Below are 44,614 nucleotides of genomic sequence, written 5' to 3' on the forward strand. Positions count from 1 at the left end.
AATCGTACAGTACGTTATGAGTGTCTAAATCAATATTTATTTCGAGATCTGAGCGAGGTGCAGGACTATACAACTGACTGGCAGTACTTTTATAATCATGAACGACCTCATATGTCAGTAAATGGTTATCCACCTATTTTTAAACAATAACAAGGCTTTAGATTTTCTACCCATTAATTCAATTAAAAATGGGGGTATTACCAATAGACATAGGATGAATTAAACCCTAACGCAACGAATTCAGTTTTTTCTGACGTATAAAATCTTAATGAACTGACACTCTGATTTGCATCTTGTATATTTTTATTCGTGTTAATGAGCCTTCCATCTTGCTTTCCGACAACAAAAATCTCTTTCTCATCTTCAGTTGCAACATCCCACTGATAATCAATTTGATGACTATATTCAGTCTCAGCTTGAGGCAAACTGTATTGGACGCTTGCCACCCGTTCCCCACCCTCAAAACAATGCTGTCCTGCTTTCGCCTCAAATTTAGCTGAAGTACTCACAAAAACACCTTTTGAATTAATTTTGATTTGTGAACCACCTGCCGTTAGCACAATTTCTTTTGGACTGGTAATTTCCACCCGATCTTCCGTAGAAATCAGCTTGATTTTCTGGCGTGCAATTGCATCTATAGCACCATCTTGTGCCTGAATTTCGACTTTACCCTTGGCTGCAAAAGCACGTATACCTTGCTCCGCTGCAAATAAACTGATTTTATCGCGTGCATGTGTAATCACAGATTTTTGGGTAGAAACATTAATACTGCCTGCGGCACTTTGATGAATATGTTGATCTGCAGAAAGGTGTAAATCTTGCTGAGTTGAAACTGCAATTGAGTTGGGCGCACAAAGAATCATAACCGCCTGCTTAAAACTTGCCGCTTTAGTTTGATCTTCTAGTTCAATTTGATTTAAAAATTCTTTGAGATGCTCCAGTGTTTCCAAAGGATCTGTTTGCTGATTTTGTGCCAACTCACTTAAGCCTTTGCTTGCCGCTAAACTGGACTCCAATTGCCTTTTGGCAGGACTCGCATCTAAATGATACGCTTGTGCCTGTGCTTGTGGATGAGTTGAAAGCAGTAAGCCTGCACCTGCACGCACAGCTCCCCACCGATCAGTTCTTAATTCAAAGCCTTCGCCGCGCCCAATTGAATCCTCCTGCCGCATTGGATGGCTCAAATATCCTAAATTCAACTGACTCGCAGCATGACTACTCTGCAATTGCGCACTGAATTGTTTGGTGGTGTCATTGAAGCGAAGTTGGTTAAACCCTGCACCACGTATTTCTTGTGAACGAATCCCGCTCAAGTATTTGGTATCGGGTAGAGTTCCAACTGTATCGAATTGTGTCTGTTGTCGTTCTGCCTCATGTAAACGTCCAACCACAAAAGGACGATCAATATTGCCATCAAAGAAATCCACCACCACAATTTCACCAATACGTGGGTGAAATCTTGCACCATAACCCTCACCTGCCCACGGTGTGAGTACATCCACCCACGCCGAATCGCTCTCATTGTCGTTGGCACCCGCACCACCATCATGCAAGTGGTCATCACTTCGGGTAAATAAAAACCGAACTTTAATACGCCCCCACGCATCTACATGCACGGTTTCATCCTCAGGTCCAACCACTTTAGCGCGCTGTGGATAAGCCACGGGACGATGCAGTAATGGATTAAACTCTGGAACGAGCGCAATATGTCGTCGAATCAAATTCAATTGACAAAATTGTTGAGGATCACCCTCCAACGGTAACTGAAATGTCCACTGACTTTGTTGCAGCAGACTCAAAAAATGCTGTTGTAATTCAGGTGCTAAATTGTTTTGGTTATAAAACTGTTTGGACAGTATTAAAAACTCTCGTTCAGTTTGGGGATGTTGATCAATTTCAGCATGCCCGTGTAATTCAAACCAATACCCCACTTGCGCATCACGTAAATTACTTTGCGCGGAAAAATATTTTGCCTGCAAATCATAATACTGAGCCAATTGTTGTCCCAATTGTTCTAATTGTTCGGTACTTGCAGCTGTCACCTGATCTTGCCCAGTTAAGTCTTGCATCCACGCAGGACTCACGCACCACGCCTGTTCTAAACTTAAAGCTTCACTATTTTGTGTGCTACTTTGTAAGGGCGATGTGAACTGTACTGAATTTTGGTCCTGTGCCAAAAGATCGGGTTGCCAGCGTTGTAACTGTACTTCAGTGGGTTGCAGGTTACGCTGTGCCATCCAAGTGTAAATGCTATCCCGCTGCTCGATTGCACTTGTACGCTGAAATGCCACTCGTCTACGTTTTAAGGGCTGATAATGACTATTCTGCTCAATCAGTCTTAATTTTTGTGTATCCATAGGCGTTAAAAAATGCTCAACCCAAGGTTGTTTTTCATCCACCAACCAATTGATGCCTTCGCTACGCCACAAACGGGTTAAAAACTCATAATCGCTTTCGTTGGATTGTATGATGAGAGGTCGAACTGCATAACGCTGACTGAGACCACTTAAATCTAAACTTAAACTTGCAGCAAATAATGCACTGCGGTCTTGCCATTCTTTAAACAGAATTTCACTCACCTCCACCACAGTTTTATTCATAAATACCCGACTGTTGCGGCGTTTATGCCACAAAGCCGTTGCATCCTGAATCTGCAATTTATAGAGACTGAGCGTGCCATCACTTTGCCCTTGCGCTGCTGCAGTAATAATGCCGCTATGTCGAAATAATTCGCCTTGATCGGTGAGTTGATCTACAGCCACCCGACTGCCAATAAATTGTTTCAACGGCAAATTTGCATGCGGTGAGAGGCATAAGACATCCATCTGCAAACCTTGGTTGATGGCATGCTGACCATAAACGCACTGCAAAAAGACCTGATGATTTAAGGCTGAATTAGAAAACTGGATATGAATTGTGCGGTGTTGAGGGCTTAAGCCAAATTTTTCTAATACAGCAAAGAGTGAACTTTGCATTGTTATTATCGTTGCTATTTTTATAGTGGCGCTATTCTAATCAGCAACTTGGCAATTATCTAGAGCGTAAAATGGATAAAGCGATAAACGGAATTTGCAGTTAAGACCATCTCCATCGCCAATTTTGATAATCCTCAATCCCTCTATTGATGAAAAATCAACAAACATGACACATTGCGTTACTCTGCAGTCAAGACAATCTTCAATCGCTATGCTACAACTGAGTTATGCCGTCAAAAAAGGAGAGGTGAAGAAATTTATTGTTTTTTATCAAAACCTTTTTTTATTTTTATTTCGTCATCTCAGCTTTCTACATAAAAGGGTCATCATTAAGCTTTAGCATAATAAAAGCATGCAAATGCCTTACATATATAACTGCTATTCGGGAGCGAACATGAATAACAGCCAAAATTATGTCAAACAAATTAAAAATGCTAAACGTGGAGGATATACGCCTACCATCGCCAAAGACATCAACAAACATAAGATTCAAAAAGCCATTCGCCTAATTGAACAATGGAGAACGCTCGCAAATGAACTCAAACCACAAATGCAACTTGATATGGCCTTTACCTTAGAAGAATGTGCACAGGATTTAGATCGTATCTTAAGAAATAAATAATCGCTTTTTCACACCTCATTTCAGGTTGTTTTCTTCAATGAGCCCACCCGCTGGGCTCATTTCCTACAAAATCTTCTGTGTGATTTCCTCGTTTGTAACGCGCCAAAACCCTGCATACAAAATCTGCAAAAAATCTATGCCATGCATTAAACGGTTACTTTTTGGCTTGCGCACACGTAAAAATTCTGTAAAATTCTCTACACAACGCCGGCATAGCTCAGTTGGTAGAGCAACTGACTTGTAATCAGTAGGTCCACAGTTCGAATCCGTGTGCCGGCACCATATTAAACCTCATAAATTAAAAATTTATGAGGTTTTTTGTTTTTATAAACGTATATTTTTATCTTCCTCATGCTGCTCGAATCTCCAATTTATTTAGGGCTTCGATGTATCTGCAAAACTTCAATTGCAATACAAGATTGTGACTTTTCACTTGTTAAATGTATTTTATGATTTAGAATGCTGTACACATATTTCAGATCGTATTTTTATATTGATGGTCTATTTTGTTGATGTTTCATCCTTATAAACTGACATTTAAAAATATTTTTGTGAATTAAAATAAAAATTTAAAATTATAAGTCTTAGAAAATTTAGTATAAAAAACAATGCTTCTCTAAAGTTTTCTAGTTTAAGGAATACCTCATGGCTCAAAGCTTTGCAACGCATCATTCCATGACCAATCATGGTGGAATCATCCTTGCCAATCAAATGCGTGTTTCTCAAATGGGAAATTTATTTTTAGTGGCGGGTGATGGACATTTCTGCCCTAAGTGCCAGCGTTGGTCCACAATTATAAAAAGTCACGATCATATTCTTTTTGATGACAAAGCCGTGGGTTATGTCGGGGATCAATTGACGTGTGGCGCAAAAATTTTACCGAAACAGTTTCATGTGGTGGGTGGGATTTAAAGCCAATTATGAACATCCAAACACCGAAAAACTTCATTATCTAGCAGCTGATTACGATAGATTAAGCTTTTTCCGCACTCACCTGCACATATTTAATCCAGCCATCCGCATAGAGCTTGGCACATAAACGTGCGGTCATGGCAATTTTAAACCAGTCTGTATCTCGCGTTTGTACTCGATGCTTGAGATGCTGATTCACATAGTCAGCAAAACCCGCCAAAACCTGTGCCGACAAATCTTCCACCTGAATCTGTTTAAATTCAAACTGTGCCAAGACCGCTCGAAGCTGACTTTCGGACATTAGATCTTTAAAATTGACATCGGCAGATTTTAATAAGGCACGATATTGCAGCTGTTTGAACGCATGCGTTGGCGCTTGTTCTGCCCAAATTAAATAATGAAAGCCCAAACGTCCATTTGAATTCAAAACCGCACTGACCTGACTTAAAAATGAATTCAAATGACTGTGATATGCTGCATCGATACAGAACACCACATCAAAACGTGGTTGTGGAAAAAGTGCTTTTAAATTTAAAAATGAAGCAGCGTGAATTTTAATATTTGAATTTAAATGTTGTCGAATCGACTGCACATGATGATCTTGTAGCTCAACAGCTTCAAGTCGTTGTATTTGATAGTGTTCCAACCAATATTTAAGACTGGCACCTTGCCCACAGCCTAAATCCAGTACAACATCTTTTGAATTTAAATGCACTGCTGCGGCCAAATGCGCTGCTAAATTTTGACATGCAGCGGGATAATCAGATCCCACTGCATCTGACCAATAACCTAAATTGCTCCACGGCAGTGCGGAAGTATCTCCCAAATATGCCGCTTGAATGGCATATTTATGTTTTGGAAAATGCTGTCGTATCGCCTGTTGCCATTTCATACTGACTCAGTCTAATTCAAAAAAGAGGGGCTGTTGATAATTCATCTATGTTTGCGACAACGCATATTTTTTAGCTGATATAAGGCATGAGGCAGGAAATTTAGTCATTCTAAATGACTGACTCATAACGCAATAGCAGCAAAAAATATGCTTGTCCTGAAAGGCTGTGGCTAAAACTTTCTCAGATTGCGTTATGAAACTTGGCAATAGTCTCGCTATTCCCTGCGTTTCATGCCTGATCTGCTCAGTTTTAGCCTACAGCACAAACCATTTATGAAATATCAACAGACCCTAAACTTAATAACCTAATTGCGGCGCAACCTCAACTTGTGGTTTTAAATCAATAAACGGTAATGGTGCACCAAAAATTTCTGCAATATGCATAGCGGAAGTCACTGCAGATTCTAAAATTGGTAAACCATCGCACGACCATGAACCGCAGAAGAACACTTTACGATTGTCTTGGTGATGGCGCTGCTGCAACTCTTTGTTTAATGCCACTGTCTTTGAATCCACCACAGCGCGGGTTAAAGTTACCGTTGAAATGATCTTTTTCGGATCAATTGGTGTAACTGGACGCCATGTTTGGAACACTGGCGATTTACCGACCAAAGTTGGTTCGATCGAGTTAAGCCATACCGTAAATTGCTGACGAGTAAATTTACGATCCATCATATAACTTAAAACAGACCAATCTTTACGTTTTGGCGGCATCACCGTTTGATCAGTGTGAATCACCAAATCACCCTGCTCGAATTTGAACTGTTTAAGCAATTCAATATCTTCTGCAAATTGTTGATTGTCCAAGAAGTCTTGGACTTTAGTGGTTGGCGTTGCAATCACCACACGGTCAAATGTTTGCGACTGACCCTCAGAATTTTCAACAATTACACCATCTTCTTGTTGATGAACACGAGTAATCGCTGCACCACTTTGAATATTAATACCTTCAATCAACTTATCAACCAATGCAGGCGTGCCACCTTGTAAACGCAATAATGCATCACCATCAGTCAATTGGCGTAAAAATACCAACAATGGTTTTGCTGGCCATTCACCAATGGTTTTAGGGTCACAAGTACAAATGGTGTAAAGCACTGGCATCACTGCACCATGCCAAAACACTTCTTCAATTTCGTTACGGTTGATAAATTCCGCAAGGGTAATGTCTTGGTTTTTAGATTTGAAAAATTTAGCGATGGCTGTTTTTAACTGCAACATGCCTTTTACCAAACGCCAGCCGTATTGTTGTATGCCTTTACGGTTGTTAATGATTGGGAAATTACCAATACGGGTACGGCTTGTGGTCAGCCAAGTTTCGGTACGATCTTCAAATAACCAACTGCACGCCATATAAGTACGCACAGGATAAGTTTTAATGCCTAAATGTGTGGCCAAGCTGAGGGTGTTTTTCCACAAATGTGGGTTCATGACCCGTAACGGCGCATCAATTAAACCATCCTCAAATTCGATGCTATGACTGTCCATTCCACGACCAGGCAGCGCCTCAAAAATTGTAATGTTATGCCCTGCATCTTTAAGAATTCTTGCGGTAGCCAGTCCAGCCATACCACTACCGATCACTGCGATATCCAAACCGATCATCCATCTTTTTACATACTTTATGAAATTATGAACCATGCCTAAGGAAAATGAGCTATTAAAAACTACCAGATTGTGTACTTTTCACAGAGAAACAACACAAAGTACATTGGCAATATGATTACATTTTTTAACAATCAGAAAGTGCTTAAATAAGCCTTAGAATTTATTCATATTATTTCTTTAATACTATAAATAGTGTTCTAAACCATGTAGATAAATTCACCAATTTTATAATTTTCGTTTTACAAATAAATCTCTAAACGCTATGATACCAAGCACAAAAATGATAACTACATCACAGATAATTATCATAAAGAATATGATCAATCCGCTAAAACTAGAAATTTGACAGCGCCAGAACAACAAAAGCCTCGGTCGGGACATCGACATGAGGCTTTTTTCTTGGCTAAGATTTTTTTAAAGCTTAACCTGCTTGATGTTGAATCGGAATTTCACCAAACTTGCCTTGATTAAAATCTTCAAAAGCTTGAATGATTTCCTGCTTGGTATTCATGACAAATGGACCATAGCCTTGAATAGGTTCATTTAATGGCTTGCCTGTCAGCACTAAAAATTGCGTATCTTGCAGTGCTTCAAGCTGAATTAACGCTTCGCCATCTTGAGCAAATAACACCACTGAGTGATCTTGCACAAGTTGACTGCCATTGACCCGCACTTCACCTGCCAACACCACCAATAAAGTATTGTGATCTACCGGCACATGCAGCGCTTGGGTCTGTGCAGCTTTCAATTGTCCATCCCAAACATTGACAGGGCTAAAGGTGCTGGCAGGCCCAGATTGCTCTGCGTACTGACCTGCAATAATGCGTAAATGCCCCGCCTGATTTTCAAACTCAATTTTCGGAATATTTTGAGATTCAATGGCTTGATAACGTGGCGATGTCATTTTGTCTGCGGCAGGCAAATTCACCCAAAGCTGCACCATTTCAAACAATCCGCCTTGTGCTGCATAGTCTTTGGAGTGAAATTCCTCATGCACCACACCCGCACCTGCTGTCATCCACTGCACATCGCCTGTTTTGATGGTGCCACCACCACCTGCCGAATCTTTATGCGTCACTTCGCCCCGATAGGCAAGCGTCACCGTTTCAAAACCGCGATGTGGATGCGAACCAACACCATGTTGTGCGGTAGTCGCATCAAAATGATACGGCGCTGCATAATCCAAGAGTAAAAATGGACTGATCGCCTGCCCTAAACGGTCATAAGAAAATAGATTTTTGACTGGAAAACCATCGCCCACCCAATGCATGTTTTGGTTGCGATATAAACCGATTATTTTTTTCATGTGTTACACCTATTGCTAGGAGAATAGATGTTTTGATCTTAATCGCTCATCGCACCACAACCTAGTGCAAATTTGGCATACAGCATTGCAAGAATGGAATAATCTTGCTGAAACTTATACATGGTTAAACAAATCATGAGCATAAAAAATCCAGAAGCGAGGTTCTGGATTTTTAAAATTGAGTGCGATGATTCGGTTAGATTTTACCAACTAAATCAATAGATGGTGCTAGGGTTGCATCGCCTTCTTTCCACTTGGCAGGGCAAACTTCGCCAGGATGCACATGTACATATTGCGCTGCTTTCACTTTACGCAACAATTCTTGCGCGTCACGACCAATACCACCTGCATTGATTTCTACAATTTGGATTTTACCTTCAGGGTCAATCACGAAAGTACCACGATCTGCCAAACCTTCTGCTTCAATCAGCACTTCAAAGTTTTTAGACAATGTCCAAGTTGGGTCGCCAATCATTGGATATTGAATCTTTTTAATTTCTTCTGAGGTGTCGTGCCATGCTTTATGGGTAAAGTGTGTGTCTGTAGATACTGAGTAAATTTCCACACCCATTTTTTGGAATTCAGCATATTGATCGGCTAAATCGGCAAGTTCAGTTGGGCAAACAAAGGTGAAATCTGCAGGGTAGAAAAACACCACTGACCATTTACCAATAAAGTCTTGCTCAGATACGTCAATAAATTGACCATTGTGGTAAGCGGTTGCGTTAAATGCTTTGACTTGGGTATTGATTAAACTCATGGATGACTCCTCAATTCGTTTCGGGGATTGCTTATCTTGTGTAGCTAGAATACGAAAATCGAAAGAATCGGTAAAACAGTGTTTTTTTATAAAAATAATCGGATTTATGAATTATAAATCCTATCATAGTTTGAAATTTAATCGAGAAAATAGATATTTGCTAAATATCTGCATAAAAAACCCTTTGTCGAAACAAAGGGTTTGGATGATGATTTTCCATTTTGAATCAAATGGCTGTCTCTAGGGTGTCTCAAAACGGCAAATCATCATCTAAATCTGCAGGTGCGGTTGCAGGCGCAGCTTGTGGCTTCGGTGCAAAACCACTTGGGTTATTGTTGGCATAGCCACCACCCTGATTTTGGTTAAAACCGCCTTGATTTTGATTCGCATAACCTGTGGCTGGAGCTTGGTTCTGATTGCCATAACCGCCTTGGTTATTGTTAAAACGTGGTTGAGCAAAGCCACCATCTTGCTGGTCAGATTGTCCACGGTTAGCAGAGTCGAGCATTTGCATTTGATCGCCACGAATTTCAGTGGTGTAACGCTCTTGACCATTTTGGTCTGTCCACTGACGCGTACGCAATGAACCTTCAATATATACTTTAGAACCTTTGCGTAAATATTGCTGTGCAATCTCGCCTAAACGGTTATGTAAAACAATGCGATGCCACTCTGTTTGCTCTTTACGCTCACCTGTGTTTTTGTCTGTCCAGACATCACTGGTTGCGATAGAAAATTGAGTGAGAGAACCCCCATTTGGGAAAGTTTTTGTTTCAGGATCACGACCTAAAGTACCCACTAAGATGACTTTATTTACACCACGCATTAGATGTTTTCTTCCTATTTGTTTCTATTATTTACTTTATAAGAGTTATGCTTAAATGGCTACCTCTTTCCCAAACAAGTGCGTTAATTGTTGTCGCGCAGCATCATCAATATGCTGTTTATCAACCTTTACATACGCCACTTGTTGGTCAGACATCACCACGACCTCTTCAATACCACGAATTGCCAAAAGTTGAGAAGTCCATTCATCTGTTTCTCGGTTCTCAGGCAAACGCAACACCAAAGACGAAAGATAGCGCGGCTGCGCCAATCCAAAACTAACGAATAGCCAAATTATAGCAATCGCGGTCAAAATACTCCAACCGATTGCGGTGTGGTTGAGCATCAATAATTGTCCGCCAATCATCCCACCAAAGAATGCACCCAAAAACTGACTGCTGGCATTTACACCCATCGCGGTGGCTTTAGATTGAATTGGTGCAGCCTTTGACAACCACGAAGGTAATAAGGCTTCCATAACGTTAAAGGCAATAAAGAATAAACCCAAACCCAATAAAAGGATGTATTTCGATTCAAACCCGAAAATCAGCACCAACAGCCCTAAAATAATACCTGCAATCGCGGTCAGGAAAATGCCACGCATTTTGCGATATTTTTCTGCCAAAACAATGCTTGGAAATGCCACGAACAGACTGACCAACAACAATGGCAAATACACCCAACCATGATGCTGCAAAGGAATATCGGCAAATTGGATTAATTGCGAAGGCACATAAATAAACATGGCAGTCAGCAATAAATGTAGGGTAAATACCGATACATGCAGACGGTTTAAATCGCCCATTTTCAGGACTTGCTTTAACTGAGTGATATAGCCTTGCTGAAAATTACGATGATGACGCGTGACTTTAGGCACCAATAACAACATGAGAATCGCTGCTAGTCCCATCACTGTGGTGACCCAAAATAACCCTGAAATACCAACCCAGCCCGTAAGCCATGGCCCTAAACTAAAGGCCACCACAAAGGACATACCGATACTCATCCCCATCACCGCCATGGCTTTCATGCGGTTTTCTTCGCGGGTCACATCGGCCAGTAATGCCATCACCACGGCAGATACTGCGCCACCACCTGCAATGGCACGACCAATAATCACGCCATAAATGGTGTCAGACATGGCTGCAATTGCACCACCCAAAGCAAACAGTAATAAGCCAAAAACCACCAATGGCTTACGGCTATAACGGTCTGCAATTAAGCTAAACGGAATTTGTAAAATGGCTTGGGTGAGTCCATAAACACCAACGGCAAGACCAATCAGTGCAGGAGTTGAGTATTGATATGACTGCCCTGCTACTGAAAATACAGGAATAATCATGAACAGACCCAACATGCGCAATGCAAAAATACTGCTTAAAGCAAAGGTCGAGCGGCGTTCTAAGGCATTCATCATATCAATCGACTAAAACTAAATAATTTTGAATTTGCAGATATCCTACAACATTCAGCTTAAGGATGCTGATTTTTCCCGATGTTTATTCAACAGACCCTACTTTTTCAATAAAAAAGGGCGCAACGTTGTGCACCCAAATTTATATTTTATACAGTCTTCATCACCGTATTGCTCTGTGATTTCGCGGCAATACAGCAACGGGCATCACCATAGCATTAACCCGCTTTTGCCTGACGTTTTTTAAATTGAATAGATGCAATCACCGCCCAAACAATAAAGGCAACACCAATTAAACCTGTCACCACTTCTGGCACATGCAAGCCTGTACCGCTGGCAATCATAATAAAGGCCAACGCACCAATCGCATAGTGCGCACCGTGTTCAAGGTAAATATAGGCATCCAACGTGCCTTTTTCGACTAAATAAATCGTCATCGAACGCACGAAAATTGCACCAATCGCCAAGCCTAACATGATGATCACCACATCAGAGGTGATTGCAAATGCACCAATGACACCATCAAAACTGAACGAGGCATCTAGCACTTCCAGATATAAAAAGCCCCCAATACCCGCTTTCACCACGCCTGTCGGTACGCCATTTTCGTCATGACGCACAGCATTGCCCTGTTCATCGACCTCTGGTTCACCGCCCAACATGTGACTCAGCACTTGTACGCCAATATAAATCACGATGCCCCAAATACCCGCCATCGTCACCACAAGGCGCTTATCTTCCACCACATTGGCCGCCATGATTAACAAAGTCACTAAGGCCAAAAATACCGACATGGCAGGCACGCTTGCCAGATTGCTCAAACGACGCTCAAACCATCTAAACCAGTGCGTGTCTTTTTCATCATCCAAGAAAAAGTTTAGGAAAACCATCAACAAGAATGCGCCACCAAAAGCAGCAATTTCAGGGTGATGTGCCATCAGTTTAGCCGAATATTGCTTCGGATCATTCAATGCCAGTTGCACCACTTCCATCATGCCCATATCGGCAGTGACCGCCACAATGACCACAGGGAAAATTAAACGCATACCAAAAACTGCAATGATAATCCCCACGGTTAAAAACAGCATTTTCCAGAAATGATCCCAACCGCGCAGCACTGACGCATTCACCACCGCGTTATCAAACGACAACGACACTTCCATAATCGCCAAAATTGCGGTAATGGTTAGTGCGGTAAGCATGGTTTGCACACCTGCTTCTGGGCCATGGGTATAGCCCCAGTATGCAGATAGCGCAAGACACACAATCGAAAATACGATTGAGAAACCAAAATGTTTCATCATGAGAAACGACCTATCACTATATTTTGATCTGAACTTTTCATCTGCCGAATCTGTACCATCAACGCAAAGTACAGTTTTGATTAAGCTTTAACAGATACAAAAATTCTGAAAATTGAATTGCCCGAATTTTAAATCGGACAAAAACTGAGAATGTAAAATTTTATGCTGCAATTATGACGCTTTTTCCTCAACTTCGGCAAAATTCTTCGTATGATTTTTGGTTTCCCGATCAGATACCGTGAAAACCGTGTTTTTCATTCCCAAACTGCTATAGTGAAATGCAACGACATATTAGGAATTTAGGATGCGCTTTTCTCAAGACGCTTGGCAACGTAACCTTGCCCTTTATCACAAGACGCTCGCTTTACCATTTAATCAGGAGTTGGCACAAGGCACCTTAAGTAAAGCTGCTTTTGCACATTATGTGATTCAAGATTCACATTACTTAATTGCCTACGGGCGTGCACTGGCAGTCTGTGCGGCTAAAGCTTTTGATGCAGATGATATTATTCAGTTCGCAGATGCCGCCAAAATCGCAATTGTGGTGGAACGTACCTTACATGACAGCTTTATGCAGGAGTTTGATATTTCCAAACAGGAATTTGAAAGTACTCCGCTGACCCTTGCCTGTCATCACTACACTTCTTATTTAGTCGCAACCGCATGGTCAGAAAGCTATCCTGTGGTATTGGCATCACTACTGCCATGTTTCTGGATTTATGCCGAAGTTGGTAAAGATATCGTCAATAATTCTGCACCGAATAATCCGTATCAGGCATGGGTCGATACCTATTCGGGCGAGGAATTCCACACCGCAGTCAATAATGTGATTCAAACCATAGACCGTGTTGCTGCGCGCTGTGATGCCGATACCCTTGAAAAAATGCACCACGCCTACACCAAAGCTGCAGAACTGGAATGGTTATTCTGGGATAGCGCCTATCATCAACGTCAGTGGCCGGGTTTAGATCAAGCTTAACGGCCGCCCTCACGCACCGTATGGCAATCGCTCCATACATACAGTGCGACAGCTCATGACCGATAAAGCATGAAAAATAACACTTGAACAATTTTCATGCGCTATCATATATAGGTTTTTCATTTGCAAAATATCGAGAAGTTTTTATGAGCCAAAGTCATATCCGTATTCGAGGTGCACGTACCCATAACCTAAAAAACGTGAACCTTGATATTCCACGCGATAAATTTGTGGTAATTACGGGTTTATCTGGTTCAGGAAAATCTTCACTGGCGTTTGATACCCTTTATGCCGAAGGACAGCGTCGTTATGTCGAATCGCTTTCTGCATACGCACGCCAGTTTTTATCGCAAATGGAAAAACCTGAAGTCGACTCGATTGAAGGTCTAAGTCCCGCAATTGCCATTGAACAGAAATCGACCAGCCATAACCCGCGTTCAACCGTGGGTACCATTACCGAAATTTACGACTATTTGCGTTTACTGTATGCACGTGTCGGCACACCTTACTGTCCTGAACATGATTTACCAATGGTGGCGCAAACTGTTTCAGAAATGGTCGATGCTGTAAAAGCACTGGAAGAAGGCACTGCCTTAATGCTACTCGCGCCTGTGATTCGTGAGCGTAAAGGCGAATATGTGCATCTGTTTGAACAGCTACAAAGTCAGGGTTTTGTACGCGCCCGAGTTGATGGCGAAGTCATGGACATTGACCCACCACCAGAACTCGATAAAAAGAAAAAACATACCATTGAAGTGGTGGTAGACCGTTTTAAAGTCCGAGATGATTTGGGCAACCGTATTGCCGAAAGCTTTGAAACTGCACTGCGTTTAGGTGGCGATTTAGCCATTTTATCGTGGATGAATGCGGAACAACCTGATCGTATTTTTTCGGCCAAGCACTCTTGCCCGCAATGTGACCGTGCCGTGGCAGAACTTGAACCGCGCCTGTTCTCATTTAACAACCCTTTTGGCGCTTGTCCAACTTGTGATGGTTTGGGGACACGTAGCCATTTCAGTGCGGAAAAATTGATTCCAAACCCTGAACTGTCGATTAGTCAGGGCGCAATTCGCGGCTGGGACAGACAGCGTCCGTATTATTACAGCATGCTGGAAAAAGTCGCGGCACATTATGAACTCTCACTCGATACGGCATGGAATCAGCTGGACAGCGTGACACAAAAGAAATTCCTGTATGGCACAGGTAAAGACAAAATTGACCTGAGCTATACTGATGAACGTGGACGCCACCATAAACGTGTGATTGCGTTTGAAGGCGTGTTACCGCATTTAGAACGTCGTTACCGTGAAACCGAAAGTAATTATGTACGTGATGATTTGGCGCAGTATTTATCTAATGCTGCCTGTGATGCCTGCGGTGGTTCACGTTTAAATGAAATCTCTCGTAATGTCCGCGTGAAAGACAAAACCATTGCTCAAATTACCCAAATGTCGATTGGCGATGCCGAAGACTACTATCAAGGCTTAAATCTTGAAGGGGCCAAAGGTGAAGTCGCAGATAAAATCTTTAAAGAAATTCGTGAACGTCTGCACTTTTTAGTGTCGGTGGGTTTGAATTATTTAAGTCTGTCACGCTCCGCCGAAACTCTTTCAGGCGGTGAAGCACAACGTATCCGCTTGGCATCTCAAATTGGTGCGGGGCTTATGGGCGTGATGTATGTGCTAGATGAACCTTCAATTGGCTTGCACCAGCGTGACAATGATCGCCTGTTGGAAACCCTGATTCGTTTACGTGACTTGGGTAACACGGTGTTAGTGGTAGAACACGATGAAGATGCGATTCGCGCTGCCGACCATATTATTGATATTGGCCCAGGTGCAGGTGTGCATGGTGGACATATTATTGCCGAAGGCACCTATGCAGAACTGGCCGAACATGCAGACTCCCTAACAGGGCAGTATTTATCGGGCAAATTAAAAATTGAAGTGCCGAAAACGCGCACCCAACCGCCACATCCCGAACAACAAATTAAGCTAATGGGCGCAGCAGGACATAACCTGAAAAAAGTGGATCTCACTTTGCCTTTAGGGGTAATGACTTGTGTCACAGGCGTGTCGGGTTCAGGAAAATCCACCCTAATTAACCGTACTTTGTTGCCTTTGGCTGCAACACAATTAAATGGCGCAACTACATTAACCGCAGAAAAATTCGACTCGATTGATGGTTTGCAATATTTAGATAAAGTGGTGGATATTGACCAAAGCCCGATTGGGCGAACGCCACGCTCGAACCCCGCGACCTATACAGGCTTGTTCACTCCAATTCGTGAGCTGTTTGCGCAAACCCCTGAAGCTAAAGCACGTGGCTATGCAGCAGGACGCTTCTCCTTTAACGTTAAAGGTGGACGCTGCGAAGCTTGTGAGGGTGATGGCATGATTAAAGTTGCCATGCACTTCTTGCCAGATATGTACGTGCCTTGCGATGCCTGTCATGGTAAACGCTATAACCGCGAAACTTTGGAAGTCAGTTATAAAGGTCGCAATATTTCTGATGTTTTGGAAATGACCGTTGAAGATGCCATGCATTTCTTTGATGCCATTCCTGTGATTCATCGTCGGTTGGAAACGTTAAATCAGGTTGGCTTGGGTTATATCCGCCTTGGTCAATCAGCTACAACTTTATCTGGCGGTGAAGCACAGCGCGTAAAACTGGCGCGTGAACTGGCCAAACGAGATACAGGCAAAACCCTGTATGTACTGGATGAACCGACCACTGGTTTGCACTTCCATGACATTGCCAAATTGCTCGACATCCTGCATGAGCTACGCAACAAGGGTAATACCATTGTGGTGATTGAACACAACCTAGATGTGATTAAAACTGCAGACTGGATTGTCGATTTAGGCCCTGAAGGTGGTGCAGGCGGTGGACAAATCATTGCCGAAGGCACACCTGAAACTGTCGCAAAATCTAAAATTTCACATACCGCAAAATTCTTAAAACCGATGTTAAAAGGCTAAAATAGATTATTTCAGTTTTTAAGCCCATTCAAGTTTAAATACAGATTCAGCACAAACTTGTGCTGAATCTTTCACTCTAGGCTTTTTATCACTTCGGAAATGCTCGTGGATCAATTACTGTGACTTAGTCACCAGCAACGGCATTGCGCCCACGTGCTTTGGCTCTAAATAAGTGTTTATCGGCTTTTTCCAACAATCTGCTCCATGACGCAGCACCCACCGCCACGCCAGCACTGACCGACACTTGAATATAATCATTCAGTTCTGGAATAAAAATTTCTTGATTCACAATATGGCAGCGCAATTTATCTGCCAAATACAGCGCCTCAGTAAATTCTATTTGCTCAATCAAAACCAAAAACTCATCGCCACCATAACGCACCACCAAGTCTGAGGCACGGACATGCGCTTTGAGAGTATCGGCAATACATTTTAAAGCTTGGTCACCTACCACATGCCCGAAGGTATCGTTAATGTGTTTGAATTTATCCACATCCATAATAATCAGACCAGTTTTGCTCAATTTTTCAGGTCGATGTTCTAAATATTTGATGTATTCCTCAAGCGGCAAACGGTTGGAAACACCAGTTAAGGCATCGGTATTGGCAATATTACGCAGCTGAAATTCTAAAATATCACGCTGCTCTAGGCGTTGTTTTAATTTTTGAATGGCCTCTAAGAGCGTTACCTTGTCTGGATTTTGCGTACCTTGAGCTTCATCTTCATAAGCTGCTAAGCGTAAAATTTGGCTGCGTGCCTGAATTAAAGGAATAAAGACCTTTGAGCGCGCATAGACCATGGTGAAAATAGCAGCCAATAACGAAATAATTGACGCTACTAGGGTTAAAATGAAAATACGCTGAGCTTGATGATAATCTTTGTGCGCAACCTGCAAACTGTGCGCTAATATAAATGACTGCAAACTGACCACAGTGTTGAATTTATCCACAATTTTTTGGGTGAGTTCAGTACCTGTCAATGAATAGGGTTGCCCATCAATACTTTGCTGAATCAATTGATTGACGATAGGAATTCCCTCATCCAAAAACTCCTTTTTTAATTGATTATGCAAAATATTATATTCAGGAATTTTATGTGCTTCAGGCAAAATGGTATGGATTAAATCCCACAAATAATAAGCTTGGCGTTGGGTTTGCAAAGAGCTCGCCAAATTGGTTTCAGGAATTTTTTCAGCAAACGTTACCGCGGCAATAATATTGGATGCCACCCTTCCCGCTTGATCACGCAAATCTGAAAGAACAAAAATCACACTATAATAGGTCGATACCGATGAGTCTTTTGCCACTGAATCGAGCATGACGTGTTTCAGCACATGCTGAGAACTGTCCCATGCCGCAAACATTTTTTGAATCGCATGATCCATCTGTTGAGAGCTACGCAAATGCTGTGGAGTTTCTGCATATTCATCGACCGCCTGACGCCCTTGTTCTAAAGCGGTCTTTAATTGATGCGATAAATGATGCGCATGGATAATAAAACCTTCTTTTCTTAAAATATTGATGGTCTGTTCTACTTGTTGATCCACGCCAGCACGGTACGCTTTCAGTTCTTGTAAATTTTGCTGAAATTCAGCTGCTGAACTCGACATGACTTTATTCGCAGGCGCTCGTTCACGCGAAATACTATTGGTCAGTTCAGCCACTTTGCCTAATACGGAAATTTCAATTAAAGCACGTTTTGTTTTTTGATAACTCTGATAACTATTCACCATCAGAGGAACGCAAATAAAAAGCAATGACACGATAATAATGATCATCGAGATCAACAGTCGCTGACTGATATGCTCTGTGCGCAATTTCATCATCATGCTAAGTTTCACCTACGTCATTATAACTGTGCAAAATCGTGGACTTGATCACTTAATCGGCGACTATATTACATGAGCAATCTTTAAATTACTTACAAAAAAGATAATTAATTCACTTATATTTTGAATTATTTAGTTTTTATCACCAAATCATAATAGCTAAATTGGATCTGATATTTTAAACCTGTCTAACTAGAGCATCTTATTCAAGAAAACGTCCAAAACCATACCCTGTGCCGATTTTCTTAAAACAACAAATACAAAAAATAATGTTTCAGCATGCAGAAAATATTTTACAGATGCAACATTTGGGTGCATAATGCACCTCATTAGGGCGAGTTTAGTTTTTCCTCAGCAGTAAACTAAATTTACCCGCAAATTTTGGCGAAAAATCCCAGTTTTTGAAAGAAAACTGGGATTTTTTTATGGGTTTTGATCATATCACACCCTCAAACTGCACCATATCAGTGCAATTTTCGCAAAACCATTTGCGTTTTCACATGCAAAAAAAAACCCAACCTTGGGGAAAGTTGGGCAGATAAAAAGCAAACAATTATGGAGAATCAGATCGCACTACTGGATGAACCAAGCTTAGGATTTGATGGTTAAATTATGAGATAAGTCACATAATTTACAAACCCGACTTAAGTAGTAGGACTTCATGGTGGAATTATGAAATAAATCACAGTTTATGTAAAGCCTAGTCAACCAGTCTGATTTATTTTTATACAAATATTAAAATTTAATGTGACTAAACTCACATTAATTCAAATATTCCACTCAAATTCAGTCTAAACAAGCCTTCTTTATTGCTTGTTTTTTACCCAAATATCATGATTTCACCCTAAAACAGGTGAATTTTTCCGTTATTCTTCACATTCCAAGAATTATTATTAAAGATAATTTCAATAAAAATGATCGATTAATCCAATTAATGCTTTGCTTATTATTTCTACTTTTGTTGCAAAAACGAACATATCGACTTGTTATCCATACAGTTTTTAGGTTGACAGCAAAAATTTTATTTGAATATTTTTTAAACAACAAAGTCAATTGGACTTAATTCTTAAATAAAGTCCTTTTAGTTCATTGACTTAATAATTTGTTACACTAAAATGATCAATGTTTCATCCATTTTTAACAAAACTGGTAACTATCATGAAAAAACTCGGTTTAGCCACTGCATTATTATTAGCCATGACCGGTGCTCAAGCGTACCAATTCGAAGTTCAAGGTCAATCTGAATACATCGACAATACAGTAAATGATAAGAATTTCACTGGTGCTGTTCAAGGTACTTACTACTTCAAAAATGTTGATGCGACTAAAGGTCCATTGGCTGAAGCTGCGTTCTTAAACCAAGCGTCTAACTTCTCTTTAGCATACAACTATGGTGAATACGATGTAGATGCTGACGAAGCAGATTTCGTATCTCATGTTTATGGTGCTAAAGCTGAAGCGTATATTCCAACTCAATTGGTTCCTGTTTATGCAAGTGCAGCATATAGCCACACCATCACAGATGGTAAAGGCGGTCAAGATAATGACAATGGCGACCGTTATGCCTTAGAACTTGGTGCAGTAGTAGCGCCTAACTTCTTAGTTGCTGTAGGTTATACAAGCGTTGCAGACCAAACTTCTTATGATGCTTTCAACATCCTTTCTAATGGTGTTGCTAAAGCAGCACTTGAGTCAGGCACAATCAATCAAGATCAAGATGCAATCACTGCACGTACAAAATACGTAGGTGCAATTGACGGCACCAATATGGCTGTTGGTTTTGAAGCAGGTCTAGTTTACGGTGAAAGCACTGCTTATAACTTAAAAACTGATCTTTATTTAACACCAGCACTTAGCGTTGGTGCGTCATACATGGAGTCAAGCTACAACGATTCTCCAAATAAAGCTTGGGGCGCGAACGTAAACTACTTCATCACTCCTGCGGTTTCAGTAGGTGCAAGCTATGTAAATGCAAACTTCGAAGCAGCTAAAGCAGCAGAAGAAGACGCTGATGTACTTGACACTCAAACTGTTGGTGTAAACGCTAAATTCCGTTTCTAATTTCACATTAGATACCGAAGTTAAAAAAGACGCTCATCTGAGCGTCTTTTTTTATGCCTGAAATATGTCATGAAAAATTTGCACGCTGTTTTACTCGGCCGAATCATCATGGTGATGATGTGGTAAGTGGCGAATGTACTGCAATGCGATTAAACGTGACACGATCAATGCCAAATACATCACGCCACAGAACATTTGCAACATGGCAATCACCCGTGCTTCTGGGCTGATCGGTATAAGATCAGATAAGCCTGTCGCAGACTGCAAACTAAAACTTAAAAATAGTAAATCTAGCCAACTTTGCAAACCTACAGCATTTGGGTTCTGAAAACTTTGCGGAATCAGAATCTGGCAAATGCTATATAAAAAGGCAAAACCCCAAGCGATTAAGGTAAACACCGCTGCAGCAGCAAACAGCTCATCTTTAGTTAAATAACGATCATGGAACATATAACGCAATAAGCCATAGGCTGCACTAAAATAGGCTGCAGCTTCACAAGCATGACTCATCACCAGAATAAGAGGATGCCGCACACCTAGTAAAATAAAGAATGAAAAGAATAAAGCCGCATACACAAAACTTAGACCCAAAACACTCAACATTGGCGTTTGTCGAATCACTTTAGCAATGAGCAGCAACACCAATACCCCCACCATCCAAGTGATGACTTTGTAGGGCATGTTGTGATGTGAAAAGAGTGAAAGTAGCAAAATCACAAACTGCAAAAACAACAGCCATGCCGAAGGCAAGACCTGAAACCTTTTCCAGACATTGTCTAATATGTACATATATCTGCTACCTATTCTTTTTATATTGCATCCAACATAGCAGCTTATTTAGTCATGTAATGCAATCACTCTGTATCAAAATTGCATATCTCAATAACCGTATCCATAAATGCTCAAGATATTGATCGGTATGCTTACCCAAGCCAACAGGCAGACATAAAAAAAGTCCCATGACTGGGACTTTTTTTCAGGGGTTTCAGACCTTAGTGGTCAGATGCACCTGAGATACCAATACCAGTTTGTGAGCGTACGAACTGTGCATCAAATGCTTTACGTTCAGCTTGTGCTTGCGCAGAGTTGTCAGTGATAGAGAACAACCAGCAGCAGAAGAATGAAAGTGGCATTGCAAAGATCGCAGGACCATTGAATGGGTTGATTGGTGTGTCAGAAATTTGCAGCGTATCTACCCAAACTGCTTTAGACAATACAATCAAGGTTACTGCTGAAACTAAGCCTGCTACCCCACCAATCACTGCACCACGAGTCGTTAAGCCTTTCCAGAACATAGATAGTACAAGTACTGGGAAGTTTGCACATGCTGCTACAGAGAATGCTAAACCGACCATGAACGCAACGTTTTGTTTCTCGAAAAGAATACCCAAGATCATTGCGAAGATTGCTAAGCCTAAAGTTGCAATTTTAGACATGCGAAGTTCAGATTCAGGTGTCGTTTGACCTTTCTTGAATACGTTAGCATACAAGTCGTGAGAGATTGCTGAAGCGCCAGACAATGTCAAACCAGCAACTACCGCAAGAATTGTTGCGAATGCTACTGCTGAAATGAAGCCCATGAACAAGTCACCGCCAACCGCATCAGCCAAGTGCACCGCAGCCATGTTGTTACCACCAACAAGTTCTAACTTGCCAGTAACTGCCATTTTCGCAACATCAAGGAATTGTGGGTTGTTTGATACATAAAGGATCGCACCAAAACCAATGATGAAGGTTAATAGGTAGAAGTAACCAATGAAACCGGTTGCTACAACTACTGATTTACGTGCTTCTTTCGCGTCTTTTACTGTGAAGAAACGCATCAAGATGTGTGGTAAACCTGCAGTACCGAACATTAACGCAAGACCAAGTGAGATTGCATCAATTGGGTTAGATGCTAATTTACCAGGACCCATAATGTTTGCAGCATCTGCCAAGCTCAAGTCATGTACTTTAGAGAAAACTTGGATCGATTGCTCGAACATGTTAGTGAAGCTGAAGCCCACACCTTTCATTACCATGAAGGCCATGAAAGTTGCACCTGAAAGTAACATCACCGCTTTGATGATCTGTACCCAAGTTGTTGCCAACATACCACCGAACATTACGTAAGCCATCATGAGTAGACCCACGATCACTACAGCAAGGTTGTAGTTCAAACCGAAGAGAAGTTTGATTAACTGACCCGCACCTACCATTTGTGCAATCAGGTAGAATGCAACTACGACAAGCGAACTGAATGCTGCAAGGGTACGTACTGGCTTTTCAGATAAACGGAACGAGACCACGTCAGAAAGGTTATATTTCCCTAAGTTACGTAAACGTTCAGCAATCAAGAACAATACGATTGGCCAGCCCACCATGAAGCCCAGTGAGTATAGCAAGCCGTCAAAGCCTGACATAAACACCATTGCGGAAATACCCAGGAACGACGCTGCTGACATATAGTCACCTGCAATCGCGAGACCATTTTGGAAACCTGAAATACCACCACCTGCGGTATAGAAGTCCTTAGTGCTTGTGGTTTGCTTCGCTGCCCATTTAGTAATGAACAAAGTTGCGCCCACGAAAATCAAGAACATAATAATTGCAGGCCAGTTGGTTGGCTGCTGTTCTGCTGCACCTAAATCTGGTCCTGCAAATGCCATACCTGACATTAATACAGTAGACGCAGCCAGTGCTTTCAATGAATTCCATTTCATCTTAGTGCGTTCCTTTCTCATGTGTAATTGCTTCAACTTCACGCATCGCTTCTTCGTTCAATTGGTCAAGTTTGCCATTCGCAATTGATGAATAAACAGCACACAAAATGAAAGATAAAACGATAATGCTCAGACCTAATGGAATACCCCAAGTCGTCACACCGCCAGAAATTGAACTCAATAAGAATTCTTTGTTATAGCCCACTAAAAGCATGAAACCTACGTACACAAACAACATGATTGCTGTTAATGTCCAACTTAGGTTACTTTTTCTGCGAACCATTTCTTTGAATTTTGGGTTTTGTAGAATGCGTTCTACTTGTACCTCATCCATAACCTGCTCCTTCAAGCGCCCTGCCTTAGGCGCAAATTTTTAATTCGAATTATTTCGAACTTAAAATTAACAATGTTGGAGCCGATTTGCAATTTAGACTTTGGTCGCTAAAAAAATGATCAACCTCAGCGCAAAGGCAATGGAATAGGCTATCATAGCCCTATTGTCGATACTTTTAAGGCATCATGAACAGCTGGCTCATTATGGGGGTTTTAGCCCTCTATATCGCATTACTTTTTATCTGTGCTTTCTATGGGGAAAAACACGCCAGTCGTTTAAGCACGCGTGGGCGCATGCTCATGTTCAGCTTAACTTTAGGGGTGTACTGTTCATCATGGACTTTTTATGGTGCAACGGGCGCAGCCGTTCGTGAAGGGATCATTTTTTTACCCATTTATTTAGGGCCATTGCTGTTTGTCGCTGTTGGTTATGATATTTGGCGACGTTTGGGTCGAGTGCGACAACACCACGCCATTTCATCGATTGCTGACTTTGTTGCTGCACGTTACGGTAAAAGCGGGCCATTGGCATCACTGGTCACAATTTTGGCGGTGATTGCAATTATCCCGTATTTGGCTTTGCAATTACGCGCAATTGCGCTGAGTGCCGCAGTGATTTTGGATCAAAGCACCAATGTTGAAAGTACCACCAATGCGGTGTTATTCCTGACAGGTTTATTGGCTATTTTGGCGATGCTGTTTGGTACTCGACAAATTGCCAATACCGAACAACACGGCGGCTTAATGCTTGCGGTTGCCTTTGAGTCCTTTGTCAAACTATTTGCCTTGCTGGCTGTGGCCTTCTTCTTTGTATTTGAAGCGCCTGACAATATTCATCAAATTGCCAATGATGTTTCAATTACCTTCCATGAAGTACAGCTGTTTGGTGTGCCTGAAACCTTTTGGGTGCAAACCTTATTGGCGGCATTAGCGATTATTTGTTTGCCGCGTCAGTTTCACGTTGCTGTGGTCGAACTGCGCGATGAAAAACATATTCGGGGTGCGCGTCGCTGGTTTGCCGTTTATCTGATTTTAACCACCATCGCGATTGTTCCAATTGCCAGTTGGGCCTTGCACGCAGCTCCGCAATATTTAGCCATCCCAGATGTAGCGGTTTTGTCTTTGCCACTCAGTTATAACCAAGACTGGTTGACGCTGTTGGCGTTCTTGGGAGGATTCTCCGCCTCAACAGGCATGCTATTGGTATCTTCAGTAGCACTGTCGATCATGCTGAGTAATGACCTGATCATGCCTGCCTTGTGGCGCATGGGCATTTTCTCACGCCATGACAAGCGCTTGCCTTTGGTACTGAAATTCACCCGACGCATTTGTATTTTAGCGGTGATGCTGCTCGGCTTCCTGTTCTTCAACTTCTTTAACGATATTGATCAACTTTCTGTGTTTGGCTTGTTGGCCTTTAGTGCAGTGGCACAGTTCTCCCCTGCCCTGATTGGGGGGTTATATTGGCGTGGTGGCAGTAAACAGGGCGTTTATGCAGGCTTAATTGTTGGATTTGCGATGTGGGCCTATACCCTGCTACTTCCGACTATTTTACGCAGCCTGCCAAGTCAGTTCAGCGAGTTTACCCGTGAATTTTTATTGCTGGGACCTTTAGGCATCAACTGGTTACGCCCTGAAGCCTTGCTTGGCTTTGAATCTTTTGCCCCGCTCACACATGGGGTGGTTTGGGCGCTCGGTTTAAATATTTTGTTATATGTTTGGGTGTCACGTATTTTCCGCCCAAGTGTGGCAGAACAGATTCAGGCCGAAAGTTTCTTTTATTATGAAACCAAGCCTTTGCCAACTCAGAACATGAGCAACGAGGTCAGCTATTCACATCAGGATGTAGCGCGTTTAAAAGTAGGCGATTTAATCACACTGGCAAAACGCATTACAGGCGAATCTCCAACCCGACAAGCCTTTGAGCAGTTTAGTCAGCAAAATAATGTGGTGCTGAATGAAAATGCCAATGCCAACGGCATGTGGTGGCGTTTTACCGAACAATATTTGGCAGGCACCATTGGTGCAGCATCTGCGCGTACTTTGCTCACCACTGCCATGGTCAATAACGGACTCGCTTTAGGGCAAGTTGCGAATATTCTTGACCAAGCCTCACAATGGCAACGCTTTAACCAAAACCTAATCATGACCATGATTGACCACATGACCCAAGGCGTGAGTGTGGTAGATGAAAATATGTGTTTGGTAGCATGGAATAATCAATATCTCAAACTATTTGATTATCCTAAAGATATTGTCTATGTCGGGTGCCCAATTGCCGATTTGATTCGCTATAACGCAGAACGTGGTGAATGTGGTCCGGGCTCAATTGAAGAACACGTGCGTAAACGTATTCACTGGATGAAAATGGGCAGTGCACACGAGTTTGAACGCATCCGTAAAGATGGTCGTGTAATTCAAATGCGTGGTAATCCAATTGAAGGCGGTGGTTTCGTGACCACCTTTGCCGATATTACCGCTTTCCGTGAAAACGAAGCCGTACTTGAAGCACGGGTACAAGATCGCACACAACAATTGGCCGATGCTTTGGCAGAACAGCAATTGGCACGTGAACAAGCCGACAAAGCCAATATGTCCAAAAGCCGCTTTATTGCCGCTGCCAGTCATGACTTATTACAGCCAATGCATGCAGCGCGCTTATTCAGTACGGCTTTAGAGCAAAGTATTCAGTCCGATGAAGACCGTAAAACCCTGCAACAACTGGATCGTGCCCTGCATGGTGCAGAAAGTATGCTCTCGGCCTTGTTGGATATTGCCCGTTTGGAAGGCGGTACGATTCAGCCGAAACGTCAGGCTTATCCACTGCATGACTTACTCAGCGATTTAAGCCTGCAATTTAAATCCATTGCGGCACAACGTGGCATTGAATTCCGTGTGCATGACGTACAGTTCTGGATTGATACCGACCCACAATGGATTCGTCGTATTATTCAAAACTTTGTCAGCAATGCGCTGCGCTATACCGCCAAAGGGCGTGTGGTCGTGGGCGTGTTACGTTCTGCAGAACATCCACAACATATTAGAATTGGGGTGTGGGATACAGGTCCGGGTATTGCCGAAGAACAACGTATTAAACTGTTTCAGGAATTTGAGCGTTGCGGACATACGTCGCCTTGGGGTGAGCAAGGTCTAGGTCTTGGGTTAGCGATTGTGCAGCGTATGACCAGTTTGCTGAACTACCCTGTGCATGTCTATTCGGAATTGGGCAAAGGCTCGTGCTTTATGATTGAAGTGCCGATTGTCGAAGCTCCAAAAGTAGTGGCTGCACCTGTGCAAGTGGTGCCGTTGAAAACCAAAGCCTATAAAATTTTGTGTTTAGACAATGATGAAACCATTTTGGAAGGCATGGCGACCCTGCTGAGTAAATGGGGCTATCACGTATTTAAAGCCACCGAACCTGAACAAGCAATTGAGTTGATTCAACGTGAGCACATTCAAGTTTGGTTGGTCGATCAGCACTTAAATGACGATAAAATCGGTTTAGATTTTATTCTGGAACATCGTCAAGCCGATGTACCTGTGGCGTTAATTACTGCTGACTCTGATCCAGAACTACCGCAACGCTTAAAAGAACTCAACATCGTCTTGCTGAAAAAACCATTAAAACCAGCATCGCTACGTTCTTGGTTATCGGGTCTGAAAATTTCGGAGACTTGATTCACATACCTAACTTTGGCTAATTTGGGGCGCTCATCCCACAGAGATAAAGCTGAGATGAACGCACCGACCTTGTTACATTTTCTGGTTTGGTTACATTTGTTAGTCTGATGACCAAGCTTCACTTTACATAGCGAAATATGGCCACAATGAAAATCCAACACATTTGCTGTCAATATTGACAGCGATTGACCTGATGCAGCACACCAATTGACCAAACTTTTCAAAAACACTGCCTTTTGATGCGCTACAATTCACATTAAATATCATGGTCAGATTCGCTATGGCAAAGTCTGACAAGATCGTAAGCAAATACACCCAAACTTGCTTACAATTTCTTTAATTGCCGAGTTTGTAAAGGCTTTTCTGAGCACATTGCAATACATTAGACTTTAGTCTTATACATCTATTGACTATCTGCGCGCATAACTAAGTACAAGAAATGATCAGCGCATTCATCTTCAAGCCACATCCAAACAAATTTCCTGCCCTATTAAGCGTTGATCGACCTGTTTCCACGTTTTAGGAAGAATCTCATGAATACCGTGAACCATGAACAGCAGCTCGCAGAACAAACACAGCAGCTACAGCGTCAATATGGCGTAAATGCGCTATTGCCCGAAATTCACTGGGATCGTCTGTTTCAAAACAGCAAACTCAAAGCTCCTCATCTACAAGCGCTGAATACCCTGTATCAAACCGCAGTACCCTTAGCCCTACAAGTCTTTGAAGAACTCAATTTTGATGTGTTTCGCCCTGCGGCGTATCAACCACAAGGTTTAGGTCTGTTCAACAAACTTTCAGCACAGGAGGAGCAATTACTGGATGTTTTGGAACAAGAAGCGCAAGGCTTAGATCAAAGCACCCGCCAGCATATTTGGAGTATGTTATTACGTGGTGGTGCGGTACTGGTCTTTAAAGCATGGTTAGGCAAAGTCAAAACAGATGAGGCACAACTCGATACAGCTCAATTTGATGAATTGTCCGATTTGCTGTTCATTAAAACCTCACCTTTTGAGCTGGCAGAACGCTTAAAAGTCGATGCGCATGCACCCACTGAACATATTTTTCTACTGTATGGCAATGACGTGTATTTAGACCGTTTTAACAGTCTTGAAACGGCAGCCTTATTTGTCGATTTAGGCGTGTACGATGCTGCGTTTATAAGCCTGAGAGATGACCACGTTGCAAAATACCTGATTGGACAAGGCTATGTCAGTGAGCAGCAAATTGATGAATTGCAATGTGCCTTAAATCCTTTGAATTGTGCCGATTTAAATCCAAAACAGAACTATATTGCTTAGTGTGAGTTGAAGACTTAAATTCCAAGTAATCACATCGCAAACCCCATCCTATTCCAAATAAAAACAAGGCGTGCAATAGCACGCCTTGTGGCTTATTTCATTAACAATACACGAATGAATTTTGCTTAAAACGTCACACGTTTATAATCACGATATTCAGGCTTCCAGAAATTAGCCTCAATTGCCTCTCGTAATGCCTCATCACTCATGACAGCTGCAACGCCTGCATCCATTGCTGCTTTTGCGACTCTAAATGCAATAAATTTAGACACCTGCTGAATTTCATTTAAATCAGGCAATAAATCTGCATTTGGATCCTGCAACAATGGTGAGCAGTCCGCCAGCGCATTACTGGATGCAATTAACATACTGTCTGTCACACGTGTTGCCCCTGCAGCGATTACCCCTAAGCCAATACCTGGGAAAATATACGAGTTATTGCATTGGGAAATATTATAAAGTTTGCCCTGATAGTTCACTGGCTCAAATGGGCTACCTGTTGCAATTAAGGCCTTGCCTTCAGTCCACTCCAAAATATCGGCAGGAAATGCTTCAACTTGTGAGGTTGGGTTTGACAATGGCAACACAATTGGACGCTCGCAATTGGCAGCCAAGGTTTTAATCACCTCTTCAGTAAATAAACCCGGTTGCCCCGAAACCCCAATCAATACCGTTGGCTTGGCGTTTTGAATGACGTCCAACAGAGAAATCACACCTTCAGGATTGCCCCAATGTGCAACACGGTCAGGACTTTGTGCCAATTTACGTTGGAAATCGAGCAAGTTTGGCTGATTGCTGGTGAATAAGCCAAAACGATCCACCATATACACACGAGCACGTGCTTCAGCATCGCTTAAGCCTTCCACCACCATTTGCGCCACAATTTGCTCGGCAATACCACAACCTGCCGAACCTGCGCCCAAGAAGGCAATGGTTTGATCTTTCAGTTGTTTGCCTGCAGCCCGTGATGCTGCAATTAAGCTGCCCACAGAAACGGCTGCCGTGCCTTGAATATCATCATTAAAACAACAAATTTGATCACGATATTTGTTTAATAACGGCATGGCATTTTTCTGAGCAAAATCTTCAAACTGAATCAATGCCTTTGGCCAACGGCGTTTCACCGCATCAATCACCTGATCGACAAATTGATAGTATTCCTCACCACTAATACGTGGCTGATTCCAGCCCATATAGATCGGATCATTCAGTAATTGTGGGTTATTGGTGCCTACATCTAAGGTAATGGGTAAGGTATAGGCAGGACTAATACCGCCACATGCTGTATATAAAGACAGTTTTCCAATTGGAATACCCATGCCGCCAATGCCCTGATCACCCAAGCCTAAAATACGCTCACCATCGGTAATCACAATCACTTTGACATTCTTTTTATTGATGTTTTGTACAATATCATCAATATGGGCACGGTCTGGATAGGAAATAAAAATACCCCGATGACGGCGGTAAATATCGGAAAAACGCTGACATGCCTCGCCTACAGTTGGGGTGTAAATAATAGGCATCATTTCACTCAAATGCTGTTCAATCAGGTGATAAAACAGGGTTTCATTGGTGTCCTGAATGTTGCGCAAATAAATATGCTTGTTGATGGCATCGCTAAAAGCAGAATATTGCTGATACGAACGCTGGCTTTGTTCTTCAATATTTTCAATTGCATGTGGAATTAAGCCATGCAAGTTAAAACGGGTGCGTTCTTCTTCTGAAAATGCAGAACCTTTATTTAATAAAGGCAATTCTAAAAGGCCGTTGCCCGCATAGGGAATATATAAAGGACGTTTCTGCTGCAAATTTGCGGTTGTCATTGTTCATCTCATTCTAATCGGTTGCTGATGGCGCATGGATTGAGATGCACCATCTGACATCTGACTAGCTTAGCCCGAATTGCAGCAAATAGGGCATTTAGAAGTTTGATAACCAAATCTGAATGATTTTTATTTCTGATAGCCCATGTTATATAGGCATCGAACCTAATTTATTTGGGTGGTTGCAGTGGCGTCATATCTACAATTAAGCCAGTGAACTTACGCACCAAAGGCAGCACACATAATACGACTGGAAAAGCAAACGCCCAAGAAATCATCCAGTTATGCAACCACAGGGTAAAAAATCCCTCAATCCAGCCCAAATTTCGGATCATATTAATCAACGAAATGATGCCACTCATCAAACATGATAAAAAGAAAGGCATTACCACCGTGGCCCATTTCATGGGTAATTTGGGTACATTGCCAAAAATCATTGCACGTTGTTTCATGCTCTAGCCTTTTCGCCTCACTGAATGCCGCATACTATGCCATGAATTGCTTGCTTAAAGGATGATTTTTCAGGCAATTTGTTCATGCTTAGCTACAATCTCTGAAATTCGATAAAGCATACAATTGCACTCCCCTAAAGCCCCTGAAATTTGCTATATTTAGCGTTTTTCTGCACATCTATTTTTCGACTAAATATGAATACGGCAATACAAGCAGCGCTCGATCATGCAGTGCAATCCCTTCAAGCTGAAGGTGTACTCCCATCTGACTGGAACAATACGAGTAATTTAACCCGTACCAAAGACCGCAGCCACGGTGATTTCGCATCAAATATTGCCATGATTGCCTCTAAAGCCGCAGGCATGAAGCCACGCGATTTAGCCGAAAAAATTCTTGCTGCTCTGCCTGAAGTTGCAGACATCAGCAAAGCAGAGATTGCAGGCCCTGGTTTTATTAACTTCTTTTTAAATGCCGACCAGCGTTTTAGTGTTTTAGATCAAATTCAAGCACAAAAACAACAATTTGGACGCAGCCAAATCAATGCAGAAAAACGCATTCAGGTCGAGTTCGTTTCTGCTAACCCAACCTCAAGCCTACACGTGGGTCATGGTCGTGGTGCTGCTTATGGTATGACGGTTGCCAATTTACTTGAAGCCACAGGTGCTAAAGTTGACCGTGAATACTATGTCAATGATGCTGGCCGTCAAATGGATATTTTGGCGACTTCAACTTACTTGCGTTATTTGGAACTGGCAGGTCAAACGCTGGTGTTCCCCAAAAATGCGTATCAGGGTGACTACGTTAAAGACATCGCACAAAGCATTTTAAAACAGGATGGTGAACGCCATGTACGCCCTGTTGCAGATGTATATAACAATGTGCCTGAAGATGTGCAATATGCGGCAGAACTCGATGCCGATGGCAACAAAGTGGTCTTGTCGGGCGACAAAGAAAAACACATTGATGGTTTGATTTTCAATTCACAAACGCTCTTGGGTGATGATTACCGCGTGTTCCATCAGGCTGCGCTGAATGCTATTTTGGCCGACATTAAAGATGACTTGGGCGAGTTTGGTGTCACCTTTAACCAATGGTTTAGCGAAGCGTCATTGACTGAAAAAATTGATGAAGCTCTGCAAACACTAGATCAACGTGGTTATCTATACGAACAAGACGGCAATATCTGGTTTAAATCGACCGCATTTGGCGATGAAAAAGACCGTGTGGTGAAACGCCGCAATGGTCAAACCACTTACTTTGCTTCAGACATTGCTTATCACCTGAATAAATTACAACGTGGCTACACAGACCTAATTGATATTTGGGGTTCAGATCACCACGGTTATATTTCACGTGTGAAAGCGGCCATTGATGCACTAGGCTACGACTCGAAAAAATTAACGGTACTGTTAGTGCAGTTCGTGAGCTTATGGCGTGGTGGTGAAATGGTACAAATGTCATCCCGTTCAGGTCAGTACGTGACCTTGCGTGATTTGCGTAAAGAAGTCGGCAACGATGCTGCACGTTTCTATTACGTCATGCGCAAATCTGAACAGCACATTGACTTTGACCTAGATTTGGCCGTTTCACAAAGTAAAGACAATGCGGTCTACTATATTCAATATGCTCATGCACGTATTTGTCGTATGCTCGAAAAAGCTGCTGCTACGCAATTGAATTTTAATGCGACAACTGCACGTCAGTTTGCCGCTAAACTTGAGCTAGATGCTGAAACTGAAATTTTAGCCAAACTGGCTGCGTATCCTGAAATTTTAGTACGTGCTGCCAACAGCCACGAACCGCATCAGGTAGGTAACTATTTGAAAGAATTAGCAGCATTGTTCCACGGTTGGTACAATGAGCATAAAGTTCTGAATGATGATGCAGCCTTGACTCAAGCACGCTTATTGCTTTCAGTAAACGTACAACAAGTCTTGCGTAATGGTTTAGAATTATTAGGTGTCTCTGCACCAGAAACAATGTAAAAGCCAAATAAAAGCATAACAAGAGGAAGTCCACGTGTTTGGAAAAACGCAACGCGGTGTATCTGAACGACCGAATAAGCCCAAAAAACCACTAATTCCAACGTGGTTAGGCACACTCGTGGTGATTTTAATCGTGTTGTGTTTTGCTGTAGCCTTAATGCTATGGAAACCGTGGGCACCTGTACAGCCTAAAGGGCAAATCAATTCTGAGCATTATCAGGAAGATACCAACAAAGACTATCGTTTTTATGATTTGCTGCCACAGCAACAGGTTACCCCAATTCCTGAGCAAGCGGTGCCTGAAACACAGCAACAGAATACCGTAGTCATTGTTGAAGCGCCTGCTGCTGTAGAGGCGCCAGCGGCCAGCGAAGCCAATGTTGGTCTGACAGAAATGCCTGCCCCTGTGGTACAAGCCAGCTATATTCTACAAGTGCGTAGCTATACCGACCCAGATGCTGCAGATGCACGTCGTGCCGAAATTATTTTGAATGGTTTATCGGCAGATGTAGTGAAAAGTGTAGAAGGTGGTGAAACTTGGTATCGGGTGATTTCAGGCCCTTATGATTCAGCCGATGCTGCAGTGATTGCTCAGCAAACTTTGCAGCATAGTGGAATTGATTCAATTGTCGTGAAACGCTAAGCCTCATTGTTATCAATCGACCAAAATCAATTAAAAAAAGATGCCTCGGCATCTTTTTTTAGGTCTATAGAACGATGTACTCACAAAAATCATCGCTAGATTTGCATTAACTGCTGCTCACGTTCGCGTGCACGCTGAAATGCAGGACGCTGTTCCACGCGTGCCAAATAAGCCGCAATCTGTGGATAATGATGCCCGGTACGGCTTTGCAATGCTTGGAGCGGGAAACCCATTTGAATATCGGCAAAAGAAAAATCCCCTGCAAAATAATCATGTTTGCCCAAATAATCTTCTAAATAAGCAATATGATCTTTTAAACGAGGCTGAATAAACCCTGCTTTAACACCTGCAGTAATTTTTTGCGCCATTGGTCGAACTAACCATGGCACATGCTGCGGCACATTGGTCATCACCAATTGCATCACTAACAATGGCATTAGCGAGCCTTCGGCATAATGCATCCAGTATTGATATGCTTGCTGTGCTGAAGCCTGCTGCGGTTTAAACTGCCTTTGCGTATCATAATGCTGCTGCAAGTACTCCAAAATGACTGCAGATTCTGCAATGGTCTGCTCTGCATCCGTCAAAATTGGTGCTTTACCCAATGGGTGAATCAGCTTCAATTCATTGGGCGCACTTAAATTGGGCTGACGGTGGTAAAACTTGATTTCATAGTCCAAACCCAGCTCTTCGAGCGCCCACAAAATGCGGAAAGAGCGGGATTGATCAAGGTGGTGTAAAGTAATCATAAACGTCCTATTTTGTTTTTATTACATCTGTTTTTAAGTGATTGTTATATCTTCTGTTTCACGCAACATTATAAAAAGGCATGTCCTGCATGCCTTTTTATAAGAGACGGATTCAACTCTAGGTTTAACCCAATTCAGTACGAATTTCCACACTGCGTAACAAGGTTTTCGTCACAGGTGTTTTTTGACAGATATTCAGTACTTTTTGCTGTAATTCTGCATCTAACGCTGCTTCAGTTTGCACACGGCGTTCAATCCACTCCTGCCCTTCCTGATTGGTAAAGAAGTCCGCCTCGACCTGAATTTTGCCAAAATCCAAACCCTTATGCTGTGCATACATACGCAAGGTAATCATGGTGCAAGCGACCAAACTGCTACATAACAGATCATAAGGTGCAGGACCTGCATCTTGACCACCTAACTTTTCAGGCTCATCTACCTTCCATTGGTGCTGACCACTTTGGATCTGACCTTGCCATGCCGTGTCTAAACTGCGTACCTGTGCTGTGCCAATCTTGGCCATAAGATGCTCCCTATAGATTGATATTCCATCATTTATTTTGATGCACGCATTTTTGCGGGGAAAGTCGGCGCTTCTAAACGTGGTCCATCGTAGTCTGGTATTGTGCCAAAACGAGGATCATGATTGACCCATTGCTCACGTGCAATGCTGAGTTCCTCTTGGGTACGACCGACGAGATTCCACCACAACAAAATTGGCGACTCAAAAGGTAAACCGCCCAATAGCAACAGACGCGCACCCGCATGTAAATCTAGCTGAATTTCGGTTAAGCCCGGTTCAAGCACCAGCATATTTTCATCGTTTAATTCATGCCCATGCACAGTGGCTGTGCCTTCCAGCATCATCAAACCATATTCAAATTTAGGATTCAGCGGCAAACGGGTTGTCGTGCTGGTTTCACTATAAATATCTACCCCTAGCAACTCACTATGTACTAATACTGGTGAAGTGGTATTTAAAAATTCACCAACTAAGATGGTAAATTCCACTCCATCTAGCAAAACCACAGGCAAGTCAGGGTAATGATCAAAACGTGGCGCCATATTGCGCTGATCATCAGGTAAAGCAATCCACAGTTGCGCTGTATGCATGTGTGTTTCGGTGTCGGGAGCAACTTCGGTATGTGAAATACCATAACCCGCGGTCATTAAATTAACCTGTTTGGGACGAATCAATTGCTTAGTACCCAAACTGTCGGTATGCATAATGCTGCCTTCAATCATCCAGGTGAATGTTTGCAAACCAATATGTGGATGCGGCCCGACATCTAAGCCTTCACCTTGTGGAAAATTAACAGGACCTGCGTGATCTAGAAAACACCATGCCCCAATCATGCGTTTATGCCGACTCGGTAAAGCACGTTTAATTAAAGTTCCCTGCCCAATTTCAGCACTACGCAGTGGAAATTCCTGTATAAATTGCTTGACGTACTTATCACAATCGTCTGAATTGGAAAGCTCGGTATAATTGCTGTTGCTCATCCTATACCTCTTATATTTCTGTAAATTCCTTGACTATTAAATATAGTAAATCACTAACGAAGAGCAAGATGAAATTTGTTGTTCTGATTTTTATGGTTCAAACTTGAACTACACCTTAAAATATATGGCATAATTTTGACCAAAATTTAAAAAAATAGAGAAAATACCCAAATTTAGGGAGGTTATTTTTTCTGCATTTTGCGCATAATCCTCACTATAAGTTGTCAATTTGAGTAAATATCGCTATGTCTGTAAAAGCTCGAATGAGGGAACAGACCCGTTCGAAGATTTTAAGCAATCAGGAAGCCTCAGAAAAACTTTTAAAAACAACTGAGTGTGATCTTGAAAACCGACAAGCAATTGAAAAAGCATTGCAGCACCCTGCTGCGCAACTCCCGCCGCAATTTGAAACACATTTTTATCAACACCAGAATTTACATCAGCGTCGTTATTTACGCCAAGTCAATTACATTGGGCAAATGACGTTCCTGCTGTATTTCTTTATCGATTATTTCATCATTCCAGATGTCACTACACTCTCGGCCACACTCCGTCTCAGTGCTGTTGTATTGGCGCTGATTGGCAATTATTTCTGCTTTAAATTGATCAAAGATATTCGCCTGCTAGATTTAATTTTACCGGTCAGCGCCACACTGTGCTGCGGTATTTGGTTCTATATCCTGTCGCAATCACAAAGCCCTTGGATTTCCACTTATGTGTATGCCTCGGTCATTTTTGTGCTCATGGCGAACCTATGTATTCAAGTGCGTTTCCGCCCTGCGGTCTACAATTCATTGGTCATGAGCGTACTCATGTTTTTGGGGGTGATTTCCCTCACCAATTTGCAGGATGCCTTAGTTTTTATGGTGGTGTATATCCCTGTATGTTTGTTGAGTTTGTATATCAGTTGGATCAACACCCTAAATGCCCGCCATCACTTTTTACGCAGTTTGCTGGATGACTGGAATTTTCATACCTTGCAAGCCTTGGCACACACCGATGAACTGACCCAACTCAATAACCGACGTCAGTTTGTACACATGGCAGAACACAAAATTCATGCATGGCCTAAATCTGAATCGGTCTGCTTACTAATGTTTGATGTCGACTTTTTTAAACAAATTAACGATACCTATGGGCACGATATTGGAGATCGGGTCTTACAAAATATTGCAGACATTGCTCGTAAAGAAATGCGCCGCAAGGATATTTTGGCACGCTTTGGCGGTGAAGAGTTTATCGCTCTGCTTAGTGAAACCAGCTTAGATGAAGCACTGATGATTTCAGAACGCTTAAGACAAAAAATTGCTCAGCATGAAATGTGCATTGATAAAAAATGTTTTAATTTCACTGTCTCCATTGGAGTATCCAGTTTAAAACCACAACAAACCGACTTACAGACCCTAATTAAAGAAGCCGATTTGGCCTTATACCAAGCCAAACAACGTGGACGAAATTGTGTCATCAGTTTTGATGTGGGGATGCCTGAGCCCCCTAAATCTACGGTAAAAAAAGAAATTAAATCTTGGATTGTTTAGCAGGCATAAAAAAGAGCACATGGAGTGCTCTTTTTTTATGTGCAAGAGGAAAGCTAGGCCGCAAGCATCTTGCACCCATTTTAAAAGCCGTGCTTTAAAATGGGCTCATGTCGTAAAACTGGCAAGCAGCAGTGCTGCTTGAAACCCCGACTGCCGCGCACATAGCGCTTGGCGTAATTCAGGCACGAAGCAGTGCTTCGCGAAATCCCTGAATTACTCCCATTCAATGGTTGCAGGTGGTTTAGATGATACGTCATAAACCACACGTGAAACCTCTGCAATTTCATTCATGATGCGCGTTGAAATACGGTCAACCAAATCATACGGCAAGTGTGCGAAACGTGCAGTCATAAAGTCCACTGTTTCTACGGCACGTAGTGCGATTACCCATGCATAACGACGGCCATCACCTACGACACCAACTGATTTTACAGGTTGGAATACTGCAAATGCTTGAGCTGTTTTGTCATACCAGCCACTTGCACGTAATTCCTGCATGAAAATATCATCAGCTAGACGTAAAATGTCTGCATATTCTTTTTTCACTTCACCCAAAATACGCACGCCCAAACCTGGACCTGGGAATGGATGGCGGTAAATCATGCTGTGTGGCAAGCCTAAAGTGGTGCCAAGTTTACGAACTTCATCTTTAAACAAGTCACGTAATGGTTCAACCAATTCAAAAGCTAAATCTTCTGGTAAACCACCCACGTTGTGGTGTGATTTAATCACATGCGCTTTGCCTTGTTTGCTGGCTGCAGATTCAATCACGTCTGGGTAAATCGTACCTTGTGCCAAGAATTTCACGCCATCCAGCTTACGTGCTTCTTCGGCAAAAACTTCAATAAATTCACGACCAATGATTTTACGTTTTTTCTCTGGATCAACTTCGCCAGCCAATGCACCCAAGAAACGCTGTTCAGCGTCGGCACGAATCACGCGAATCCCCATGTTTTCTGCAAACATTTGCATCACTTGATCGCCTTCGTTCAAGCGCAACAAACCATTGTCTACAAATACACACGTTAATTGATCGCCAATGGCTTTATGCAACAATGCCGCAACCACAGAAGAATCCACACCGCCCGACAAACCAAGCAATACTTTTTCATCGCCAATTTGCTGACGTAATTGCTCTACACGCAAGTCGATAATGTGTTCTGGTGTCCACAAACCACGACATCCACAAATTTGATGTACGAAGTTAGACAATAACTCTGCACCTTTAGCCGTGTGCGTTACTTCTGGGTGGAATTGAATCCCATAGAAACGGCGTGTTTCATCAGAAATCATTGCCACTGGGCAGCTTGGCGTGCTTGCAGTAATTTGGAAGCCTTCTGGAATACGTGCCACTTTATCGCCATGGCTCATCCAAACGTGCAATTGGTTTTCACGGTCTTGCAAGTTACCAATCAGTTTGTCACGTACCAAAATATCGACTTCGGCATAACCGAATTCATGTACTGAACCCGCTTCAACTTTACCGCCCAGTTGTTCTGACATGGTTTGTAAACCATAGCAGATACCCAGTACAGGTACGCCTAAGTTAAATACAATTTCAGGTGCGCGTGGACTACCCGCTTGGTGAACACTTTCAGGTCCACCCGATAAGATAATACCGTTTGGATTAAATGCACGAATGTCTTCTTCCGACATATCGTAGGCATACATTTCAGAATATACGCCCGCTTCACGAACACGACGTGCGATCAGCTGGCTATATTGCGAACCGAAATCCAGAATCAGGATACGATCTTCAGTAATTTGAGTATTGGTAGTCATGACAAACAACTATAGAAAGGCAAACGAATTAAGCGCGCTATTCTAGCATTTTTCCACGCCTTGCGCACACTATTCAGACAATCCTAAAAATGGCTATTTTTCTTCGTGATATTGCAGTGACCACATACTCTAAGTTTTAAAAGACTATGCATTTTCTATGGCATAAAAAAAGCAACCTTCTTGAAGATTGCTTAAATTGTTGAGCTGATGTGGAAATCAATGACTTACTTTTTTGCTTCCAAAAGATGGTCTAGACTTATTTTGCCTGCACCGTAAAGCATGATGTAGAAGAAACCGCCAGCCAAACCAATATTTTTCATAAAATTCAGCGCATCTTCTGGTGCAGCATGGAATAAAAATGCAGTTAAAAGACTAAAAACACCTAAACCCAAACCCACGACACGTGCTTGTAAACCGAATAGAATTGCCAAACCACCACCAAGTTCTAGCAAAATCACCAAAGGTAGCAATGAACCTGAAACACCCATAGCTTGCATATAGCCCACTGTTGCATCATAGCCTGCAATTTTTCCCCAACCAGATACAATAAATAAATACGCTAAAAAAGCACGTGCAAATAAACTTACAATGGCTTGCACACTTGCTTTTTCGACCACACTTTTTAACACAACATTTGGATTAAACATCAGATCACCTATATTTTTGATTCATTCTTGAAGACAAATACATCTTAGTTTTTTCAAAATTCAGGATAAATACGCATTTAAAAGACATGTTGTTGCATCTATGCAACGAAAAAGAACCGATGTGGCTGGTCTAGCATCCCTAAAATCACTGTGAAAATTATTTACCTTTTCATACTGACTTTCCGCCTGTGGACTGCTAGGATTTGGGCACACTTTCGCTTGTTTTTTCCCCATGGAACTGATTGATTTTATCTTACACGTCGATGAACATTTGCTCGAATTCATCACCCAATATGGGGTATGGATTTACGCTATTTTATTCCTGATTATTTTTGTAGAAACAGGCTTGGTGGTCATGCCGTTTTTACCTGGCGATAGTTTGCTGTTCGCAGCAGGCGCACTGGCTGCATCGACAGGAGTGATGGATCCGTGGATTTTGGGTATTTTATTGTTTACTGCTGCGGTACTCGGTGACACCTTGAATTACCACATTGGTAAATATATTGGTCCACGGGTTTTTGAGCTGGAATCACGTTTTATCAATAAAAAACATTTGATCGAAACCCAGAAGTTTTTTGAGCGACACGGCGGAAAAACCATTATTTTTGCGCGTTTTGTGCCTTTTGCGCGTACCTTTGCGCCCTTTGTGGCGGGTGCAGGCAGCATGAATTATAAATACTTCCTAACCTATAACGTAATTGGCGCTTTTTGCTGGATCGCGTCGTTTATTACACTCGGTTATTTGTTTGGCAATATGCCAATTGTGAAAGACAATTTCACCCATTTAATTTTCGGCATTATTATTTTAAGTGTCTTGCCTGGGGTGATTGGTTTTATTCGCCAAAAACTCAAGAAAAAAACTGCTTAAGTTGTGAAATTCTTTGGGCATGCCTGTTGAACAGTGCTGCCCTTATCCATTCAAAATAGGTGAGATGAGTGCTCAACTCACCAAAAATCTCTAAATCTTTAGAAAAAACGTGCTACCACTGGCAGCATACACACCACCAACAGCAAAGCCGAGCCTTTATATAACAAATCTGCCGTCACTTTATTGGTTTCTCGCGCCAAAACTGCTCGCCCAAAAGACATCCAAAATAACGCTGTTGGCAATAAAATCAGACCAAATAAGACATAGACCATGGCAAAGTTGGTCGGGTTATCCCATGTTTCTGTAGGCAAAATACCTGCCGCAAATAACAAGGCTTTCGGGTTTTTAAAAGTCGAAAAAAATAATTGTGCAGGGCGAATGGCAGAGTGTTTTTGACAATGTTGCTCTAAATGTGACTGCTTCCATAAATGAAAAGCCATCCAAAACACATAGCCTGCGCTTAAAACATGCAGTATATCAATTAAATAAGGCCAAATTGGCGCACTCAAATGAATGAATAACGCCCACAGACTAATGGCATACATATAACCAAAAAACTCTGCGGGAATCAGCAGACTGGTTTTGGCAATGCCTTGTTGGTGGGCTGAGCTTGCCAATAGCGCATTGGTCGGGCCAGGAATCATCAAGACCGCAATCATTGCTAGGACAAAGAGCCAACTTTCAATCATAAACACCAGAGCATGCAAATCAAAAATAGGAGCACACCTTATATGAAAGCCATTGAAAATGACAAGTTTTTCTATCTGGCAGGACTGACCCAAGGGTATAAATAGAACAGAAAATAAAATTAAGTTTTTGTTTTTAAAATATTAGATTGAGATCAACCTTGAATTATCTTGCTACATTTTTTAAGCAATGGTGCTGCACAAATGGCAGCACCACGGACGAAATATTCGCAAATCCTAAAATTTAAGATGTTACAGGTTTGGGCTTAACAATAATCGGGCAAGCTTTAAATTTTGCTGCTTGTACAATGGCTTCTTGTTCACCTAAAAGACGTGCCAGTTCTGTTCTTTTAGTATTGGATGACTGTCCCATATTGACTGAAACACTCGGTGCAACGCCCCAACCGCCACGGCTTCCCCAACCACCGCCTAAACCGATACCTACACCAACACCTGTACGTTTCGGCGCTTCGACACCGCTTTCAATATATTGCTGAATACGGTTATATTCGCTTTGTAATTGTTGGCAATTCAAAGCCTGATAATGTGTAGGCGACACATAGCTAGGTTTCACTGTGGTCGCACAAGCCCCCAGCAATAAACTACTTGCCGCGACAAGACCAATTGCAAATGTTTTCATGTCTACCTCTGTATCACGCTTGCTCAATTTCATTGAACAACGATTGATAGGCCTGCGTCAATTTATGATCTGTTGCCAAATGAATTAATGGCAAATTTTTATGATGTGATTCTTTCATCAACACCGAAGGCGGCAACATGCTATTCAAAACAGGTAAACCTTCATCTTTAAGTTGCTGCACCACTTCACGCGGTAACTTGGCCTGTGCTTGATATTGATTCACCACAATGCCTTCAATTTGCAAGTTTGCATTGTGGTCATCCTGAGTTTCCAAAACATTTTCAATCAAGCTTTGTAAGGCACGTTTAGAAAAGACATCACAGTCAAAAGGAATGAGCACCCGATCTGCCGCAATTAAGGCAGAGAGCGTAAAAAAGTTAAATGCAGGTGGGGTATCAATAAATACACGGTCATATTGATCGGACAATTGTTGCAAGGCATCGCGCAGTTTGTAAATTTTATGTTTCGATTCAAGTGCGTGTGCCAAACCGCCCAATTGCGGACTCGCAGGGATTACATCCAAATTTTTAAATGGCGATTGATGCACATAGGCTTCTAAACCTTTGCTGCGGTTTTTTAAAATTGAGCCTAAAGCATTGCCTAATAAGCCTTTGGATTGATTTGCACCCAACACTTCTTCAAAGTAATTTTCGATGTTGGGTTCAAGCGCAGGCTTGTCGGCAGAATAAGTGGCATCATCACCCAATAAATATTGGCTGGAGTTGGCTTGCGGGTCGAGGTCAATCACCAATGTTTTTAAACCCTGATGCGCACTGATTGCAGCCAAATTGACGGTAATACTGGATTTTCCAACACCACCTTTCTGATTAAACACCACACGTGTGCGCATTGTCGCCCCTCGTTGAATGACTTCAGTTCTTGTTATATGTTCAGTTTAACCGACCCGCTATGATTGTTGGCGCATAGTGTCTAACAATCCTTAAACTTGCCCTAGCCAAAACTTGGTTTAAGCATAACCAAACCTAAAATGGCAATGAAAGCAATCAGGGCCAGTCCCCAGCCAACACGGCGCTGCACCAGCAAAATACGCTCATCTTTTTTATACGCTTTAATCAAAGAAGAAAGCATCACAAAAAATAAAATAATTTTGGCATAAAACCAAGCTTCGACCTGAAAATCCTTCAGAAATAAGGCAATGACTCCTGTCACCACAATCAGCGTGAGTGCCGAATGCTGCAAAGCTACAAAGACTTTCCATGCTTTAGGGTTTGGAGAGTGGTTCAATGTACCTTTAAATAAAGTCATGGCACGCACCACAATCACCAACAGCAACAAAGCCACTGCAGCAACGTGAATATTGTTCAGCATTGATAAATTTTCCATCTATAGCCTTCCCTTACGCATCTTTTGGTGCATGTGCACATTCAGGGCTTGACGTATCTTGGCCTTGCCACTCAGAGGCAACAAAGGCATGAATCGCAAGCGCATGAATTTTATTTGGCGCGAGTAGATCACCCACAGCGGCATAAATTTTTTGATGACGTTGTACCGAACGTAAGCCCTGAAAAACATCACTGACCATCACCACTTTAAAATGGGATTCTTTTCCTGGGAAATAACCGCCATGCCCTGCAGATTCATTCACAACTTCTAAATGACTTGGATTTAAAGCAGCTAAGCGTTGCAACAATTGTTGTTCTAAACTCATGATTGTATTTCCCAAAATGGTTTAAAGGCTGCCTAGCAGTATAACTGCGTTCTATACAATTCTCAGCACTTTGGCAGAATCATTCGTGCTTGGTGCTGTTACAGCGTGTTTTTCTACTTAAATTTGGCGATCTCATCGCCAGTTGTTCTAAAAAATGTCGTTTATTTATGCAATTAAGCTAATTTTTTGCATAAATGGATTGACCCTATTTTTGCATCATGTATTATACACCGCATGCGGGAATAGCTCAGTTGGTAGAGCACAACCTTGCCAAGGTTGGGGTCGCGAGTTCGAGTCTCGTTTCCCGCTCCAGATTCTAAAAGCCTCAGTTGAATGACTGGGGCTTTTTTATTGTTGTTTTATTCAATATTTTACTTCATAAGAAATTTTTATACTTAAAAAAGTAAGTTTACAAAAGTGCTCTTTCAAAACTGTGAACAAAAAACCGTGTAGATGATGCTCCAAAGTATCAATCATACAAGATAAAAAAAACTCCAAAACAAAAGATAGTATTAGCTACTACTAAGTGGCTTATGTTAAACAAGATCAGCTTGCCTAGATCCTAAATATTGATGCCGCGGAGCCTGTTAATAATTTCTGTCATTGCTTCTTAATAAAAAAGCAACTAATATGCTTCTTATACCACCAAAAAGCAATAAATATGTCTACACTAAATAAGTCTTTACTACAGCAAGTCAAAAAAAGACGAACCCTATTGGGTTTAAAGCAAGTTGATATGCAATCACGTACAGGCATTTCAAGACAGCAGTACCAAAAACTGGAAAGTCAAGGCAATCCTCGATTAGATACCTTAGAAATTATTGCGGCAGGACTAAATGCTCAACTGATGCTCATCCCAGATGATAAGGTTCATTTGATTAGACAATTATTGAATGATGAAATTAAAGTCACTATTGAAGATCAAGATGACTTAATGTCTAACCCATGGAAAGGTCTTCTCGGAGGAGAGTAATTAACTATAACTAAAAATATAGACAAATATTTGCATAAGTGCTCATTTTGTCTATGTCGATTCAGTAGTGGCAAGGTGGGTATTTATTAGAGATTTAAATGATTATCTTTTGTATTTTAGGTGAGTGTCTTGGTATATTAGCATCCATATCTATTGATTATCCAATCC

Annotated in this window: 36 protein-coding genes, 2 tRNA genes and 1 pseudogene; 15 read left to right on the forward strand and 24 right to left on the reverse strand. The window is 42.0% G+C overall.

What is annotated here, in order from left to right:
• Positions 1-150: integrase core domain-containing protein (locus tag AC07E5_RS13260; RefSeq protein WP_498625650.1), on the forward strand; the 150-nt coding region annotated here is incomplete at its 5' end.
• A 47-nt stretch (positions 151-197) separates the two neighbouring features.
• Here AC07E5_RS13260 and AC07E5_RS13265 read toward each other — a convergent pair.
• Positions 198-2,975 (reverse strand): type VI secretion system Vgr family protein, encoded by a 2,778-nt coding sequence (locus AC07E5_RS13265; protein WP_498625649.1) that lies wholly within the window; start codon positions 2,973-2,975, stop codon positions 198-200.
• A gap of 394 nt (positions 2,976-3,369) precedes the next feature.
• On the opposite strand from AC07E5_RS13265, the gene AC07E5_RS13270 reads away from it, so the two are divergent.
• From AC07E5_RS13270 to AC07E5_RS13280, 3 genes and pseudogenes are all read left to right on the forward strand, one after another.
• Positions 3,370-3,597 (forward strand): hypothetical protein, encoded by a 228-nt coding sequence (locus tag AC07E5_RS13270; protein WP_004970172.1) that lies wholly within the window; start codon positions 3,370-3,372, stop codon positions 3,595-3,597.
• A 206-nt stretch (positions 3,598-3,803) separates the two neighbouring features.
• Positions 3,804-3,879 (forward strand) — tRNA-Thr (locus AC07E5_RS13275).
• Between the two features lie 363 nt (positions 3,880-4,242).
• Positions 4,243-4,500, forward strand: a pseudogene (locus AC07E5_RS13280) (PAAR domain-containing protein); the annotation flags it as partial.
• A 70-nt stretch (positions 4,501-4,570) separates the two neighbouring features.
• Here AC07E5_RS13280 and AC07E5_RS13285 read toward each other — a convergent pair.
• The 7 genes from AC07E5_RS13285 to AC07E5_RS13315 form a co-directional block, all read right to left on the reverse strand.
• Complete coding sequence (locus AC07E5_RS13285; protein ID WP_279186113.1) at positions 4,571-5,401, reverse strand: SAM-dependent methyltransferase; 831 nt, start codon at positions 5,399-5,401, stop codon at positions 4,571-4,573.
• Positions 5,402-5,698: 297 nt separating this feature from the next.
• Positions 5,699-7,006, reverse strand: a complete 1,308-nt coding sequence (locus AC07E5_RS13290) for an FAD-dependent oxidoreductase (RefSeq protein ID WP_004970183.1) — start codon at positions 7,004-7,006, stop codon at positions 5,699-5,701.
• A 424-nt stretch (positions 7,007-7,430) separates the two neighbouring features.
• Positions 7,431-8,315, reverse strand: a complete 885-nt coding sequence (locus AC07E5_RS13295) for a pirin family protein (protein WP_154321175.1) — start codon at positions 8,313-8,315, stop codon at positions 7,431-7,433.
• Positions 8,316-8,511: 196 nt separating this feature from the next.
• Positions 8,512-9,075, reverse strand: a complete 564-nt coding sequence (ahpC, locus tag AC07E5_RS13300) for an alkyl hydroperoxide reductase subunit C (RefSeq protein WP_179995287.1) — start codon at positions 9,073-9,075, stop codon at positions 8,512-8,514.
• Positions 9,076-9,325: 250 nt separating this feature from the next.
• Positions 9,326-9,901 (reverse strand): single-stranded DNA-binding protein, encoded by a 576-nt coding sequence (gene ssb, locus AC07E5_RS13305; RefSeq protein WP_096902231.1) that lies wholly within the window; start codon positions 9,899-9,901, stop codon positions 9,326-9,328.
• A 51-nt stretch (positions 9,902-9,952) separates the two neighbouring features.
• Complete coding sequence (locus AC07E5_RS13310; RefSeq protein ID WP_279186115.1) at positions 9,953-11,317, reverse strand: MFS transporter; 1,365 nt, start codon at positions 11,315-11,317, stop codon at positions 9,953-9,955.
• 215 nt (positions 11,318-11,532) lie between these two features.
• Positions 11,533-12,618 carry a DUF475 domain-containing protein gene (locus AC07E5_RS13315; protein WP_004970195.1) on the reverse strand — a complete coding sequence of 362 codons (1,086 nt, stop codon included), beginning with the start codon at positions 12,616-12,618 and terminating at the stop codon, positions 11,533-11,535.
• A gap of 304 nt (positions 12,619-12,922) precedes the next feature.
• On the opposite strand from AC07E5_RS13315, the gene tenA reads away from it, so the two are divergent.
• Together tenA and uvrA are read left to right on the forward strand one after the other, a co-directional pair.
• The gene (gene tenA, locus AC07E5_RS13320; protein ID WP_004970198.1) at positions 12,923-13,597 is read left to right on the forward strand and encodes a thiaminase II; all 675 of its coding nucleotides are present in this window, start codon (positions 12,923-12,925) and stop codon (positions 13,595-13,597) included.
• 146 nt (positions 13,598-13,743) lie between these two features.
• Positions 13,744-16,578, forward strand: coding sequence for an excinuclease ABC subunit UvrA (uvrA, locus tag AC07E5_RS13325; RefSeq protein WP_004970200.1), 2,835 nt, complete (start codon positions 13,744-13,746; stop codon positions 16,576-16,578).
• Positions 16,579-16,702: 124 nt separating this feature from the next.
• Here the strand turns inward: uvrA and AC07E5_RS13330 are convergent, their stop codons facing one another.
• Positions 16,703-18,403, reverse strand: coding sequence for a GGDEF domain-containing protein (locus AC07E5_RS13330; protein ID WP_498625651.1), 1,701 nt, complete (start codon positions 18,401-18,403; stop codon positions 16,703-16,705).
• Between the two features lie 1,125 nt (positions 18,404-19,528).
• On the opposite strand from AC07E5_RS13330, the gene omp33-36 reads away from it, so the two are divergent.
• A complete protein-coding gene (gene omp33-36 / locus AC07E5_RS13335) occupies positions 19,529-20,467 on the forward strand; it encodes a porin Omp33-36 (RefSeq protein WP_257221834.1) in 939 nt (312 codons plus the stop codon).
• A gap of 90 nt (positions 20,468-20,557) precedes the next feature.
• On the opposite strand, the gene AC07E5_RS13340 is transcribed toward omp33-36, so the two are convergent.
• The 3 genes from AC07E5_RS13340 to AC07E5_RS13350 all read right to left on the reverse strand — a co-directional run bounded on the left by AC07E5_RS13340 (position 20,558) and on the right by AC07E5_RS13350 (position 23,503).
• Entirely contained in the window at positions 20,558-21,256 is a 699-nt protein-coding gene (locus AC07E5_RS13340) for an ion channel (RefSeq protein ID WP_179996436.1), read from the reverse strand.
• A 203-nt stretch (positions 21,257-21,459) separates the two neighbouring features.
• On the reverse strand, positions 21,460-23,169 hold the full coding sequence (locus AC07E5_RS13345; RefSeq protein ID WP_154321179.1) for a cation acetate symporter: 1,710 nt from the start codon (positions 23,167-23,169) through the stop codon (positions 21,460-21,462).
• 1 nt (position 23,170) lies between these two features.
• The gene (locus AC07E5_RS13350; RefSeq protein ID WP_167845675.1) at positions 23,171-23,503 is read right to left on the reverse strand and encodes a DUF485 domain-containing protein; all 333 of its coding nucleotides are present in this window, start codon (positions 23,501-23,503) and stop codon (positions 23,171-23,173) included.
• 185 nt (positions 23,504-23,688) lie between these two features.
• On the opposite strand from AC07E5_RS13350, the gene AC07E5_RS13355 reads away from it, so the two are divergent.
• Together AC07E5_RS13355 and AC07E5_RS13360 are read left to right on the forward strand one after the other, a co-directional pair.
• Positions 23,689-27,180, forward strand: a complete 3,492-nt coding sequence (locus AC07E5_RS13355) for a PAS domain-containing hybrid sensor histidine kinase/response regulator (RefSeq protein WP_004970213.1) — start codon at positions 23,689-23,691, stop codon at positions 27,178-27,180.
• Positions 27,181-27,716: 536 nt separating this feature from the next.
• Entirely contained in the window at positions 27,717-28,484 is a 768-nt protein-coding gene (locus tag AC07E5_RS13360) for a hypothetical protein (RefSeq protein ID WP_096902222.1), read from the forward strand.
• Between the two features lie 125 nt (positions 28,485-28,609).
• Here AC07E5_RS13360 and AC07E5_RS13365 read toward each other — a convergent pair whose 3' ends face one another.
• Together AC07E5_RS13365 and AC07E5_RS13370 are read right to left on the reverse strand one after the other, a co-directional pair.
• The gene (locus AC07E5_RS13365; protein ID WP_004970216.1) at positions 28,610-30,310 is read right to left on the reverse strand and encodes an NAD-dependent malic enzyme; all 1,701 of its coding nucleotides are present in this window, start codon (positions 30,308-30,310) and stop codon (positions 28,610-28,612) included.
• Positions 30,311-30,480: 170 nt separating this feature from the next.
• Positions 30,481-30,762: a DUF2798 domain-containing protein gene (locus AC07E5_RS13370; protein WP_004970219.1), complete on the reverse strand. Its 282-nt coding sequence runs from the start codon at positions 30,760-30,762 to the stop codon at positions 30,481-30,483.
• A gap of 195 nt (positions 30,763-30,957) precedes the next feature.
• Here AC07E5_RS13370 and argS point away from each other — a divergent pair, with 195 nt between their 5' ends.
• Positions 30,958-32,748: an arginine--tRNA ligase gene (gene argS / locus AC07E5_RS13375; protein ID WP_104852866.1), complete on the forward strand. Its 1,791-nt coding sequence runs from the start codon at positions 30,958-30,960 to the stop codon at positions 32,746-32,748.
• A 34-nt stretch (positions 32,749-32,782) separates the two neighbouring features.
• Positions 32,783-33,391 carry an SPOR domain-containing protein gene (locus AC07E5_RS13380; protein ID WP_004970222.1) on the forward strand — a complete coding sequence of 203 codons (609 nt, stop codon included), beginning with the start codon at positions 32,783-32,785 and terminating at the stop codon, positions 33,389-33,391.
• A gap of 95 nt (positions 33,392-33,486) precedes the next feature.
• Here the strand turns inward: AC07E5_RS13380 and AC07E5_RS13385 are convergent, their stop codons facing one another.
• From AC07E5_RS13385 to AC07E5_RS13395, 3 genes are all read right to left on the reverse strand, one after another.
• Entirely contained in the window at positions 33,487-34,140 is a 654-nt protein-coding gene (locus tag AC07E5_RS13385; RefSeq protein ID WP_004970224.1) for a glutathione S-transferase family protein, read from the reverse strand.
• 124 nt (positions 34,141-34,264) lie between these two features.
• The gene (locus AC07E5_RS13390; RefSeq protein WP_004970227.1) at positions 34,265-34,663 is read right to left on the reverse strand and encodes an OsmC family protein; all 399 of its coding nucleotides are present in this window, start codon (positions 34,661-34,663) and stop codon (positions 34,265-34,267) included.
• A gap of 32 nt (positions 34,664-34,695) precedes the next feature.
• Entirely contained in the window at positions 34,696-35,643 is a 948-nt protein-coding gene (locus AC07E5_RS13395; protein ID WP_004970229.1) for a pirin family protein, read from the reverse strand.
• Positions 35,644-35,888: 245 nt separating this feature from the next.
• Between AC07E5_RS13395 and AC07E5_RS13400 the strand changes: the two genes are divergently transcribed.
• The gene (locus AC07E5_RS13400) at positions 35,889-37,181 is read left to right on the forward strand and encodes a GGDEF domain-containing protein (RefSeq protein ID WP_279186123.1); all 1,293 of its coding nucleotides are present in this window, start codon (positions 35,889-35,891) and stop codon (positions 37,179-37,181) included.
• A 213-nt stretch (positions 37,182-37,394) separates the two neighbouring features.
• On the opposite strand, the gene guaA is transcribed toward AC07E5_RS13400, so the two are convergent.
• Both guaA and AC07E5_RS13410 read right to left on the reverse strand, forming a co-directional pair.
• Positions 37,395-38,963 (reverse strand): glutamine-hydrolyzing GMP synthase, encoded by a 1,569-nt coding sequence (guaA, locus tag AC07E5_RS13405; RefSeq protein WP_096902212.1) that lies wholly within the window; start codon positions 38,961-38,963, stop codon positions 37,395-37,397.
• 224 nt (positions 38,964-39,187) lie between these two features.
• Positions 39,188-39,610, reverse strand: coding sequence for a DoxX family protein (locus AC07E5_RS13410; RefSeq protein ID WP_004970234.1), 423 nt, complete (start codon positions 39,608-39,610; stop codon positions 39,188-39,190).
• A gap of 232 nt (positions 39,611-39,842) precedes the next feature.
• Here AC07E5_RS13410 and AC07E5_RS13415 point away from each other — a divergent pair, with 232 nt between their 5' ends.
• Positions 39,843-40,478, forward strand: coding sequence for a DedA family protein (locus AC07E5_RS13415; protein WP_096902210.1), 636 nt, complete (start codon positions 39,843-39,845; stop codon positions 40,476-40,478).
• A gap of 98 nt (positions 40,479-40,576) precedes the next feature.
• On the opposite strand, the gene AC07E5_RS13420 is transcribed toward AC07E5_RS13415, so the two are convergent.
• The 5 genes from AC07E5_RS13420 to AC07E5_RS13440 form a co-directional block, all read right to left on the reverse strand.
• Complete coding sequence (locus tag AC07E5_RS13420) at positions 40,577-41,167, reverse strand: LysE family translocator (RefSeq protein WP_131261281.1); 591 nt, start codon at positions 41,165-41,167, stop codon at positions 40,577-40,579.
• Positions 41,168-41,408: 241 nt separating this feature from the next.
• Positions 41,409-41,804: a hypothetical protein gene (locus AC07E5_RS13425; protein ID WP_004970241.1), complete on the reverse strand. Its 396-nt coding sequence runs from the start codon at positions 41,802-41,804 to the stop codon at positions 41,409-41,411.
• A gap of 13 nt (positions 41,805-41,817) precedes the next feature.
• Entirely contained in the window at positions 41,818-42,654 is an 837-nt protein-coding gene (locus AC07E5_RS13430) for a ParA family protein (RefSeq protein WP_070155018.1), read from the reverse strand.
• Positions 42,655-42,755: 101 nt separating this feature from the next.
• Positions 42,756-43,148, reverse strand: a complete 393-nt coding sequence (locus AC07E5_RS13435) for a SirB2 family protein (protein WP_104852855.1) — start codon at positions 43,146-43,148, stop codon at positions 42,756-42,758.
• Positions 43,149-43,161: 13 nt separating this feature from the next.
• Entirely contained in the window at positions 43,162-43,473 is a 312-nt protein-coding gene (locus tag AC07E5_RS13440; RefSeq protein WP_104852854.1) for a BolA family protein, read from the reverse strand.
• Positions 43,474-43,709: 236 nt separating this feature from the next.
• On the opposite strand from AC07E5_RS13440, the gene AC07E5_RS13445 reads away from it, so the two are divergent.
• Together AC07E5_RS13445 and AC07E5_RS13450 are read left to right on the forward strand one after the other, a co-directional pair.
• Positions 43,710-43,785: transfer RNA gene (locus tag AC07E5_RS13445), tRNA-Gly, on the forward strand.
• Positions 43,786-44,134: 349 nt separating this feature from the next.
• Positions 44,135-44,446 (forward strand): helix-turn-helix domain-containing protein, encoded by a 312-nt coding sequence (locus tag AC07E5_RS13450; protein WP_104852853.1) that lies wholly within the window; start codon positions 44,135-44,137, stop codon positions 44,444-44,446.
• The last annotated feature ends 168 nt before the right edge of the window (positions 44,447-44,614 follow it).

It is taken from the genome of Acinetobacter seohaensis, from assembly GCF_056431365.1.

Excerpts from the sequence above, each read along its gene's own strand:
- AC07E5_RS13400 (WP_279186123.1), top strand. The coding sequence starts at position 35,889 with ATGTCTGTAAAAGCTCGAATGAGGGAACAGACCCGTTCGAAGATTTTA.
- AC07E5_RS13410 (WP_004970234.1), bottom strand. The coding sequence starts at position 39,610 with ATGTTTAATCCAAATGTTGTGTTAAAAAGTGTGGTCGAAAAAGCAAGT.
- AC07E5_RS13435 (WP_104852855.1), bottom strand. The coding sequence starts at position 43,148 with ATGGAAAATTTATCAATGCTGAACAATATTCACGTTGCTGCAGTGGCT.
- AC07E5_RS13430 (WP_070155018.1), bottom strand. The coding sequence starts at position 42,654 with ATGCGCACACGTGTGGTGTTTAATCAGAAAGGTGGTGTTGGAAAATCC.
- AC07E5_RS13395 (WP_004970229.1), bottom strand. The coding sequence starts at position 35,643 with ATGAGCAACAGCAATTATACCGAGCTTTCCAATTCAGACGATTGTGAT.
- AC07E5_RS13345 (WP_154321179.1), bottom strand. The coding sequence starts at position 23,169 with ATGAAATGGAATTCATTGAAAGCACTGGCTGCGTCTACTGTATTAATG.
- guaA (WP_096902212.1), bottom strand. The coding sequence starts at position 38,963 with ATGACTACCAATACTCAAATTACTGAAGATCGTATCCTGATTCTGGAT.
- AC07E5_RS13310 (WP_279186115.1), bottom strand. The coding sequence starts at position 11,317 with ATGATGAATGCCTTAGAACGCCGCTCGACCTTTGCTTTAAGCAGTATT.
- AC07E5_RS13355 (WP_004970213.1), top strand. The coding sequence starts at position 23,689 with ATGAACAGCTGGCTCATTATGGGGGTTTTAGCCCTCTATATCGCATTA.
- ahpC (WP_179995287.1), bottom strand. The coding sequence starts at position 9,075 with ATGAGTTTAATCAATACCCAAGTCAAAGCATTTAACGCAACCGCTTAC.
- AC07E5_RS13390 (WP_004970227.1), bottom strand. The coding sequence starts at position 34,663 with ATGGCCAAGATTGGCACAGCACAGGTACGCAGTTTAGACACGGCATGG.
- ssb (WP_096902231.1), bottom strand. The coding sequence starts at position 9,901 with ATGCGTGGTGTAAATAAAGTCATCTTAGTGGGTACTTTAGGTCGTGAT.
- AC07E5_RS13360 (WP_096902222.1), top strand. The coding sequence starts at position 27,717 with ATGAATACCGTGAACCATGAACAGCAGCTCGCAGAACAAACACAGCAG.
- AC07E5_RS13270 (WP_004970172.1), top strand. The coding sequence starts at position 3,370 with ATGAATAACAGCCAAAATTATGTCAAACAAATTAAAAATGCTAAACGT.
- AC07E5_RS13340 (WP_179996436.1), bottom strand. The coding sequence starts at position 21,256 with ATGTACATATTAGACAATGTCTGGAAAAGGTTTCAGGTCTTGCCTTCG.
- omp33-36 (WP_257221834.1), top strand. The coding sequence starts at position 19,529 with ATGTTTCATCCATTTTTAACAAAACTGGTAACTATCATGAAAAAACTC.
- AC07E5_RS13450 (WP_104852853.1), top strand. The coding sequence starts at position 44,135 with ATGTCTACACTAAATAAGTCTTTACTACAGCAAGTCAAAAAAAGACGA.
- AC07E5_RS13365 (WP_004970216.1), bottom strand. The coding sequence starts at position 30,310 with ATGACAACCGCAAATTTGCAGCAGAAACGTCCTTTATATATTCCCTAT.
- AC07E5_RS13290 (WP_004970183.1), bottom strand. The coding sequence starts at position 7,006 with ATGATCGGTTTGGATATCGCAGTGATCGGTAGTGGTATGGCTGGACTG.
- argS (WP_104852866.1), top strand. The coding sequence starts at position 30,958 with ATGAATACGGCAATACAAGCAGCGCTCGATCATGCAGTGCAATCCCTT.
- AC07E5_RS13385 (WP_004970224.1), bottom strand. The coding sequence starts at position 34,140 with ATGATTACTTTACACCACCTTGATCAATCCCGCTCTTTCCGCATTTTG.
- uvrA (WP_004970200.1), top strand. The coding sequence starts at position 13,744 with ATGAGCCAAAGTCATATCCGTATTCGAGGTGCACGTACCCATAACCTA.
- AC07E5_RS13440 (WP_104852854.1), bottom strand. The coding sequence starts at position 43,473 with ATGAGTTTAGAACAACAATTGTTGCAACGCTTAGCTGCTTTAAATCCA.
- AC07E5_RS13330 (WP_498625651.1), bottom strand. The coding sequence starts at position 18,403 with ATGATGAAATTGCGCACAGAGCATATCAGTCAGCGACTGTTGATCTCG.
- AC07E5_RS13425 (WP_004970241.1), bottom strand. The coding sequence starts at position 41,804 with ATGAAAACATTTGCAATTGGTCTTGTCGCGGCAAGTAGTTTATTGCTG.
- tenA (WP_004970198.1), top strand. The coding sequence starts at position 12,923 with ATGCGCTTTTCTCAAGACGCTTGGCAACGTAACCTTGCCCTTTATCAC.
- AC07E5_RS13295 (WP_154321175.1), bottom strand. The coding sequence starts at position 8,315 with ATGAAAAAAATAATCGGTTTATATCGCAACCAAAACATGCATTGGGTG.
- AC07E5_RS13420 (WP_131261281.1), bottom strand. The coding sequence starts at position 41,167 with ATGATTGAAAGTTGGCTCTTTGTCCTAGCAATGATTGCGGTCTTGATG.
- AC07E5_RS13315 (WP_004970195.1), bottom strand. The coding sequence starts at position 12,618 with ATGATGAAACATTTTGGTTTCTCAATCGTATTTTCGATTGTGTGTCTT.
- AC07E5_RS13265 (WP_498625649.1), bottom strand. The coding sequence starts at position 2,975 with ATGCAAAGTTCACTCTTTGCTGTATTAGAAAAATTTGGCTTAAGCCCT.
- AC07E5_RS13370 (WP_004970219.1), bottom strand. The coding sequence starts at position 30,762 with ATGAAACAACGTGCAATGATTTTTGGCAATGTACCCAAATTACCCATG.
- AC07E5_RS13350 (WP_167845675.1), bottom strand. The coding sequence starts at position 23,503 with ATGGATGAGGTACAAGTAGAACGCATTCTACAAAACCCAAAATTCAAA.
- AC07E5_RS13415 (WP_096902210.1), top strand. The coding sequence starts at position 39,843 with ATGGAACTGATTGATTTTATCTTACACGTCGATGAACATTTGCTCGAA.
- AC07E5_RS13285 (WP_279186113.1), bottom strand. The coding sequence starts at position 5,401 with ATGAAATGGCAACAGGCGATACGACAGCATTTTCCAAAACATAAATAT.